The following is a 56,194-nucleotide window of genomic DNA, read 5'->3' as shown; positions in this document are numbered from 1 at the left end:
GCGCGGCCTGCGCGCCGCCGGTGCTGACCGAGGCGGCCTGCAGCGGCGCACGCGCCTGCGCGGGCAGCCGCTCCCACAGGCCCCACTGGCGCAGCAGTGCCTCGGTGCGGTGCGTCAGCGCCAGCTCGCGGCCGTCGGGCGGCGGATCGGCCAGCCGGGCGGCGTCCTGGGGATCGGCCAGCACGACGCGCAGGCCCAGCGGCGCCAGCGCCAGCGCGGTCGACAGCCCGGTCGGGCCGGCGCCGGCGATCAGCACATCGACCTGCTCGGCAGCTTCGTTCGGATTCATGTCGGGTCTCGGCACAGGCAATCTGGGAGGCCAGATGGTGCCGAAGCCGACACGCCCGGAGCTTGTCCGGGGTCAAGCAAGGCCGGTCTCAGTGCATCAGATCATCGACCGAGGCCACCGCAAGGCGGTGGTCGGGCAGATGCGCCAGCAGCCAGTCCAGATCGAGCTTCAGATGCTGGATCAGGTCCGGATGGGTGAACTGCAGCGCCTCGATCGGATCGAGCTCGCGCTCGCGGGCCTCGGCGATGACGCCGGCCAGCCGCAGCGCCGCGCCCATGCGCGAGAACGGCCGGATCTCCATCGGGTGCGAGGCCGCGCCGAAGGCGGTCACCAGCGTGTTGGGGAAGCGCCAGTGGCGCGCCAGCTCGGCGGTGATCTCCGGATGCGAGCAGCCCAGCAGCGAGTTCTCGAAGCTGATGCGGCTGTCGATCTCCAGCGACAGGCGGCCGATGCGCTGCGTCATGTCGGGGTCGACCATCAGCATCAGCAGCTGGCCGGTGCGCAGCATCAGGCCGCCCAGATAGGCGGCGTCCTCGTCCTCCTCGAGGAAGCGCGCCAGAGGCTGCGCGTAGGCCGCAGTGGCCAGCGTGGTGCGCCAGAAGGCCAGACGATCGAAGCCGGGAATCGACGGGAACATGCCCACCATGCAGGCCGACAGCGCCAGATCGCGCAGCGTGCGCGTGCCCAGCGTCATCGCCGCCTCGTTGAGCGAGGTCACCGAGCGCGACGGGCTGTAGCGGGCCGAGTTCGCCAGCCGCAGCACCCGGGCCGACAGCGTCTGGTCACGACCGATCAGGCCGGCGAGCTCGTTCAGCGACAGGTCATCGCGGTCGAAGGACCGCAGCAGCTTGTTGGCCACCTCGGGCATGGCCGGAAGCGCACAGGCTTGCTGGACGAAGCGATCGGTGCGGGACGTGACGACAGCATTCATGGGCGGACCTCCTCGGGTCGGGAATGAGAACCTGCTCATCGGTCGGCAAAGCCCTGTCTTGAACGGGGACAGACCCGCTTGTGAACAGCTGCACGAAGGTGTAGCGACCTCGGTCGATGCCGACGAGTTCGGACCGGACCGGGGCGGCCAGCGTCGGCAGGATGCGTGGTACGGGTTCGGTTTGTGCGGATTCGAAGTGCGAAAAGTGCCGCCATATCCAGCGATCGAGCCCGGGTCGCGCGAACAGAATCGGCCGTGACGATACGCGCCGACACGCGCACAAGACATCAAAACAAGACCCATGACTGCCAACCGAGGACATGCTGCGATGAACGAGCGGATCCACCACATCTCTCCCTCGGGCCGCAAGCCCGACATGCCGATGGGGCCCGCCGCCTTCGACGACACGCTGGCGATGATCGCCCGCAAGGTGGGCGAACAGACGGTCCGTCTCGACCTGAACACCCAGGAGCTGCTCAAGCATCAGGACACCCTGGCCGAGCAGCAGGCCGGCCTGGAGCATCTGGTCAACGACTACTACCAGCTGCGCGAGCAGAGCCAGGACGGCCACCGCCGCGTGGTGGCACTGAACAAGGAAATCCAGGGCCTGCGCGAGACGCTGATGCGCCAGGTCGAGGAGGCCCTGGCCTCCGGCGCGGCCAGCGTCGATGCCCGGCTGCTGCAGTCCGGCGAGGAGGCTGCGCGGCTGAAGACGCAGATGACCGAGCAGATCGCCACGCTGACCAGCAAGGTCAGCGCGCTGGGTGACCAGCTCACCGCGCTGGGCGAGCGCAACGACGGGGTGATGACCGAGCTGGGCAACACCCGCCGCTCGCTGGCGCGCTATGTCGACACCAAGTTCGCGCAGCAGCAGACCGACCAGCAGAAGACCGCCGCCGATGTCGCCGAGATCGCCTTCGCGATCGACCGCGAGATCAGCGCGCGCAAGGCGGATCTGGAACAGATGGAAGCCGCGATCGCCAAGCAGCGCGAGCTGCTCGACATGCAGTCACGCGACATCGACAACCGGCTGGGCCGGCTGCGCGACGACATGTCGTCGCAGCGCGAAGAGGGTCAGTCGCGGCTGAAGATCATCCATGTCGCGCTGGCGGGCCTCGGCGTGACGGTCGTCGGGCTGCTGGCGCTGGTGCTGGTCACCATGTGATCTGTTGGCACGGCCGGGGTGGCTGAAGGTGCGGCGATGACCGGCGCAACCGGCAGGCCCGCAGCCGAAGCGGCGGCCGGCCCGACGGTGTCGGCCGCCAGAAGATCCCAGGCCGCGATGAACAGCGCCGCGATGGCCGGCCCCAGCACGATGCCGTGCACCCCGAACAGCGACAGCCCGCCCAGCGTGGAGATCAGCACCAGATAGTCGGGCAGACGGGTGTCCTTGCCGACCAGGAGCGGTCGCAGCAGGTTGTCGGCCAGACCGATCACCAGTACCCCCCACGCCACCAGCGCCGCCGCCGCACCGATGCGGCCGTCCGCCGCCAGCCACAGCACCGCCGGCACCCAGACCAGCCCGGCTCCCACTGCCGGCAGCAGCGACAGCAGTGCCATCAGTGCACCCCACAGCAGGGGCGCACGCAGATCCAGCACCATGAAGGCCAGGCCGCCCAGCAGCCCCTGGACCAGCGCGACCACGATGCTGCCCTTGACGGTGGCCTTCACGACCGTGGCGAACTTGCCGATCAGTCTGGTCTTGTGTTCGGCCGCCAGCGGCATGGCCTGACGCACGCGCCGGCTGAGATGGGCGCCATCACGCAGCAGGAAAAACATCAGATAGAGCGTGAGCGCCAGCGACAGCAGAGACTCGAACAGGTTCTGCCCCAGAGACAGCACCTGGGCGGCAATCGCCTGGCTGCCCCGCGCCAGTGCGGCCAGCAGGCGGTCGCGCAGCGCCGCGGCATCGGACAGACCGAACTGCTGCAGCATGCCGGTCAAGGTCGGCGGCAGCCGTCCGATCAGCGTGTCGACATGCCGGGCCAGCTGCTGTGGATCGCTGGCATGCTGCTGATAGAAGGCCAGCACCTCGGCCGACAGGGCCAGCGCGAACAGCACCACAGGCACGATGCCACCCAGCAGCACCATCAGCACCGTCAAGGCCGAGGCGGTGCCCGGCTGAGCCTGCAACCAAGGCACGCGCTGCATCATCTGCCGACGCATCGGCACGGCCATCATGGCCAGCACCGCCCCCCAGAAGACAGGCACCCAAAGCGGCAGCAGCACCAGCGCAAAGGCGATGCTGGCGAGGACCAGCAGGATCAGGAAGGTCTTCTGCTGCAGGGTTCGGCGGTTGTACATGGCGGGCGGAGCATGGCGGCATCGATGGATGCCCCCATGCTGCCGGACCGCTCAGGCCGGCGCCGCCGTCCGCAGGCCCGCCGCGCTGTCGGACGATGCCGACAGCGGCAGCACCGCGCCCCTCGGCGCGCGCTCCCAGATGCAGCTGGTCGGAGGAGTCCTCCGCGCTCATGTGGCTGTCGTAGCAGAGCAGGCAGCCGCCGCCGCTGCGCTTGGCCGCATGCATCGCCGCGTCGGCGCAGCCCAGCAGCACGTCGCCCTGGCCATGGCGCGGCCCGAAGGCCAGCCCGATCGAGCATGACAGCGACACCGGCTTCTCGGTCAGCAGGTAGGGCTGCTGCAGGTCGACCAGCAGCCGGCGGGCCAGGTCCAGCGCCCGCGGCTCGGCCTCCTCGCCCTCGAGCAGCAGCACGAACTCGTCGCCCCGAGGCGGACCGCCAGATCGACCGGCCGGCAGCGCCGACGGATGCGCCGCGACACCTTGCCCAGCAGCCGGTCGCCGGTGGCGCGGCCGAGCGAGTCGTTGATCGCCTTGAAGCCGTCGAGGTCGATGAAGACCAGCGCGACCGGCACGCCGTCCTGCGAGCCCGGTCGGCCCAGCCGGTCCTCCAGGCCCATGCGGTTGGCCAGCCCGGTCAGCGGATCGGTCAGCGCGCGCCGGCGCAGTTCCTCGTTGGCGGTCTGCAGCTCGGCGTTCGCGCTGGCCAGCGAGCGCGAGAGCTGACGCTCGCGGCGCTGCTGGCGCGCATCGAAGATCGCGGTGCCCAGCGCCGCGCACAGCACCAGCGCGGTGAACAGCAGCACCGCCAGCAGCAGGCCGCGGCCGCCCAGCGCATCGGCGCTCAGGCAGACGATGCCCTCGGGCAGGCGTGCCGCCGCCATCGCGGTGTAGTGCATGCCGCAGATCGCCGCGGCCATCACCAGCGCCGAGCGGACCTGCGCCAGCAGACGCGCCCGCCCATGCAGCCCGCGCAGCCGCAGGAACAGCGCCAGCGCCGCCGCCGAGGCGATCAGCGCGATCAGCACCGAGGCCCCCACCAGCGGCCAGTCCCAGTCGATGCCCGGCTGCAGATCGATCGCGGCCATGCCCAGGTAGTGCATCGAGACGATGCCCGCGGTCATCACCAGCGAGGCCACCAGATGCAGGCGCCGGTCCACCTGCCGATGCCCGGCCACTGCCATCGCCATGCCGGCAGCCACCAGCGCCGCCAGCCAAGACGGTGCGGTCAGGTCATGGCGATAGCCCAGCGCCAGCGGCGCGTCGAAGGCCAGCATGCCGACGAAGTGCATCGACCAGACGCCGGTGCCCATGGTGAGCGAGCCCGCCAGCCACCAGGCATGCGCCACGGCGCCATCGAGATCGCGCACCCGGCGCGACAGCTCGAGCGACACATAGGACGCGAAGGTCGCCACCAGCACCGACAGCAGCACGGTGCCGGGGTGCCAGCCGACATCAAGATAGGAGACCGCATTCATCGTCCCCCTTTGTCGGCCCGCCTCCGCCGGGATTGAGGGGGGATGATCCCGGATCAGCGCGCGGCCATCGCCTCGCCCAGGCGGATCGCCCGGGTCGGGCGCCAGTCGGGGTGGAAGCGCAGCGGCGCCTGACCGGCGGCCGCCTTGGGGAACAGCATCACCACGGTCGAGCCGAGCAGGAAGCGGCCCATTTCCTCGCCCTGCTTCAGCAGGACCGGCGCCTGGCCCGGCGCGTCGTAGCGCCAGTCGCGCAGCGCGCCGGAGCGCGGCGGGTTGACGATGCCGTGCCAGACGGTGGCCATGCTGCCGACGATGGTCGCGCCCACCAGCACCAGCACGAACTCGCCCAGGCCGTCGCCGCGGTCGAAGACGCAGACCACCCGCTCGTTGCGGGCGAACAGGCCGGGAACGCCGCGCGCCGTCGTCGGGTTGACCGAGAACAGCTCGCCCGGCACATGGATCATGCGCAGCAGCCGCCCGGCGCAGGGCATGTGGATGCGGTGGTAGTCGCGCGGGCTCAGATACAGCGTCGCGAACAGGCCGTCGTCGAACTTCGCCGCCAGCTGCGCGTCGCCGCCGACCAGCGTGGTGGTCGAGTAGCGGTGGCCCTTGGCCTGGAAGACCTGATCGCGCTCGATCGGGCCGAACTGGCTGATCGCGCCGTCGACCGGGCAGATCAGCTCGGCCTGCGCCAGCGGGCGCGCGTCCGGCTTCAGCGGCCGGGTGAAGAACTCGTTGAAGGTGGGATAGGCGGCAGGATCGGGGTTCAGCGCCTCGGCCATGTTCACGCCGTAGCGGCGGATGAACCAGCGGATCACCGCGGTGGTGCGCGCGCCGGCAGCCCGGTTCGCCTGCCGGCCGGCCAGCTCGGTCAGCGCCTGCTTGGGCAGGAGGTACTGGGGCAGGACGGCAAGGCGATCGTTCATGGCGGACGGTGCGGTGGACGGAACAGGGAACCGGCGATTCTAGCGACCGGCCTGTCGGACATCGCCCACGCCACCACGCCCCCTCCTCCGGCAGACCCCGAACACTTTGGCGGCGACCATCAGGCCTGTCACCAACCACCGAAGGAGCCTGCCCATGAACACCTCGAACGCACGCATCACCGGCCAGGTCGAATACCGCCTGGGCGACGGTCCAAAGTGCCGCATTCCCCGTGGTCCGGTCGAGATCCAGCAGACGCCGCAGGACGTGACGATCAGCTGGGAGGCGGGCGACACCCACCAGAACGCGGCGCTGCCGCAGTCGGAGTTCCGCCGCTACATCAACGAGAAGGCCATCGTGCTGACGCAGTGAGCGCCGACGCGGCCGCCCCATGCGGCGCCGCCTCCGCCTCAGTCCACCAGCACCAGCCCCGGCGGCAGCGACTCGCCGAAGAGCGCCTGCTCGTCGGCGGCGTCGAGCTGCACCACCTCGCTCACCATGCGCGCCCAGCTCGGCGCCGCGCCCGAGGCGGCCAGGCGCTCGAGCACCTGCGCACGGCGGTCCGGGTCCAGATCGCGCACCCGGTCGCCGGTCAGGCGCGCGAGCTGCGCCGCAGCGAACGCCGCCATGCGCCGGCGGCGCCAGTCCAGCGCCAGCAGCGCGTCGATCCAGCGCGCCGCCACCTCGGCCGGCACCACGCCGTGCACGCTGCCGTGAAAAGGCTGGCGCGCGCCCAGCCGCCCCAGCGCCCACAGCCGCAGCTCGTCGCGCTCGGGCGAGGCCTTCGCGACCTTCTCGCCCTGCAGCGGCGCCAGCAGCCAGTCGCCGACCTCCGCCTTGTGCTCGGGCGGAATGCGCTCCAGCGCCGCGCCCAGGCGCACCATGTCGTCGTGCCCGCCCTTGACCAGGCCGGACGGCTTGGGCGGCAGCGGCGCGCCGGGATGCTCGGCCGCCTGCAGGTTGTAGCCGAAGTCGTCGAGCAGGCGCAGCTGCGCCGCCTCGTCCAGGCCGCCGGCGACCCGGCGCCACAGCGTCCACCACTGGATCGCCACCTGCGCGTCGCCGCGGTGCTCGACACCCGCCTCGAAGATCGTCCAGAGCTGGCCCAGGCGCCAGCCGTCGAGCGGATCGCCGAAGCCCGGGCGCAGGCACCAGCCGGCCAGGTTCAGCCAGACCCGCTCATGGTCGGCCGAACGGCGCCGCCCCTTGGCACGCTGCCACAGCACGTCGAAGAGCCGCCGCGCCAGCGGCCGCGCCCAGCTTTCCCTCGGGCCCAGCAGCGTCTCCAGCGTCTGGCGCAGCTGCTTGATCTCCTTCGGCGCCGGGCGCTCGCCGCCCGAGCGCGCACCGAACAGCCGCTCGATCGCCGCGATCGCCTCGGGCAGGCGCGGCGCGATCTGCGCGTCCTGCAGCGCCTGCGCCGGCTGCACCTGATCGGCCGGGCCGCTGGCGCGCAGCTGGAAGTCCAGCGCCCAGCGTCGACCGGGGTCATCGACCGCCACCGCCTGCAGCGCCAGCACGCCGATCTCGCTGAGCTGCGCCTCCAGCCGCACGGTGACCGAGGCCCCGCGCGCGCCGATGCCCTCGCCGGCCTCGATCACGGTGGCCACCGGCGGCAGCGGGTTGAGCGCCTCGTCGCCCGCCTCGCCCAGGTCGAGCAGCGCGCCGGGCTCGGGCGGCGGGCCCGCCTCGCCGCGCAGCGAGGCCAGCTGGAAGCGCACCGGCTGGCCCAGCCGCAGCCGGAAGCTGCGCCCGTCGAGGGCCAGCGCCCGGCCGGCGTCGGTGCCGCGCGGCAGCAGGCAGACCGCGCGGCCGTCGTCCAGCCGCAGCACCACGGTGCGCGCCGCGCCGCCGCCGATGCGCGGCCCTCGCCCCTGGCGCGCCAGCGCATGCGCCACCGCGCCGCGCGCCACCGCCACGTCCGGATCGGCGTTGTGCAGCAGCCGCGGCGCGGCGCCGCCCCGCCACGCGGCCAGCACCTCGACCAGCCGCGCCGCGAGCTGTCCGGCGCGGAAGACGCCGCCGTTGAGCAGCACCGCATCGGGCAGCGCCTCGCCCGGCAGCAGGCTGCGGCGCAGGAAGGCGGCCAGATGGCGGGTCACCGCCGCGTCGCTGGCGTAGGGCAGGCCGAACTCGACCAGCGCGGTGCGGGCGCGCTGCGGCTCGGCCTCGAAGGGCACGGCGGGGAAGAAGCCGTCGACCAGCAGCGCCCTCACCTCCTCGCGGCCGAGCGTGACGCTGCGCGCACCGCCCACCAGCTTCGAGCCGCCGCCCAGCAGCGTGACTGCCACCGACTCGGGCGCGTCGTCGGCCAGCAGCATTTCCTTGGCGACCCGGCAGCGCGCCACCAGCTGCGACAGCCGCGCGCCCGACAGCGGCGGCGCCACGCCGCCGCCGGCCAGCCGCCGCTCGACCAGGTGCGCCAGCGCCAGGTCCATGTTGTCGCCACCCAGCATCAGGTGCTGGCCGACCGCACGGCGGCGCAGCGTCGGCGGCGTGCCGGCCGGGGCCCCCGCCTCGGGCGGCTCGACATCGATCAGCGTGAAGTCGCTGGTGCCGCCGCCCACGTCGCAGACCAGCACCCGGCACACGCCGTCCAGCGCCTCGGCCAGGCGATCGCGGTGGCGCCAGACCCAGTCGCCGAAGGCAGCCTGCGGCTCCTCCAGCAGCAGCGGCTCGGGCAGGCCGGCCTCGCGCGCGGCCTGCAGCGTCAGCGCCCGCGCCGCCTCGTCGAAGGACGCCGGCAGCGTCAGCACCAGGCGCTGTCGCTCCAGCGGCGCGTCCGGGTGATGGCGGTTCCAGGCGGCGCGCACCTGCGCCAGATAGCTCGCGCTGGCGGTGACCGGCGAGACACGCGACACGCTGTCGTCGGCGCCCCAAGGCAGGATCGGGGCCAGCCGGTCGGCCTGCGGATGCGACAGCCAGCTCTTGGCACTGGCCACCAGCCGGCCCGGCACCTCGCCGCCGCGCAGGCGCGCCAGCACGCCGATCAGCGCCGGCGGCTCGGTGGTGTCGCCCGCGGCGCGCTCACCCCAGGGCAAGGCGCTCTCAAGCAGCTCGCCCGGCGCCGGGTGGTAGCGCACGCTGGGCAGCAGCGCCGGCCGGCCCAGCTCGCCCGGCGCGACCCACTGGTCGATGCCGAAGAGCGTGATCGCGCCGGCCTCGCCGCCGCGCTCGCCGCCCGCCCCCAGCGGCGCGCTGGCGACGACGGTGTGCGTCGTGCCCAGGTCGATGCCGACGACGAAGGCCGCCGCCACCGCCTCAGCCCTCGATCGGCTGGCCGCGCATGTCGAACTCGACCTTCCAGCGCTCGGTGCCGCCCACCGGCACCGCGGCCAGCTCCAGCGTGCCGGCCTCGGTCACCGCGGCATGCAGCGTGACCGCCACCACCTCGCCGGGCGTGCGCCCCTGCGCCGGCAGCGTGGCCTGGATCTCGCCGGCCGGCATCAGCTCGTCCGGACCCCAGAAGTCGAGCAGCACGCCGGCGCTGTCCTGGCGGCGCACCGTCGAGCCGAGGAAGCGGAAATGCACCGGCTCGCCGACCACCAGGCCGAACTGCGCGTCGATCGCGACATCGGTGCCCTCCTCCATGCCGAAGGGCGCGACGCACAGCGCCTGGATCGGCGCCTCAAAGCCCGGCACCGCCGGCATCGAGGACTCGATCGCGACATAGTAGGCCTGCGCGGTGCCGCCACGGATGCGCACGCCGCGTCCCTGGCGCACATGGCCGTAGTAGGCCGCGCCGCGCGCCACCGCCAGATCCAGATCGGCGCCGTCGAGCGAGCGCGCCGCCGGCGCGCCTTCGCTGGCCAGCCAGGCGTTGATCGTCTCCAGCAGCCGCTCGGCCAGCACGCCCGCGCGGAACACGCCGCCGTTGAACAGGATCGCGGTCGGATGCAGGAAGCTGGCCGACTCGGCCTGGCGCGCGGCCAGCTCCGGCAGCTCGGCCAGCGCCCCGACCTGCCGGCCCAGGAAGGCGGCCAGATGGCGGGTGACGGCCGCATCCTGCGCATAGGGCAGGCCCAGCTGCTGCAGGCCGATGCGCGGGCGCTGCACCGGGCGCGCCGCCGCCTCCACCTTCGGGAAGAAGCCCTCCAGGATGACTGCGGTCACGTCCTCGCGGCTCAGCTCGGTGCGGATCGAGCCGCCGATCAGCTTGGAGCCGCGGCTGGGCACCACCAGCGGCTGCGCCGGCGCGGCCGCATCCGACAGCAGCACCTCCTTGGCGGCGCGGCAGGCCTGGGTCAGCGCGCGCATCTGCCAGGCGTCCAGCGTCTTGCCCTCGGCGGCGAGCCGGCGCGCGACGGTGTGCGCCAGCGCCAGGTCCATGTTGTCGCCGCCCAGCAGGATGTGGTCGCCCACCGCGATGCGGGTCAGCTCGAGGTTGCCGTCGATCTCGCGCACCGCGATCAGCGAGAAGTCGCTGGTGCCGCCACCCACGTCGACCACCAGGATCACGTCGCCCGGCTTGACCGTCTTGCGCCAGCCGCCCTGGCTGTTCTGGATCCAGCTGTAGAGCGCGGCCTGCGGCTCCTCCAGCAGCGTGACCGGGCCGAAGCCGGCCAGGCGCGCGGCCTCGGCGGTCAGCTCGCGTGCGGCCGGATCGAACGAGGCCGGCATCGTCACCGTGACCGACTGGCGCTCGAAGGGCGCGTCCGGGTGCGCATGGTTCCAGGCCTCGCGCAGGTGCGCCAGATAGCGCCGCGAGGCCTCCAGCGGCGAGACGCGCTCGACCTCGGCCGGCGCGTCGGCCGGCAGGATCGGGCCGCGGCGATCGACGCCGGGGTGGCACAGCCAGCTCTTGGCGCTCGACACCAGCCGGATCGGCGTGGTGGCGCCGCGTGCGCGCGCCATCGTGCCGACCGAGGCGCCGACTTCGGCCCCCCAGGGCAGCGACAGGTCGCCGGCGGCCAGCTCGTCCGGGTGCGGCAGATAGAGGAAGGACGGCAGCAGCGGCAGCGCCTGCACCGCGCCGGGCGCCGTCACCTGCGGCACCGCCAGCACCTGGTGCACGGTCTTCTCGCCGTCGCTGGCGGCCAGATCGACACAGGCCAGCGCGCTGTGCGTGGTGCCCAGGTCGATGCCGATGCTGTAGCGGATGTCCTTGTTGTCCTGGCTCACAGTTCCACCTCCGCCTGCGCCACGATCGACGCGTCATGTCCTTCGGCGAGCTGCGGCAGGCGCAGCTCGGTCACCTTCCAGCCGCGGTGGCTGAGCGTGCCGGTGAACGGCGCCTGGCCGACGACGTTGCCGGTCAGCCGCACCTGCGCGGCATCGAAGCCGGCCGGCAGCGTGATGCGCGCGCCCTCGCTCTCGGCGCGCACCGGCGCGAGCGTCATGTGCTCCTTCAGCACCTTGCGGCAGCCCTCGTGCACCAGCCGCGCGGCGGCGCCGATGTCGGCGTCGCCATAGGCGGCGATGTCTTCCTGCACGAAGTCGATCAGGCGCGCGTCGCGCTGCAGCAGGCCCAGCAGCTGCAGCGCCGCGTCAGGCGTGGCTTCCTTCAGCGTGATGATCTGCGGCGGCGGGGGCGGAGGCGGCGGCTCGACCGGCGCGGGCGCGGCTACCGGAGCCGGCGCCGGGGCGGGCGCAGGCGGGGCCACCCCCACCGGCGGCTCGACCAGCCGGCGCGCCAGCTCGCCGCTGAACAGCACCGACAGCGCCAGCGACAGGCGGCGGAAGAAGGAAGGCGGAGGCGCGGAGCGGTCTGGGTTCGACATCGGGCGGATCGGGTCGGAATCGGAAAAATCGGATGCAGCCAAGGCTGCAGGCCGGGGATTCTATCGGCCGGGGCTCAGGCCGGCGCGAGCCAGCCCACCCGCCCCTGCCCGGCCTCGTCGAGCCGGGCCTTCAGCGCGGCGGACTGGGTCTCGGGCAGCTGGAAGTTCAGCTCGACCTGCGCGCCGTGGCTCACCTCGCCCAGCAGCGCCCCGGCGGCCTCGAGCTCGCGGCGCATGCGCCCCTCCAGCGCATAGGGCACGGTGCAGCGCAGCGCGGTCATGCGCTGCAGCAGCACCTTCTCGGCGCCCAGCAGCGCCTGCGCGACCGCATCGGTGTAGGCGCGCACCAGGCCGCCGGCGCCCAGCTTCACGCCGCCGAAGTAGCGCACCACCGTCGCCAGCACGCCCTCCAGCTCCTGATGGCGCAGCACGTCGAGCATCGGCCGCCCGGCGGTGCCGCCGGGCTCGCCGTCGTCGTTGGCGGCCGACTGCCCGCCCGCCAGCAGCGCCCAGCAGACATGGGCCGCGCCCGGATGCTCGGCCTTCAGCCGCGCCACCACCTCCAGGGCGCCGGCACGGTCGGCCATCGGCTGCACGCAGCCGATGAAGCGGCTCTTCTTGATCAGCAGGTCGCTGTGGACCGGGGCGGCGAGGGTCTGGGGCATGGGGCGGCGATCTTAGTTCAGCCGCCGTCCAGCGGCCGCAGCCGCGCCCGCTCCGCCTCGCGCAGCACCCGCAGGTGCGGTTCGCCGTCGCGCATCGCCAGGCCGTGCAGCTCGATGGAGCGCTGCGACTGCAGCAACCGCACCAGGTAGCCCAGGATGGCCGCGTCGATCACCTGCCCCGGCACCAGCACCGGGATGCCCGGCGGATAGGGCACGATCTGGTCGCAGCAGACCCGCCCGACCAGCGCCGGATTGGGCAGGCCGCTGTCGTCGAGCAGCGCCAGACGCTCGCCCGCCTCGTAGAAGGCATCGCGCGGCAGGCAGGCCAGCCGGGTGAAATGCGGAATGCGCGGCAGCCGCGCCGCCGGGCGGGGCTCGCGGCGCTCCTTCTGCGCCTGGCGCGCCAGCCGCAGCATCGCGTCGAACAGCCGCGAGACCTTGCTGCGCGTCGTGCCGATGGTCAGCAGCAGCGTCAGCGTGCTGTGGGTGTTCTTCTCGATCTGGATGTTGAAGCGCTCGATCAGCTCGTCGCGCAGTTCGTCGGCGCCCCAGCCGGAGGCCGAGATGTCGATCGTGAGCTTGGTCGGATCGAGCCGGATGCCGTCGCTGCGCACCTCGTCGGCCAGCAGCTCGTCCAGGCCCAGCACCCGGAACACGCCGGTGGCGTCGATCTTCTCGCGCAGCTCGGCGGCGAAGCCCAGCGAGCGCTCGAGCAGGCCGTAGCCCTCCATCACCGCCTGCCGGCGCGCCACGTCCAGGCTGGCGATCAGGCCGTACTGCGGGCTGGTCGAGGCGTGCATGTTGAAGTTCTCCCGGAACAGGTGCTCGTCGAAGCCGGGATCGTTCACATGGATCATGCTGGCCTGAGAGAAGGCCGAGAGCACCTTGTGCGTGCTCTGGGTGACATAGTCGGCGCCGGCCTCCAGCGCGGTCGGGCGCAGCTCGGGGTGGAAGCGCGCGTGCCCGTACCAGGCCTCGTCGACGATCACCTTGATGCCGGCGGCGTGCGCTGCCTCGATGATCGGCGCCAGTTCGTAGCGCAGGCCGTCGTAGGTGCAGCTGGTCAGGATCAGCACGCGCGCCTCGGGGTGATCCTGGATCGCCTGCAGCACCCGCGCGCGCGGCACCGGCCCGAACAGGCCGTGGCGCTCGTTGACCGAGGAGTCCAGGTACACCGGCCGAGCCCCCGACAGGATCACGCCGTGGTGCACCGACTTGTGGCAGTTGCGGTCGAGCAGCAGCGTGTCGCCCGGCGCCAGCAGGGTCTGGAAGATGACCTTGTTCGAGGTCGAGGTGCCGTTGGTGGCGAAATAGGTGCGCCGCGCGCCGAAGGCCTGCGCGGCCAGGCGCTGCGCCTGCGCGATCACGCCGGTGGGGTGCAGCAGCGAGTCGAGCTGCGGCACCGACACCGAGAGATCCGCGCGCAGCATCTGCTCGCCCACGAAGTCGTGGAAGTCGCCGACCCAGGGGCTGGCGCGGTAGGCATCGCCGCCGGCGTGGCCGGGCGTGTGCCAGGAATCCTTGGCCTGCGCCACATAGGCGCGCAGCGCGTCGTAGAAGGGCGTGGCCGCGGTCTCGGCCACCTCGGCCGCCAGGATGCGCACCCAGCCGGCCGGATCGGCATCGCCGCGGAAGAAGTAGCCGTCGACGCGCTCGCTGGCCAGCGCCTCGACCAGGCCGCGGGTGTCGTCGTCGTCGAGCAGCAGGTAGATCGACAGCTCCGGGCGGCACTGGGCCAGTGCCTGCGCCAGCGCGACCGCCTCGTCGCCCTGGTGCAGGTCGATCAGCACCAGCTGCACCGCCGCATCGGCGCGCACCGCCGCCAGCGCCTGCCCGGGCGCGGCGCCCTGCACCGCCAGCGCCGGGCGCAGTGCAGCGCGGCACGCCTCGGCCGCCAGCGCCGCGACCAGCGCGGCGCGGCCGGCCTCGTCATGGCCGACGACAAGAAGATGGACGACGGGATCGGTGCTTGGAAGGCTCATCGCAGGCTCATGGCAAAAGGTTGCAGATGTGCGGCCGCGTGACGGGATGCATCATTCCTGAAACCACAATGGTCTCGGCGCAACCATCCCCCACGAATCGGTGGTCAAGAGTCGCTGCGTTCAGGATAGCCTGCGCGCAGATGCCTGAACTGCAAGAACTTCACAGGCACTCCGAACCCGCCTTCAGCCCCACGCCAAGACAAGGTCAGAACAACATGCTGGCTCATGCCCGACACGATACCGCCCCCTCCCCGGCGCTGAGCGCCGTTCCGAAGTCCGCGCCCGAGCGCGCGCGTTCGGTCCCGGCGGCCGACGTGGCAAGCATCGGCCTGAGCCACCCGTCCGACTGGGTCGAGATGCTGGAGCTGGTCGACCGCTGCTTTCCCTATGCGACCGAGGAGATGATGGGCTGGTGGCTGTGCTACCAGCGTCCGCTGATGCATGTGGCGCGTCTGGACGGGCGCGTCGCCGGCTTCGTGCATGTGCAGGCCCGGCCCGAGAGCGACACGCTGTGGATCAACATCCTGGCGGTGACCGAGGAATTCCGCCACCGTGGCATCGCCCGCCAGCTGCTGGCGCACTGCGAGCGTCTGGCCGCCGAGTAGGGCCTGGGCCGGCTGGGCCTGCAGTGCCACGAGGACAATGCCTCGGCGCTGCGGCTGTATGCGCTGCAGGGCCATGCACAGGTCGGCGAGGACTTTCATGCCGATGCCGGCGGCCGCTACATCGTGCATGACAAGGCGCTGCCGGCCAGCGCCATCGCCGCGGCGGTGCGCACGCCGGCCGCCGATCCGCGCTGGCGCTGCATCGCGCACCGCCTGATCTATCGCGCCTGGACCCGCCGGCGCGCGCGAACCACCCGCTGACTGGCACTGACTGGCCGCTGAACGCCCGAACTGCAAGTCCGCCGCGGCTTGTGTCATCCTCACGCCCGCGGCGATCGGGGCCGCACATCGAGGCAAGGGATGACGAGCAGGCGGGGATCGGAGACAGGGCGACGACAGCGGGTCGCCGACGTGGTGGCGGCGCAGATCGAGCCGCTGACCCGGTTCAGGGCCCAGGACCTGCGCGAGCTCGGGCCCGAGCAGGAGTCCTGGGCCGACCTCACCGTCACCACCCGTCAGCGGGTCGAGCTGGACTGGATCGTCACCGCGCACCCTGGCGCGCTGCCTGAGGGCATCGCCGCCTGCGCCGACGCCCAGGCGCTCGAGACCGAACTGCAGGCCCGGCTGGCCGAAGCCGAGCGCACCGCGCCGGCCCTGATCCAGCACTGGGCCCATGAGGACAGCGGCCGCTACCGTCGGCTGCTGCCCGGCGGGCTGTTCAGCGCCGGGCTGGAAGCGCCGCTGGGCCTGGACGAGACCTGCCCGGCCTGCGAGGGCCGCGCCCGGCTCGACTGCCCCGACTGCAGCGGCGGGCAGCAGCCCTGCGCCGGCTGCCACGGCAGCGGCCGGATCGGCTGCGCCGACTGTCGCGGCCTGGGCCGCATCGCCTGCGGCGCCTGTCACGGCAGCGGCCGCACCGCGTCGGCGCCGGCCGGCGGCACAAGCGACTGCCAGGCCTGCAGCGCCAGCGGCTGGATCGACTGCCGCACCTGCCAGCGCCAGGGCGAGCTGCCCTGCCCCGACTGCGGCGGCCGAGGCCGCCGGGACTGCGCACGCTGCCAGGCCCGCGGCGAGATCGACTGCACCGACTGCCAGGCCAGCGGCCGACGCCACCGCATCGGCCGGCTGCGCGAGCAGATTCTCGTCGAGGACCAGATCGACATCCATCATCCGGATGCCACGGTGGCGGCGCTGTGCGCCCGCCATCTGACCGATCCGGCAGCGCTGGGCCCGCTGGCGACGCTCGAGGCGGTGCGCTGGACCACCGCGCCCTTCGCGGTCCAGGCCACCCACCGGCTGCGCCTGCCGGTGCGCCAGGTCACGCTGCAGATCGGCGCCCAGCCGCAGACCTTCACCGCGCTCGGGCCCGAGCTGCGGGTGCCGGAGCTGCACCACGCGGCCTCCCGGCTGCTCGCGCTCGACCTGCAGACGCTCGAGCGCAATGCGCTGGGCAGCGGCCGGCATGTGTCCGAAGCCCTGCAGCGCTTTCTGGCCTCGCCGCTGAACGCACGCATCGCGGTGATCGGCCCTGCGGCGGCCACCGGCGACGACCGGGTCGCGCCGGACTATCCGGCCCAGGCCCGCGAGCGCATGCAGCAGGCGGTGGAGCGGCTGTGGCAGCAGCGGCTGTGGCGCCCGGGCGTGGCGCTGCTGGCCGGCGCGGCGCTGCTCTCGGGGGGCTTCACGCTGCTCACCGCGCCGCAGCCGGACTGGATGCTGAGCGCGCTGGGCGGGGGCGTGGCGGCGGCGACCGGTGCGCTGGCGCTCGACTGGCGACTGCGGCGCCAGCTCGCCGCCGAATTCGGCGGCGAGGCCGGCGCGGCGCTGGTGCGCCTGCTGCGGCGTGCGCCGGTCTGGCGCCGCGGCATGGGCCTGGGCATCGGCATGACGCTGCTGGCCTGCGCGCTGCTCGCCTGGTCAGCCACCCGGCTGCCGCCGGCCAGCACCCGCATCGCGGCGCAGCAGGCCGAGCAGCAGGCGCAGGCGCAGCTCGCGCACTGGGCCCAGACCGGCCGCGACTACCGGCTGCGCACCTACCCGCCCGCCGACTGGCTGCGGACCCGCGTGGAAGCGGGCGACCGGCAGGCGCAGCAGGTGCTGGCCTGGGCGCTGCTGCTGGGCGTGGCGGACCGGCCGGTCGATGCCGCCGCGGCGCGCCGCCTGCTCAAGCCCCTGGCGACGGAAGTGCCCACCGTCGACCCGACGGTGCGCATCGGTCTGGCCCGAGCGACCTTGCTGCTCGAGCCGCGCTCCGCTGCGGCGCTGCAGGCGGCCGCCGACGACCTGGCCTCGATCCAGGAAAGCCAGGTGCCCGAGGCCACCTACACCATCGCGCTGCTGAGGCTGGCCCCGGCGCTTGTCGCCCGCCACGGCACGGCCGCCGGCCTGGAGGCGCTGCAGCATGCCGCCGACATGGGCCACCCTTCGGCCTGCCTGGACCTGGGCCGTCGTCTGGCCACCGGCCACGGACTGCGCCGCGATCCGGTCGCGGCCCGGCGCTATCTCGGCTTCGCCGCCGAACGCGGCCTGCCCGGTGCGCAGCAGGCGCTGACCACGCTGAAATGAGCGGGCAAACCGCGCGGCCCCGCAGCGACATCCTCTCGTTGCACCGAAGCGACATTTCGCCAAAGATGGCTTGATCCGCATCAGCAAGGGATGACAAGCCCGGACCCGAGCTGTTCCAATCGCGGTCCTGAAGGGGAGTAGTCCCGCGCAGGTTCCGGTCCCGGATCACCTGCCGAGCGCGATTCGTCAATACGTGGTGGCCTGCGGCCGCCTCCGGATCGAGCGTCGAGCCACCCGGCACGATGGACAAGACCTTCGACCCGCTGCAGTCGCGGCGCGGGTTGAAGGCCGAACCGCTCCCGGGTCGCCTGCCGGATGCCTGCACGCGTGCTGCGTTGAATCGAACGAACAGCCGTTCTTGCCTGCGCACACCGCACCGTCCTCATGGAACTCTTCTCCTCCGCCTGGTTCTCGGCCCTGCTGGCCATCATCCTGATCGACATCGTCCTGGCCGGCGACAACGCCATCGTCATCGCGCTGGCCGCGCGCAACCTGCCCCCGCATCTGCAGAAGAAGGCGATCATGTGGGGCACCGTCGGCGCGATCGCGGTGCGCTCGCTGATGACGCTGGGCGTGGTCTGGCTGCTGAAGATTCCCGGCCTGATGCTGGTCGGCGGCCTGGGCCTGCTGTGGGTCGCCTACGGCCTGATCAAGCCGCAGGACGGCGGCGATGACCACGGCCCGGTGGCCAGCACCTTCTGGGGCGCGATGCGCACCATCATCGTCGCCGACGCGCTGATGGGCGTCGACAACGTGCTGGGCGTGGCGGGCGCGGCGCATGGCGCCTTCGACCTGGTGGTCATCGGCCTGCTGATCAGCGTGCCGATCGTCGTCTGGGGCAGCCGCCTGGTGCTGGGTCTGGTCGAGCGCTTCCCGGTCATCACCGAGATCGGTGCCGCGGTGCTGGCCTTCACCGCCGCCAAGATGATCCTGGGCGAGAAGCTGCTGGGCGACGTCTTCACCGCGCAGCCGGCGCTGAGCTGGGTGCTCTACGCGGTGTGCATCATCGGCGTGCTGGGTGCCGGCCGCCTGGCTGCGCGACGTGCGTCGCGTGAGGATGCCGCACCCGCGATCTGAACCTCGGGGGACATCGAACAAGGGGGATGCAGCCGTGCCGGAATTGTCAAGGCCGATTTGACCAAGGGTTTACCCTCAGGTACAAACCGGCCCCAGACAGAACTCGCACAAGATCATCATGCTGTACACCCCGATGAACCCGCTGACCGCCCTCTCTCCGCTGCGCGCCGCGCTGCCCTCGCAGCAGCGCGACGCCGACCGCGCGCTGCGCAACTGGCTGGCCCTGCCCTTCGACATGGCCCGCGCGCAGTACGCCAACGCGGTGCGCGGCGGCCTGATCCGGCCGTCGAAGCTGGCCTCGCGCGACTTCGAGCAGCTGGTCGGTTCGATGGAGCGCCTGACGCTGGGCCCGCTGGCCCGCCGCGTCTGAGCCTTGTGCGGCCTCAGCCGAGCCGGCGCCCGCTGAACTCGGCCAGATAGAACCACTCGGCGCCGGCGCGTGCACGCGGGTTCGGGAACACCACCCGCCCGTCGGCCGGCGCGAGCACCTCGCGACCATCGGCGCGCCAGCCGATCACCTCGCCGGCGCGCACCGCATCGAAGCTCGCCCAGTCGCGCGCCAGGCGGTCGCCCTCGGCCTCGCGGTCGATCACGTCGACCAGGCGCACCACCTCGAAGTCCGGCCGCGCGCAGGGCGCGGACGCGCCGATGTCGATCATGCCCAGGTGCTCGAGCGTGCGCAGCGTCGCCTGCCAGGCCACCTCGGGCGCGGCCGGATCGTCATGGCGGCCGCACTCCAGCGTCAGCCCCCAGCCGCCGGCCGAGCGCATGTACTCGGTCGTGCCGATGCCGTACTGCGCATCGCCCCCGCGCCGCGCCACGCCCTTCGCATAGGCCTCCAGCCAGCCCTCGACCACCTGGCGCACGCCCAGCGCCGCCGCCAGCGCGGTCTCGGCCGCCTCGTGGCGGAAGGGCTCGAGATCGCCGTCGTTGTCGCGCGGGCCGACCATCACGAAGGGCTCGCCGTCGGTGTGGAAGGAATGCAGGTCCAGCAGCACCTCGTGGCGCGCCAGCAGCGGGCACAGCACCCGCGCGATGCGGTCCTCATGGTCCTGCGGGATCGCCACCGGCAGCAGCCGGCGGTTCAGGTTGCGCTCGCCCTCGCGCCGGCCGGCCCGGTGCGCCATCGGGTTGCAGACCGGCACCAGCGTCAGCTCGCCGCGGCGCAGCTGCAGCCGGCCGGCATCCAGCGCCTCGATCAGCCGGCCCAGCGCGACCGTGCCGCAGGTCTCGTCGCCGTGCACGCCACCGAGCACGATCAGCTTCGGGCCGGGCTGCAGCCCGAGGTACTGGTGCACGCGCAGCACGCCGGCCGGTGTGCGCGGGAAATCGTTTCGGTTCATGAAGGCAGCATAGCCCGGCGCGCAGGCCGGCGTCAGCGGGATGGCCCGATGGGCACAGGCACCGCCTCGCGGTCGCTCAATGGGCGGCGCCGCCGGCGCCCGGATGCAGCCGCCGCCAGGTCTGCGAGGGCAGCTCGCCGTACATGCGCCGGTAGTCCTGGGCGAAATGGCCGAAGTGCCAGAAGCCCCACTGCGCCGCCGCCTCGGTGACCGAGGGCGCCTGGCGCAGCGCCCGGCGCGCGCCGGCCAGCCGGGTCGCGCGCAGATAGGCCGCCGGCGCCAGCCCCAGCACCTGCTGGAAGGCCGCCTGCAGCGTGCGCCGGCTGGTCCCCAGCTCGGCGCAGAGCGTGGCGACCGTGACCGGCGTTTCCGGATCGCGGTCGACGATCGCGCGGGCCTGCTCGACCAGCAGGCGCGGGCGCTGGCCGGCATCGGGCGGCAGCGCCGCCGCCCCGACCAGCAGCTCCAGCGCATTGGACTGCGCCGCCTGCCGCAGCATGCTGCGCATCGCCGGATTGCCCAGCAGCCGGGGCTGCGCGGCCAGCATCTCGAAGGCGCCGCGCATGAAGTCGCGCAGCGTCGCCAGCGCCCCCTCGGGCGCGCGGTGCAGCGTCGCCACCTGGCCGATGCGCTCGAGCAGCGCCTGCTCCTCGGGCGTGGCCAGCCGTGCCAGCTCGGCACGGTCGAACTCCATGCCGGCCATCACCAGTCCGGCCGGCGTGAAGAACTCGAAGCCGCCACGGCCGGAAAAGGTGCAGAAATGGCCCGCGCCGTCCTGCGCCTCGGCGTCATCGCCCGTGGCCTGCCAGTCGGAGCGGCCGCAGAAGCGCGCCGGCCCGGCCTGCACAACCTCCGGCAGCGCCAGCGGCAGCCCGAGCGCGAGCCGGTCGGCGCGCAGCTCCCCGCGCTGGTGCAGCCGCTGGCTGGTGGCCTCGACGAAGAGATGCACGCCGTCGAGCCAGGCCTCGTCGATGCGGCCCTCGAAGCCACCGGCCGACAGCTGCGCGTAGTCCTGATGCCAGTCGGTCAGCAGCGCGGCCTGCTCGTCGACATCGCGGGTGTCGACATGCTGCACCGCGACGGCGGGACAGGCGGTCAGGGCGGCATCGGGCGAGGCGGAAAGAGCAGTCATGGCAAGGGCGGCGGCAGGCGGAAGACGGCAGCGGGAGCCACGCACCAGCACTGGGCGGCCGGACTCCGGTCGCCCAGCATCCAGCAAGCGCCATGCCGACGCATCGGGATCGCTCCGGAACCCGGCGCTGCCAAAACTGGATAGCGCGCCCGTGGCCGGCGCAGCCACCATGCCGAGGCCGACTCGGACGACATGGACAACCTGATGCTGCTGCTGGGCGCGGCCGGCGTCACCTTCCTGATCGGCGTGCCCGGCGCCGACGACGTGATGCTGAACTACCAGAGCACCTCCTTCCACGACGCGCTGGTGCTGCGCGAGGTGCTGGGCCTGAAGCGCGCGCCCGAGTTCGAGGCCTGGCTGCAGCGCATGGGCCTGGCCGACGCCGAGGGCCGGCTGCTGCCCTCCCCGTCCCGGCATGCGCTGCTGGAGCATTTCGCATGAGCGACGCCGACCACGACGCCGACCGCCGACACGACGAGGGCGCGCTGGTGCCCGCCGATGCCTGGGCCGCACTGCGCAGGCTGACGCCGGCGCGCATCGGCCTGGGCCGCGCCGGCGCCAGCCTGCCCACCCGCGAGCTGCTGGCCTTCGGCGCGGCGCATGCGCAGGCGCGCGACGCGGTGCACCTGCCGCTCGATGTCGCCGCGCTGCGCCCGCGCCTGCAGGCGCTCGGGCTGCAGACGCTCGAGGTGGCCAGCGCCGCCGCCGACCGGCCGACCTACCTGCTGCGCCCGGATCTGGGCCGGCGGCTCGGCGGCACCGGCGGCGCGCAACTCGACGCACACACGGCCGCGCACGGCCCGCTGGCCGACGACGCGCTGCTGATCGTCGTCGGCGACGGCCTGTCCTCGGCGGCAATCGAGCGCCAGGCGGTGCCGCTGCTGGCCGAGATCCGGCGCCAGCGCCCGCCCGGCTGGTCGCTCGGCCCGGTGGTGGTGGCCACGCAGGCGCGGGTCGCGCTGGGCGACGACATCGGCCAGCGCCTGGGCGCGGCGATGGTGGCGGTGCTGATCGGCGAGCGCCCGGGCCTGAGTTCGCCCGACAGCCTCGGCGTCTACCTGACCCGCGCGCCGAAGGTCGGCCGCAGCGATGCCGAGCGCAACTGCCTGTCGAATGTGCGTGCCGAGGGCCTGGTGCACGCCGAGGCGGCGCGCAAGCTGTGGTGGCTGGCCGAGGCGGCACGCCGGCTGGGCGCCACCGGCGTGGCGCTGAAGGACGACAGCGGCCTGGCGCCCGGCGCCGGTCTGGGCGTTGCCGAGGCGACTCCGCTGCCCTCCGGCCGGAGCGGCTGAAGCCGGCCCCTGGCGCCGCGCCGGCCCGCGATCCGGTGCATCATCGCGCCCGTGCCGCACCAGGATCTTCTCTTCGACCCGCCCGAGCCCGCCGCCGTCGCGCCGGCCCGCCTCGACCCCGCGCTGACCGCGCTGGCCCGGCAGCTGCCCGCCAGCCTGCGCCTGGGCACCTCGTCCTGGAGCTTTCCCGGCTGGACCGGCCTGGTCTGGGCCGGACGGCATGACGAGGCGACGCTGGCCCGCGAAGGCCTGGCCGCCTACGCGCGCCACCCGCTGCTGCGCACCGTCAGCCTCGACCGCAGCTACTACCGGCCGATGACGGCGGCGCAGTTCGCCGCGCTGGCCGCGCAGGTGCCCGAGGACTTCCGCTTCGTCGTCAAGGCCCCGGCGCTGATCAGCGACGGCGCGCAGCGCGACGCCGGCGGCCGGCCGGTCGGGCTCAACCCGGCCTTCCTCGACCCGGTGCTGACCACCGAGCAGTTCGTGCAGCCGGTGCTCGAGGGCCTGGGCACACGAGCCGGCGCGCTGGTGATCGAGATCGGGCCGCTGCCCGGCGCGCTGAAGGCCGACCTGCCGGCGCTGCTGCAGCGGCTGGCGCGTCTGCTCGACGCGCTGCCGGCGCTGGCGCCGCGAGCCCCGGAGGCGGTGATCGCGGTCGAGGTGCGCGATCCGGAATGGCTGGTGCCCGCCTTCCGCGATGTGCTGAAGGCCGCAGGCGCGCGCTACTGCCTGGGCCTGCACCCGCGGCTGCCGCCGATCGAGGCGCAGCTGCCGCTGCTGCGCGCGATGTGGCCCGGCGCCTTCGTCTGCCGCTGGAATCTGAACCGGCGCCACGGCGCGCACGGCTACGAGGCCGCCAAGGCCGGCTACGCGCCCTTCGACCGGCTGGTCGATCCCGATCCGTCCACCCGCGAGGCGCTGGCGCGCATCATGCGCGGCACCGCCGCGGCCGGACATCCGGTGCTGGTCACCGTCAACAACAAGGCCGAGGGCTCGGCGCCCTGCTCGGTCGCCGAGCTGGCGCGCGCGGTCGCGCCGGCCTGAGCGCCGGCCGCCTCAGCCGAAGGCCCGCAGCCACGCGCCCAGGCTGGCCGGATCGCGGCAGTAGCCCAGGTCGCGTTCCAGTGCGGTCGCGCGGGCGCGCAGCTCGCGGATCTCGGTGCCGAGCAGCGTCTCGACCAGCTGCGGCGTGATGGTGTCGGCGCGCGCGGGCAGGTCCGGGCGCAGCACCGCGAAGCGGCGCACCATCTCGTCGATCTCGGCCTGCAGGCGCTCGCGCTGCGCGCCCAGCAGCGCGATCAGGTCGCGCAGCCGCGCCTCCTCGTCGCCCCCGGCGGCCGCAGCGGCCGCAGCGGCCACCACCGGCGCGGCGACCGGCTCGGGCAGGTGAAGGCGCTGCAGCTCCAGCAGCGTCAGCAGGTCGCCGGCGGCGTAGGCCTGGTTGGCCTGCTGCATCAGCGCGGTCTTGCGCGCGCGCTCGGCCTCGTCGGGCTCGCGGTCCGGGTGCAGCCGGCTGGCCAGACGGCGGTAGACCTCGCGCAGCGAGGCCGCACCGGCGCTGGCGGTGCGCCCGCCGTGGCGCTCGCGGCGCTCGCGCTCGGCCTGCGCCTTGCGGCCCTGCTTGGCGGCCTGGCGGCTGGCCTCGGCCTGGGCGCGGCGGCGCGCGGCCTCGCGCTCCCAGGGCTCCAGGCCGTCGTCGGCATCCTCGGCCGGGACGGCGGCCTCCTCGGCGTCCTGCTCGTCCTCGGCATCCTCGGCGGGCAGATCGTCCTGATGGCGCGCGCGCAGCGCCAGCATCTCGGCATCGTCCGGCCGCTCGGCCAGCACCGCCGCGGCCAGCGACAGCATCCACTGGCCGGCCTTCAGCCGCGCCGCGCGGCCGATCGGCTTGCCCGGCGGCGGGTCGAGGAACAGCGCACCCTCCATGCGCAGCGCCAGCTCGCGCAGCCGCTCGCACCAGCGCTTGAGCTCCGGCTGCAGCTCGCGCGCGACCCGCTCGTGATAGCGGCTCTCGCACTGCTGCCACTGCTGCAGCCGCTCGCGCAGCTGCTCGATCTCGCGCATCAGGCGGTCGTAGCGCTGCTGCGCCTCGCTGGCGCGGCGCGCGGGAACGGCGCCGGCCTCCTGCGCGGGCGAAGGGTCGTCGGCGGGCAGCGTCGCCGGCAGGGCCGGGTTCGGACAATCAGGACTCATGGGCGGCATTGTGCCGGCACCCGAGCGCGGCCCGGCCCGCCTGTCAGCTCACCAGCCGACCTTGCCGCGCCCGGCCTTGACCTCGCCGCGCTGCGACTTGGCCTCGAGCCGGCGGCGCTGCGAGCCGCGCGTCGGCTTGGTCGCCTTGCGCGGCGGCAGCACCCGCGCGGCCTCGGCCACCAGCGCCTGCAGCCGCGCGACCGCCTCCAGCTTGTTCTGCTCCAGGCTGCGCGAGGCCTGCGCCTTGATGACGATGACGCCATCGCGGCTGACGCGCTGGTCGGGCGACTGCAGCAGCCGCTCCTTGACCGCCTCCGGCAGCGAGGAGGCGCGGATGTCGAAGCGCAGGTGCACCGCGCACGACACCTTGTTGACGTTCTGCCCGCCCGGCCCCTGGGCGCGGATCGCGGTGAAATGCAGCTCGTGCGGGGAAAGGATCATCGCGCGGCCCCGGATGCGCTCATGCCGCGTCGTCGCCCACCGGGCTGAAGCGCAGCACGCGCTGCCCCTGGTGCTCCACGGTCTCGAGGAACATCGCGAACGGCCGCACCCAGTCGCCGACATCGCGGCCCAGCGGGCGATAGAGCACCATCGGCTCGAGGGACTCGCTGTGGCGCACCACGCCGAGCACCTGGTACTCGCCGCCCTTGTAGTGGCGATAGCGGCCGGTGCGGATCGTCGGCAGCGGGGAGAGATCGTCGTCGTTCGTCATGGCGCGCATGGTGCGGCGGGCGGGCGCGGGGCGCAAGCCCGGCGGGGCCAGGCGGGCCGCGGGGGCCGAGGATCTTCGTTCAGGGCGCCGGGGGGAACTGCGCCCGGCCCTTCACGGTGGCATTCGCCTTGAAGGGGATGCCCTCGTCGACGAGCTGATGCCCGAACAGGTCGGTGACGCGGAAGCGGTAATGACCCGGCCCCTGCTTCGGCAGCGTCATCTCGAAGTAGTTGTGGTCCTTGCGTGGCACCTCGACCCACTGGCCGCCGGCGTCGTATTCCAGCCGCACCAGCGGGTTGCGGTGGTTGCGCACCTGCACCGCCAGCCAGTGGGGATTGAGCTTGAGGTCGCTGTCGTGCTTGAAGTGATACGCGATCGGCCCCGACAGCGCCGGGCTGACGAGCTGCCAGCGGATCGGCACGATGCCGGTCACCAGATCGGCGATCTGCGCGAAGGCCTCGCGGCTCAGGTCGAGGTGGCCGGCCGGGCATTCCGGGCAGCGGTTGACGATGCGCACCACGACGCTGCCCTTCGGCCCGTCGACCCGCACCGAGGCGCCGCACCAGTCGGCCTGGCCATACTGCACCGCGTTCATCGCCGCGATCAGGCGCTCGCGCGGGTCGGGATCGAAGCTGCAGGCCGCCGGGCCGGTGGCGTCGTAGTGGGTGGCGACGCCCTGCTGCGGCTCGGGCGTGGCCTGGGCGCGGGACTGCAGGGGCGAGAGCAGCAGGGGCAGGCAGAGCGCGATCCGGGCCAGCGAAGGAAGATGCCGCGCGCGTCTTTTGTCAGAGGGTGCGAGGCAGAACGCCGCAGCGAAGATTGGTTGTGTTTTTGCAGTCCACACCTTGTTCTCCCTGTCAGTCGCTGGTTTCGTGTGCGTTGCTTGGATCGTTTGGTCGCTGTTCAGGCGGGTTTCTGGAAGAACCGCCAGGGCTCTGTTGCATAAACAAATTTTCTTACTGAGAAGGCTCAGATGAAGAAAAATCTTGCTCAGCATGTAGCGCAAGGTAGTTGCGCCAGAGTAGAGGCTTGGAAATAATGTTGCTTTGTGCAACAAAGCCCCGTCGCACGCGAAAAAAGCGATCACTGGTCTGGCCAATCCACTGGAACAAGTGCAGGCGGCTTGGTCCACGGCTCCTCAACCAGCGCGTCCTGGAACCACTCATCGCGCAGGTTCGCATGCTCAGTGACGATAAGTTGGAAGCCTGGAACATCGTCTTGAGTGAACTGAAGCAACAACTCGAACAGTCGGCGCACTGCATCAAGATCGGCGTCGGCTTCCGTTTTCTGCACCGAACCATCAGCATCTTTGTAGACCTGCTCGGACGGGAAGTAGACCTGGGTTGGTTGGTCGATCAATAGGAAGCGCGGAATCGGCCGGTTGTTCTGCGCCGCGAATAGATGCAGAGCAAGCAGTGCTGACAGATGGTAGGCCAGATGGTTCTCGCCGCCACCGGTCCTGCCCATCGGCACAGGACGCTCGGGTCGATCGAAGATTATTGTCAACTGCGGCAGATTGAGCCTTGCAGGGTAAGGACCGAATTCGGCGTCGAACTTCTGTATGTATCGCGACACCTGTGCAGAGATGTTGTTGAGGATCGAGGTTAGGCGTTCGTTGCTATCGTCAGCGCCGATCTGCTCCTCAAACTGCTTAACTTTGTTGCTGAGACGACGATTCTCTGCTTCCAACTTAGCAAGATCCTCATTCGGGAGGATCGTTTCAATGAACAAGCTGATACGGCCAACCACGCGCGCGGCAGCGTTGTTGCGGGTGCCCATCTGGGCGATGACCTCGTTGGCCGAGATTGCCGCTGATAGCTCCGCCTCCTTCTTTTTTATATCACCTGCAATCTTATCCGCGTTGCCGGCCAGTTCGGCAAGGTAGGCCTCGAGCCTAGGGCGCTGACCGGTGGCAACACGCAACTCTTTGTCGAGCGATTCCAATTCGTTGAGCAGGACCACGGCGACCGGGGACTCCAGCGCTAGATTCCGTTCGCTGAACGGCCATTGCCATTCGCCGCTGTCGGGGTTCTTCGGCAGTGCCTTGATTGAGGCCAGCCGGCCAATCTGTTCGGCGGCCTCATTTTCGTAGCCGCCCGCCCGCTTGGCGAACTGTCTTGCTGAGTCGATCCGATTCTGAATGTTACGGCGATTGTGACGTAGTTGGGCCAAATCATCCTCAAGAAGTGAAATTCGGCCACCGTCGTCATTTGGCACCGTTTCGGGCTTCCAAGACAGCGCCGACCTTAATTTTTCGATGATTCCGTCAGCACTCGAGTTTTCGTCGGTGTTACCAATGACGCCGACCGTCTTTGCTTCCGAGTAGAGGCCAATAGCCTTTTCATGTGACGTGTCGACAGCGTCGCGCGCCTGCTGCAGCTTCTTGTTGCTGATCCGCAGATCACGCTGCGCTAGGCGCAGCTTAGATTCCAGCTCGTAGCGGTCGTGGGAGGAAACGCCGAGCAAGATTGGCAACGTGTCGCGGATTGCTTGGGGTTGGAACTGCTCGTTCTGGCGATAAAAAAGTTGGTCCTTGTTAGCGACTAGCCCCTGCTTCTGAAACAGGTAGTAGAATGTATGCTTGACGTTCGCGTCGTAGCTATATCGGCTGTGGTCAAGCGCAACTTCTGTTCGATTCTCAGAAATTCCCAGTAAACGCGACAGCAGTTCGACGATGCTGTCATCATCAGTGTTAACCACCAGATCCTTGAACTCAGGCACCTGCAATTTGGCACCCCTTCGCAACATTGCCGTGCTGCAACTGACGCCACCAGGCGGGGTCGGCTTGGCAATCAGTACCTGTTCTTTTTCGAACTGGTAGACCACGGCGAACCAAGACACCTTTTCACGGATGATGCCTTCGGGGACGTTGAACGAGGAGCGTCCCATGCAGTATTCGATGATCTCGGAGAGCGCAGACTTGCCGGTGGAAGAGCGACCGGTGATGACATTGAGTCCATCTACCTTAAACCGGAGGTCACGGCGCTGGCTATCATGGCTATAGATGTGAATAGATCTGATCTTCATGGACGAATCCCGAAAGTCGTATAAACGGTCGCCCGGTCGGCAATGCGTGCGAATTCTTTTCCGACGATCCGCGCCACCCTCTGGCAAGCGACGGTTTCAGCGGTTCCATCGAAGGTCTTACGCACCTTCTTGGGTACAGTCCGGATGCGACCTTCGTCCCCGACGGCGATGCAACCTCTTTCCATTAGCAGGCCGAACCCCTCGAAGGTATACGGCAGCATCTGCGTGACCCGGTCGGCGAAGCCCACCATAATTTGCTGATTTTTCTCTGCGGTCTTTAGCAAGTAACTGCGTGGACTGCCTGCGATCACATCGCGAGAATCCTTGTGCAGGCACAGAGGTAGCACAAGCAGCGACAGAGAAAAGGGCATGCCGCGGGCATCTTCTTCTTCGTAGCCATGCAGAGCGCGGAACAGGACCAAGCCACAGAATGCAGGGTTGAACAGGTTCCTAATCTCGAAAGGTCGCTGATCCCATCGCTTCACGAGGCCACCCCCAGCACCTGACCGAGACGATCAAGGAATCTGGGATGCCAGTAAACCTTGGGTTCGGGCGTGGTGTCCGCCAGAATGTGGAAACTGCCGCGAAGGACATAGGGTTCCGTCACCCGTGCGCGAATGCGTAAGGACTCTATCCTCCCCGTCTCAAATTCTGCCCAGCGGTAGAGATCTGCACCGGCTTCGCGTAACGTATTCTCCGCACTATCGTCTTTCAGTTTCTCGAAAATGACATCCTTATAGCGCCCCCATTCATCGGTGAGGCGATCTTCGTACTCCTCGACCTCTCCCAATACAAGCAGGTTTTCGCGCGCCCAAGCCGATCGTTGCTCGAATGCCCGGTAATAATCCAAAATCGCGCTCCTGATCCGACTGGAAGAAATGCCGATCTCACGCAGTTGGGCTACGAACAGGCGCGGGTCTGCAGCAGTGTCGATCTCGTCGGTGGGCATCTTTCCACGGAATGTGATAGGCAGGTTGTCCGCCTTATATTCCTCGGCGAAGTTCGAGAGTTTGTCCGACACTTCGTAACCGAATATCCCCTCCGACTTAGCGCCAGTCAGCTGCTTGATTACCGCATCCATCCACCAACCCTCCAGCCGCTCGAAGACAAAATCGCGGTACTCCCGCCGAATGCTTCGCATGTGATTGTCCCTTATGAGCGCGGAGATGTCGCCGATGCGTGGGCTGCCATCTATGATCAGAATACGCTCGAGAAAATCATTTTTCTCGGGATCGCTCAGTTCATTGAACGCCTCGGCAATTGGCACAATAATTTTTGATTTCGATTTAGCAAGCGCCTCATCGGCCAGTTTAGTGAGCGTTGCCGCATCACGGGAGGCGACAGGCTGATCGGGGAGAAGACGGGCGAGGAACGAACCTGTGGACACCGTGCCAGTGGTGAACAGGAAGAACCGTAGGTTCGATGCAGCACCGCCATCTCTCTTGTACCGCACCAGCCAAATGTTGACGGACTTCCAAAAGTCAGTTGACAGGTCGGTGATCTTATCGCCGATCGCTTTGTGCTTCAGCGAGGCCAAGGACTTGCCACCATCGCCGTTTATAAAATCAAGGTCATCGTCCTTTTCAAGGAAGACTGCCGTATCTTCAGGCAACTTAAGCAGCTGTAACAACGCGAGACGTGCCTGGTAGATATATCCCAGACCCTGCTCGCCGGCTGAATATTGGTCAGTGGCTTTCCCTGTCATCGGTTTAATCACCCTTTAGCATCGGCACGCCATCGACGACGGAACGAATGAAAGGGCCATCCCCTCGCACCGCGCCCGGCACAGAGGATTCTGCCAATAGGCGCAGCGCTGGCCCAGCGTGCACCATGGGGCGACAAAAGCTCAACCCGCGGGCGCGCGCCAGTTCGCTGGCTTTGGCCATACCGTACATGCTTTCTCCCCTGGAAGAATCGATCCGAAACCCTGCGGCAGGGTTTGACGTTGATGCCGCTGTTGTTGTTGTGGCGGCGGCCAGCATAGCGATAGCGCGTTTTTTCGTCTATGGGCGCGGCGGTGGCTGTGGGTCCTCGCCTTCGCGAGGATGACGGGGGCGTGACGGGGTGCCGGGTCAGGAGCGGGAAGCGGTCGGTGCCGGAGGCAATCGACGCGAGAGTCCATCGGCGCGAAAGGCGATCGCGGCAGGGGCCGCTCAGTGCGAGCAATCAGCCACCGGCCGGAAAGCGCACCACCACCTCCAGCACCTCAGGCGCCCTCCCCGCCCCCTCGCGCTGCACCGTCAAAGGCAGCCAGGTGCCGGGCGGCTGGCGCTGCACGAGGGCGCGCAGGGCGTCGGGGCTGCGCAGCGGGCGGCCGGCGGCTTCGGTGATCAGGTCGCCCTCGCGCAGGCCGGCGGCGGCGGCCAGGCTGCCGGGGGTGACGGCGCTCAGGCGCACGCCCTGCGCATCGGGCGCCATCGCGATGCCCAGGCGCGGCGGGGCGTCGTCGCGGGGCGGGTCGATCAAATAGAGGCCGTCGGCCAGCGTCTCGCCCAGGGCCTGGCAGCTCTCGGCGCGCTCCCAGGTCAGCAGCGCGCCGATGCGCTGCACGCCCAGGTCGCGCAGCTGGTGCGCCACGCCGTGGCCGTCGCGCACATGGCCGCCGCCCAGGATGCCGACCACCAGCCGCGCGGGTTCGCGCGCCAGCTGCGCGGCGATGACCTCGGCCATCGCGCGGTCCCAGAAGGCCTGCGCGCCGATGAAGCGCTCGAGCGCCTGCGGGTCCGGCGTCGGCGCGGACGAAGCGCCGGACGCATCGCCCGGGCCGGGGTGGGACTGGAAGATCTGCGCCAGCATCTGCCGGTAGGCCGGCGGCGGCGCGGCCGGGCGGCCGACGCCTTCGCGCGCGGTCTCGTCCAGCGCGTCGAAGCCGCGCCGGCCGACCTGGGCCACCACGCCGCGCTCGACATTGAGCGCCAGCATCGGCAGCCGGTTCATCCGGGCGAAATGGAAGAGCGGCAGGTAAAGGCGGGCGTCGAAGCCCCAGACCTGGTCCCACTCCGAGCGGCGCAGGAACTCGGCCTCCGACAGCCGGCCGGCCACCCAGTCGTCGAGCACCGGCTGCAGCCGGCGCGGGAACATCTCCAGCCCGAGCGCCAGCGCCGGCCGGCGCGCATGCAGCTGCGCCAGGACCTGGAGCTGCCAGCGGTGGTCCTCGGCGCTGTCGTGGCGCTCGCCGAGCAGCACCGCCTGCGCCTCGGCCATCCAGCCCAGCAGCTCGGCGGCGGGCAGCAGGCGCGGTGCGGCGGCGGTCGGCGCCAGCCACTGGCCAGGGGGCTGGTCAGGCGCGCAGAGCGCGGCCGCAGGAGGCGGCTCGGCTGCCGCGCCCGGCCCGTGCAGCATCAGCATCGGCACCAGCAGCGCCGGGAGCAGCCACGGGCGGGCCGACGACAGGACGGACGGGAGCAGCGGCAGGCGCATGCGCGGGACTCCTGGAGCAAGGCGAGGCGAAGACACGAGGGGACGGCACGGCAGCCGTCCCGCCGATCATCGCACCACGCCTGGCTGCCCCGGGCCGCGCCGGGTCAAGCCCGGTCAGCGCCGCATGCGGCGATTCGCCGAGCGGATCACTCCCACTCGATCGTCGCGGGCGGCTTGCTCGAGACGTCGTAGGTGACGCGGTTGATGCCGCGGACCTCGTTGATGATGCGGCCCGACACCTTCTTCAGCAGGCTGTACGGCAGCTCGGCCCAGTCGGCGGTCATGAAGTCGCTGGTCTGCACCGCGCGCAGCGCCACGACATAGTCGTAGGTGCGGCCGTCGCCCATCACGCCGACGCTCTTGACCGGCAGGAAGACCGTGAAGGCCTGGCTGGTCAGGTCGTACCAGCTTTTTCCCGTGGCCGGGTCGATCGTGGCGCGCAGCTCCTCGATGAAGATCGCGTCGGCGCGCTGCAGCAGCTTGGCGTATTCCGGCTTGACCTCGCCCAGGATGCGCACGCCCAGGCCCGGGCCCGGGAAGGGATGGCGGTAGACCATCTCGGGCGGCAAGCCCAGCGCCACGCCCAGCTCGCGCACCTCGTCCTTGAACAGCTCGCGCAGGGGCTCCAGCAGCTTCAGGCCCAGCTGCTCGGGCAGGCCGCCGACGTTGTGGTGGCTCTTGATCGTGGTGGCCTTCTTGGTCTTGGTGCCGCCACTTTCCACGACGTCCGGATAGATCGTGCCCTGCGCCAGGAAGGTCGCGCCCTTGTGGCCCTGGCCGCTGGCCTTGAGCTTCTCGGCCTCGGCCTTGAAGACGTCGACGAACAGGCCGCCGATGATCTTGCGCTTGCGCTCGGGGTCGGTCACGCCGGCGAGCTGGCCCAGGAACAGCTCCGAGGCGTCGACGCGAATGACCTTGGCGTGCAGCTTGCCTTCGAACATGTCCATGACCATGTCGCCCTCGTTCAGGCGCAGCAGGCCGTGATCGACGAAGACGCAGGTCAGCTGGTCGCCGATGGCGCGGTGGATCAGCGCGGCCGCCACCGACGAGTCGACGCCGCCCGACAGGCCCAGGATGACTTCCTCGTCACCGACCTGCTCGCGGATCTTCTGCACCGCCTCGGCGATGTAGTCGCCCATGATCCAGTCGCCGCGGCAGCCGGCGATCTCGCGGACAAACCGCGTCAGCATCGCCTGGCCCTGCAGCGTGTGCGTGACCTCGGGGTGGAACTGGACCGCGTAGTAGCCCTTGTCCTCGTTCGCCATGCCGGCGATCGGGCAGCTGGGCGTGCTGGCCATCAGCTTGAAGCCGGGCGGAAGCGCAGTGACCTTGTCGCCGTGGCTCATCCAGACCTTGAGCATGCCGTGGCCCTCGGGCGTGGCGAAGTCCTGGATGTCCTTCAGCAGCGTGGTGTGGCCGTGCGCGCGCACCTCGGCATAGCCGAACTCGCGGGTGTCGGACCAGCTCACCTCGCCGCCGAGCTGCACCGCCATGGTCTGCATGCCGTAGCAGATGCCCAGCACCGGAACACCGGCGTCCCAGACCGCCTGCGGCGCGCGCAGCTGGTGGTCCTCGTAGGTCGAGGCATGGCTGCCCGACAGGATGATGCCCTTCGGGGCGAAGCTGCGGATGAACTCGTCGGAGACGTCGTTCGGATGGATCTCGCAGTAGACCTGGGCCTCGCGCACGCGGCGGGCGATCAGCTGCGTGACCTGCGAGCCGAAGTCGAGAATGAGGATCTTGTCGTGTTGCATGGGCGAAGCGGTTCGATGCGATGCGATTCGGGACGGCGCCGGGCGGACGGACTCAGACCGCATGCGGCGCCGAAGGGGAGACGAAGGCCGGATGGCGGCGGAAATGGCGCACGGCCAGCACGAAGGCCGCCAGCGTCAGCGCCGAGCAGAGATAGAGCGGCGCGCCGATGCGCCAGTCGCCCCGGGGCAGGTCGGACACCAGGCCGAGCAGGCCCGCGCCGATGACCGGCGCGAAGACCTGCATCGCGCTGTTGAGCGAGGCCACCGCACCGAGCGCGCGGCCCTGCGCGCTGTCGTCGGCGGCATTGGAGACCAGGGTCTGGATGGCCGCCTGCGTCATGAAGCCGAAGACATTCATGCCGATGATGGCGTACATCATCCAGGCCTCGGTCGCCGCGCCCCACAGCGCATAGCAGACGGTCGACGACAGCAGGCCGATGACGGCGATGCGCTGCGGCGTCGAGCGCTTCAGCGCCACCCGGATCAGCCCGCCCTGCACCAGCACCGACATCACGCCGATGGCGAACAGCGACCAGCCGTTCTCCTTCGGCCCCCAGCCGAACTTGAAGGTGGTGTAGAGCACCCAGGTGGTGTGCAGGATGAACTGCGCCAGCCCCGCCAGCGCGATCACCGTGACCAGCGCGCCGATGCCGTGCAGGTCGCGCAGCTGGCGCAGCGAGGTCAGCGGGTTGGCGCGCTTCCAGTCGGCCGGGCGGCGCTTCTCGGGCGGCAGCGACTCCGGCAGCACGAAGACGCCGTAGATCGCGTTGAGCACCGCCAGCCCGCCGGCGACGAAGAAGGGCAGATGCAGGTCGATCGCGCCGAGCAGGCCGCCGATGACCGGCCCGAGCACGAAGCCCATGCCGAACATCGCGCCCAGCATGCCGAAGCGCTTGGCGCGCTCCTCGGGCGCACTGATGTCGGCCACATAGGCCTGCGCGACCGCCGCATTGGCCTGCATCGCGCCGCTGATCAGCCGCACCGCCACCAGCATCCACAGCGCGGTGGCCAGGCCGGTGACGATGAAGCTCAGCGCCAGGCCGAAGAAGCCCAGCAGCAGCACCGGGCGGCGCCCGTGCTGGTCCGACAGCGCGCCCAGGATCGGCGAGCCCCAGAAGCTGGCGAAGCCGAACGCGAAGGTGATGACGCCATACCAGAAGGCATGGTCGCCCTGGTCGCCGGTGAAGGTGCCCACCAGCGGAGCCAGCACCGGGATGATCAGGCCGATCGACACCATGTCGATCAGCACCGTCAGCATGATGAAGGGCATGGCCGCGGCCCGTGGGCGCGGCACCTTCGCGTCAGCAGCGCTCACGAGGCGATCACTCCAGCCGGTAGTTCGGCGCTTCCTTGGTGATCTGCACGTCGTGGACATGGCTCTCGCGGATGCCGGCGGACGTGATCTCGACGAACTCGGCGCGGTCGTGCATCTCGGCGACCGAGGCGCAGCCGCAGTAGCCCAGCGTGGCACGGATGCCGCCGGCCATCTGGTAGATGATCGCCAGCACCGAGCCCTTGTAGGGCACGCGACCCTCGATGCCTTCCGGCACCAGCTTGTCGGCGTTCGGGTTGGTGGTCTCGTCGTTTTCCTGGAAGTAGCGGTCGGCGGAACCCGCCTTCATCGCGCCGATCGAGCCCATGCCGCGGTAGCTCTTGTAGCTGCGACCCTGGTACAGGATCACTTCGCCCGGGGCTTCCTCGGTGCCGGCGAACATGCCGCCCATCATCACGGTCGACGCGCCCGCGGCCAGCGCCTTGGAGATGTCGCCCGAGTAGCGGATGCCGCCGTCGGCGATCAGCGGCACGCCGGTGCCGGCCAGCGCGGTGGCGACATTGTCGATCGCGGTGATCTGCGGCACGCCCACGCCGGCGACGATGCGGGTGGTGCAGATCGAGCCCGGGCCGATGCCGACCTTGACGGCGTCGGCGCCGGCCTCGACCAGCGCCAGCGCGGCCGCGCCGGTGGCGATGTTGCCGCCGATGACGTCGACCTGCGGGAAGTTCTTCTTCACCCAGCGCACGCGCTCGATGACGCCGTGGCTGTGGCCGTGCGCGGTGTCGACCACCAGCGCGTCGACGCCGGCGGCCACCAGCAGCTCGATGCGCTCCTCGGTGCCGTCACCGACGCCGACGGCCGCGCCCACGCGCAGCTTGCCCTGCGCGTCGCGCGCGGCGTTCGGAAAGCTGGTCTGCTTGGTGATGTCCTTGACGGTGAACAGGCCGCGCAGTTCCGACTGCTCGTTGAGCACCAGCACCCGCTCGAGCTTGTGCGTGTGCATCAGCGCCTTGGCCTCGGCCAGCGAGGCACCCTCGTTGACGGTGACCAGACGCTCGCGCGGGGTCATGATGTCGCGCACCGGGGCGTCGAGACGGGTCTCGAAGCGCAGGTCGCGGCCGGTGACGATGCCCACCACCCGGCCGTCCTCGACGACGGGGAAGCCGGAAATGCCGTGGGCACGCGACAGCTCGATGACGTCGCGCACGCGGGCGTTCGGCGCGATGGTGATCGGGTCCTTGAGCAGACCGGATTCATAGCGCTTGACGCGGGCGACCTCGGCCGCCTGCTGCTTCGGGCTGAGGTTCTTGTGGACGATGCCGATGCCGCCTTCCTGGGCGATCGCGATCGCCAGGCGGGCCTCGGTCACGGTGTCCATCGCCGCCGACACCAGCGGCAGGTTCAGCGTGATGTTGCGCGACAGCTTGGTCGCCAGGGAGGTGTCGCGGGGCAACACCTGGGAGTACGCGGGGACCAGCAACACATCGTCGAAGGTCAGGGCTTTGCCGAGAAGGCGCATGGGAAGGGGCTCCAGACGCAAAAGGAGATTATACGGACCGGTTACAGCCTCTTCCCAGTCCTCATGATCCGGACATGTGCGGCGCGGGCCGCCGCACTACACTTCGAGGCATGTCTTCGCCTTCGAATTTCCAGCTCCGGGCGCGGATGCCGGCCCTGCTGCTGTCGCTCCTGGGTGTGCTGGGCGGCCTGATGCCGAGCTCGCCCGCGGCCGCGCAGTGGAAGTGGCGCGATGCCCAGGGCCGCGTGCAGTACAGCGACCGCCCTCCCCCGACCACCGTGCCCGACCGCGACATCCTGACGCGGCCGGCAGCCGCCCGCACCCCCGGCACGGGCACCGTCTCCGGTCCGCCGGGCACCGGTGCATCCGGCCCCGTGCCCGGCAGCACGAACGGCGCCGCGCCGGCCTCGGCCGCCGCGTCGACGCCGGCTGCCGGCGAGACCCGCCGCCGGGCCCAGGAAGACGCCACCCGCCGCGCCGACGAGGAGCGCCAGGCACGCCAGCGCGCCGACAACTGCGCCCGTGCGCGCGACTACGCGCGCACCGTCGAGTCCGGCCAGCGCCTGACGCGCACCAACGAGCGCGGCGAGCGCGAGTTCCTCGACGACGGCCAGCGCGCGGCCGAGCTGCGCCGCGCCCGCGAGGTCATCGCGAGCGACTGCCGCTGACGCGCCGGCGCCCGCCCTCGCCCTGGGCGCGGTAGCGCTGGCGGCGCGCCTCCTTCGGATCGACCTTCAGCGGCCGGCAGATGTCGAGCCGATCGCCCGGCTGCATCGGTGCCTCGGGCGCGACCAGGCGGCCGCCGATGCCGAAGGCCAGGCCCTCGGTGCGGGCCAGCGCGGCATGGCGCGCCACCAGACCGCTGGCCGCCAGCGCCTGCGCCGCGCTGGCGCCGGCCGGCAGCATCACCCGCACCCGGTCGATCTGGCGTGGCCCCGGGCTGAAGGCGACCTCGACCTGCATCGGCAGGCTCGCCGGCGCGGCGATGGGCGTGACGGACGGCGTGATCTCAGCGCCGGCCATGCACCTGCTCCGCCCGCGCGACGAAGGCATCGACGAAGGTGTTGGCGATGCGGTCGAACACCGGGCTGACCACCATTTCCAGCGGCCGGCTCGAGAAGGCGTAGCTCAGCTCGAACTCGACCCGGCAGGCCTGCGGCCCGGCCTCCGGGCGCGAGGCCGCCGGCGTGCCGATCGGGATGAAGCGCCAGGAGCCGTCGAGCCGCGAGAACGGCCCGTCGACCAGGCTCATCGTCACCGACTCGCCCGGCACATGGCTGTTGCGGGTGGTGAACGCATGGCGCACGCCGGCATAGGCCAGGTGCAGCCGCGCGGTCACCGCACCGGCTTCGTCGCCGAGCACCTCCGCCTTCTGGCACCAGGGCAGGAACTTGGGATAGCTGGCCACATCGACGACGAGATCGAACATCTCGCGCGGCGAGTACCAGAGCAGGACGGACTTCTTGACGTGCTTCATACAATGCCCGGATTGTATTGAGTCCCAGAACGAACCCGTCCCAAGCCATGAGCATCGTCGAGAACCGGAAAGCGCGTTTCAACTACCACATCGAGGAACGCTTCGAGGCCGGCGTGGTGCTGTCGGGCTGGGAGATCAAGGCCATCCGCGCCGGCCAGGTGCAGCTCACCGACGGCTACATCGTGCTGAAGGACGGCGAGATGTTCATGATCGGCTGCCGCATCAACGCGCTGCGCTCGGCCTCGACGCATGTGCGTCCGGAGGCCGACCGCACCAAGAAGCTGCTGATGAAGAAGGAGCAGATCCGCCGGCTGATCGGCAAGGTCGAGCAGAAGGGCTTCACGCTGGTGCCGCTGGACCTGCACTTCAAGGGCAGCTACGTGAAGGCCGAGATCGCGCTGGCCAAGGGCAAGGCCGAGCACGACAAGCGCGACACCGAGAAGAAGCGCGACTGGGAGCGCGAGAAGGGCCGGCTGATGCGCACCAAGGTCTCCGGCCCGCGCAAGGACGACTGAACCCGGGCCCGAGCCCGCTCAGGCCCCGGGCAGCGGCGCCAGCCGCTGCAGCGTCACCTCCAGCGGCGGCGGCTCGCGCAGCGTCTGCGCGATGACGCAGTAGCGCTCGGTCAGCTTCAGCAGCGTGGCGAGCTGCTCGTCGGAGGCATCGGCATCGGCATCGACCTCGAAGCGCAGCCGCAGTGCGCTCAGTCCGACCGGCACGTCGCGCGCCAGCCCCAGCGTGCCGCGGAAATCGCTCTCGCCCTCGACGATCACCCGCGCGGTGCGCAGCACCACCCCGGTGGCGGTGGCCACCACATTGAGCGTGACGCCCGCGCAGGCCGCCAGGGCCTCGAGCAGCATGTCGCCGGAGCAGGCCTCGCCGCCCTCGCCGCCGGCGGCCGGATGCAGCCCGGCGTCGAAGGCCGCGAAGCGCGTCTCGATGCGGCACGAGGGCTTCTCGGGATGCAGCAGCGCCTCGGCGCGAAAGGTCTGGCGCGCGGCGGCCGGCTCGGCACGGTAGCGCGCCTTGATCGGCGCCTGGCGCTGGCGCAGTTCCTCGGGGGTCATCGGCGATGTCTCCTGGGCGAAAGGCGAGTGTCGTTGGGGTCCGGGACGGTCCGATGATGACCGCGCGCCCGCCCCCGCGCCACCGGGAACGCCCTTGTCGGCGCCGGCCGCGGCGTTGCGCCACGTCAATGCGGGGACATGCGCGAGGCAACGCGAGGCAGCACGCCGCAACGCGAGACAACGCGCCGAAACGCGCCGTCATGCCCGCGCAGGCGGGCACCCACGCCGGACACCCCGCCCCTACTCCGCCCGCAGCGCCTCCACCGGATCGAGCCGCGCCGCCGCGCGCGCCGGCATCACGCCGGCGAGCAGGCCCACCACCGCCGACAGGCCCAGCGCCAGCAGCACGAAGGGCAGCGGCGTGCTGACCGGCAGCGCGGGCAGCAGCAGGTGCGCGCCCTGGGCGATGCCGATGCCGATCGCCAGGCCCAGCAGGCCGCCCAGCGCCGACAGCACCACCGCCTCGCCGAGGAACAGCGCCATCACCGTGCGCCGGCGCGCACCCAGCGAGATCAGCAGGCCGATCTCCGCGGTGCGCTCGGTCACCGCGATCGTCATGATAGTGACGATGCCCACGCCGCCCACCAGCAGCGAGATGCCGCCCAGCGCGCCCACCGCCATCGTGACGATGTTCAGGATGTTGGAGAGCGTGCCCAGCATGTCGGCCTGGGTGACGAGGGTGAAGTCCTCGCGGCCGTGGCGGGCGATCAGCAGCGCGCGGGCCTGCGCGACCACCGCCGCGGGCGACATGCGCTCGTCGTAGGTCAGATGGATCTCCATCAGGCCGGGGCGGTTGAACAGCTCCAGCGCGCGCGCCGACGGGATGTAGGCGACATCGTCCAGATCGACGCCGAGGAACTGCCCGCGCGGCGCCAGCACGCCGATGACGCGGAACTGCTGGCTGCCGATGCGCACCCGCTGGCCCAGCGGCGAGCTGCTGCCGAAGAGCTCGCGGCGCAGCGTCGAGCCCAGCACGACGAAGTCGCGCGCCTGTCCGACCCCGTCCTCGGGCAGGAAGCGGCCGGTCGCCACCGTCAGGTGAAAGGCCGGCACCAGCGCGGCGCTGGTGCCGTAGACCAGCGCGCGGCGCAGCCGCCCGCCGGCCTGCATCTCGGCGTTGCCGGTCACGCCCGGCGTCACGCCGGTGAGCTGCGGCAGGTGGCGGCGCAGCGCCTGCGCATCCTCCAGCGTCAGCGGCCGCACCGAGGACGGGAAGCCCGGGTTGGTGCCGCCGGTGGTCGTGCGCCCCGGCGAGAGCGTGACCACGTTCGTGCCGATCTGGCTGAACTCGGCCAGCAGGAAGCGGTGCAGGCCCTCGCCGATCGAGGTCAGCAGGATCACCGCGGCGATGCCCACCGCGATGCCCAGCAGCGTCAGCACGCTGCGCCCGCGCTGCGCGACGATCGCGCGCCAGGCCATCGAGACGGTGTCGGTCCAGCGCATCGGAGCGGTCCTCGTGTCCGTGTCCGCTCAGCGCCGCGACAGCGCCGCGACCGGCTCGAGCCGGGCCGCGCGCCGCGCCGGCATCACCCCGAACAGCAGCCCGGTGCCGATGGCGGTGCCCAGCGCCGCCACCACCGCCCACAGCGGCGGCCAGGCCGGGAACTGCGGATAGAGCAGCCGGATCCCCCAGGCGCCCGCATGCCCGGCCGCATAGCCCAGCAGCGCGCCGGCCAGCGACAGCAGCGCCGCCTCGGTCAGGAAGACCGCACGGATGGTCGCCGCCGGCGCGCCCAGCGCCTTGAGCAGGCCGATCTCGCCGGTGCGCTGCGCCACCGCCACCAGCATCACGTTCATCACCAGGATGCCGGCCACCGCCAGGCTGATCGCCGCGATCGCCGCCACCACCGCGGTCAGCGCCAGCAGCACCCGGTCGAAGGTGGCCAGCACCGCGTCCTGGGTGATGACGGTCACGTCCTCCTCGCCGTCATGGCGGGTCTTGAGCAGCGCGGTGGCCTGGCGCCGGACCGCGGCGATGGCATCGCGGCTGCGCGCCTCGATCAGCACCCGGAACAGCGTGTTCGAGTCGAACATCGCCTGCGCCAGCGCCACCGGCACGATCGCGACCTCGTCGGCATTCATGCCCAGGCCCTGGCCGGCCGGCGCCATCACGCCGATGACCCGCAGCCGCCGCCCGCCGATGCGCACCGTCTGGCCCAGCGCCGGGCCCTGGCCGAAGAGCTCGCGCGCCAGCGCCGCGCCCAGCACGGTGACCGCATGGGCGCGGCCCCAGTCGTCATCGGGCAGGAACTGTCCCTGCGCCAGCGCCAGCCGGCGCACCGCGAGGTAGCTGCGGGTGGTGCCCAGCACCATCGCCTCGCGCAGCCGCCCGGCCACCGCCACCTCCGACAGCCCCACTGCCAGCGGCGCGACCTGCGCGACCGCCGCCAGCCGGGTGAGCGCCTGCGCGTCGTCGATCGTCAGGTCGCGCGGCGTGGTGCTGACCGCATTGGCCGGGCTGAAGCCGCCGGTCTGCGAGCGCCCGGGCAGCACGATGACCAGATTCGTGCCGATCGACGAGAACTGGTCGACCACATAGCGGCGCGCGCCGTCGCCCAGCGCGGTCAGCACCACCACCGCCGCCACGCCGATGGCCATCGCCAGCGTCATCAGCAGCGTGCGCAGCGGGCTGCCGGTGGCGGCGCGCCACGCGAAATCCAGGATGTCCCACCCGCGCATCGGTCCGGGTCCGCTCAGGCCGGCGTGCGCTCGTCGCGCCGCAGCTGGCCGTCTTCCATCATCAGGCGCCGGCGCGCCCGCGCGCCCAGGCTGGCGTCATGGGTGACGACGATCAGCGTGACGCCGCGCGCGTTGAGCTCCTCGAGCAGGCGCACCACCTCGTCGCCGGTGGCGCGGTCGAGGTTGCCGGTGGGCTCGTCGGCCAGCAGCAGCGGCGGCTGCATGATCGTCGCGCGCGCGATGGCCACGCGCTGGCGCTGCCCGCCCGAGAGCTCGCTGGGGCGGTGGTCGGCGCGCGGGGCCAGGCCGTAGTCCTTCAGCGCCTGCGCGACCCGCGCCTGGCGCTCCTTCGGCGCGATGCCGGCCAGCACCATCGGCAGCGCGATGTTCTCGGCCGCGCTCAGCCGCGGCACCAGATGGAAGCTCTGGAAGACGAAGCCGATGCGCCGGCTGCGCACCGCCGCCTGCTCGTCCGGGCTCAGCGTGGTGACGTCACGCCCCTCGAGCAGCAGCCGTCCGCGGCTGGGCTGGTCGAGCAGGCCGAGAATGTTCAGCAGCGTCGACTTGCCCGAGCCGCTCGGGCCCATGACCGCGACGTATTCGCCGGCGTCGATGCGCAGGTCCAGCCCCTGCAGCGCGTGCACGTCGCTGTCGCCGAGACGGAAGACCCGCTCGACCTGCTCCAGCCCGATCAGCGCCGGCGCGCTCATGGCTTCGCGCCCGAGGCGGCCGGCTCGACCCGCGCGACCACGCCCGGCCTGACGCCCTCGCGCTCGAGCGAGCTGACCACCTGCTCGCCGGCCTTCAGCCCGTCGAGCACCTCGGCATGCTCCCAGTTGGACAGCCCGGTGCGCACCCGCCGCTCGGCCAGCACGCCCTCGGCGCCGATCACCAGCACCCGGCCGCCCTCGCCCACCGCCGCCGCCGGCACCCGCAGCACGTCGCGGTGCACATCAAGCACCACCTCGACATCGGCGCTGTAGCCCACCCGCAGCGGCCCGGCCGCGGCCAGATCGTCGAAGTCGACATCGATGTCGACGGTGCGCGCCTGCTTCTCCAGCGCCGAGACGATCGGCGCGACCCGGCGCACCCGGCCGGGGAAGGTGCGGCCCGGCAGTGCGTCGATGGTGATGCGCACCGGCTGGCCCGGCTGCAGCCGCGGCGCGTCGACCTCGTCCATCGGCGCCTTGACATAGAGGCAGCGGTCGTCGATCAGGTCGATCGCCGGCGGCGTGGGCACGCCCGGCGGCGATGGCGTCGAGTATTCGCCCACCTCGCCGACGATCTTCGCCACCGTGCCGTCGAAGGGCGCGCGCAGCACCATGCGGCCCTGCTCGACCTGCGTCGCCTCCAGGCGCGCCTCGGCGGCGCGGGCGTCGGCCTGCGCGGTCTGGCAGGCGGCGCGGCGGGTGCGGGCTTCGCTGAGCGCGCGGTCCTCGGCGGATTCGGAGATGAAGCCCTGCTCGCGCAGGCCGCGCTGGCGCTCGGCCTCGCGCTCGGCGGCCTCGGCGGCAGAGCAGGCCTCGACGATGCGCCGGCGGCTGGTGTCGAGCTGCGCGGCGGCCAGCGCCGCCTGCGCGCGCTGGTCGTCGTTCCACAGCTTCATCAGCAGCTGGCCCTGGCGCACCCGGTCGCCCTCGCGCACCTCGAGCCGCTCGATGCGCCCACCCAGGATGGTCGACAGCCGGGTGCGCTGGCAGGCCTCGACCGTGCCGGCGCGGGTGTTGGCGATCGTGGCCTCGACCGTGCCGCGCGTCACCTCGACCGCGCTGACCGCCACCGGCTGGGGCCGGCGCAGCCAGACCACCGTACCCGCCCCGAGGCCGACGACCAGCAGCGCGACCAGGCCGCGGCGCAGCCAGACGGAAGAAGCTTTCGGGGCAGCGGCGCTCATCGCGATCCTTGTCGGTGCGGCACGCATCCGGCGTGCGTGAATGCACGCATTCTGCCGACCGGCACCGGTCATGCGCATGACCGGCGTCAAGCTGACCGATGGGTCAGCAGCACCGGCACGGTCAGCAGTCGCAGGATTCGCGGAAGACCGCCGCGGCGTCGGACACCAGTCCCAGCGCCAGCGCGCCGGCCTCGATGCGCAGCGCGGTGCCGTGGATCAGCTGCAGCTCCAGCACCAGCGCGCCGTCCAGGCGGCCGGGCAGCGGCAGCGCGTCGAGCACCCGGCCGGCCTGCAGCACCCGCGCGGCGCGAATGCCGCCGAAGAACACGTCCGGCCCGCCGCCCTCGCAGCGCGCCTGCGCCAGCCGCAGCTCGACCGGGCGCAGATAGCCGGCCACGCCGTCGGCCGCACGCCGCACCGCCGCGGCCGACAGCCGCAGCACCAGCGCGCCGGGCTCGATGCAGGCCGCGGCGATCTCGCTGCCGGCCAGGCTCAGGCGCCAGGGGGCGGACTCAGGAACGGGCTCAGGGGGGAGGAAATCGACGGCGATCATGCCCGCCAGCATAGCCGAGGCCGGGTTATCACCAATTATTAGCAGATCATCACCCGGCATGATCCCGGTGGCGGGGCGAGCGGCCGCCTCGCTACCATCGCGGCCTGCCCGTCGATCTTTCCACCGAACTGCCGTGACCTCCCGCAAGCCTGCCCCGATGCCCGTGCGCCGCCCCACCATGACCGATGTGGCCAAGGCCGCCGGCGTGTCCCAGTCCACCGTGTCGATGGTGCTCAACAACATGAGCGGCGCGCGGCTGTCGGCCGAGACGCGCAGCCGCGTGCTCGGCGTAGCGATGGAGCTGGGCTACCGGCTGCCGCGGCGCGAGCAGCCCGCCCCCCAGGCGATCGCCAGCACCAGCCCGGCACCGGGGCTGCGGCGCAGCCTGATCGGCTATCTGGTCGACGAGATCTCGACCAGCCCGCATCCGGTGGTCAGCGTCGACGGCGCGCGCGACGCGGCCTGGGAGCACGACTGCCTGGTCAGCGTCATCGTCACCCGCAGCAATGCCGACCAGGAGGCCGCGGCGATCGCGGCACTGCGCGCCAACCCGATGCTGCTGGGCATCGTCTACTCGACCATCTTCACCCGGGAGGTGACGCTGCCGGCGGTGCTGACCGACGACGCCGAGCTGCCGGTGGTGCTGCTGAACTGCCATGACGAGCGCCACCGCCTGCCCACCATCGTGCCCGGCGAGATCGGCGGCGGCCATGCGGCCACCGAGCATCTGATCGCGATGGGCCACACCCGCATCGGCTTCATCAACGGCGAGCCCTGGATGGAGGCCGCCAAGGACCGGCTCAAGGGCTACCGCCGCGCGCTGGCCACCGCCGACCTGCCCTTCGACCCGGCGCTGGTGCGCGACGGCGACTGGATGTCGGGCACCGGCTTCGAGGCGACGCTGTCGCTGATGCGCGAGGCGCGCCCGCCCACCGCCATCTTCTGCGCCAACGACCTGATGGCGCTGGGCGCGATGGAGGCGCTGGCCCAGCTCGGCCTGAAGGTGCCCGAGGATGTCTCGCTGATGGGCTACGACGACCAGGAGATCTCGCGCCACACCCATCCGCCGCTGACCACGATGGTGCTGCCCAACTACGAGATGGGCCGCGCCGCGGTCGAGGCGCTGCTGGCCGCGGCCGACCTGCCGCCGCCGCAGCGCGCCGCGCGCCGCCACCTGATCAAGATCGACTGTCCGCTGGTGGTGCGGCAGACGGTGCGCCCGCGCTGAGGCGGACGAGGGTGACTCCCGGGTTTTCACTGATTATTGCTAATAATATTGGCAGCAGAATGCCGCCTCATGGCGAGCATCGAACTTTCATCCGTCTTCAAGGCCTACGGCGACCACGCCCCCGTCATCCGGGACGTGAACCTGCACATCGCGCAGGGCGAGTTCTGCGTCTTCGTCGGGCCTTCGGGCTGCGGCAAGTCGACGCTGCTGCGCATGATCGCGGGGCTGGAGGACATCACCGGCGGCGAGCTGAAGATCGGCGGCCAGCGCATGAACGAGGTGGCGCCGGCGCAGCGCGGCGTGGCGATGGTGTTCCAGTCATACGCGCTGTTCCCGCACATGACCGTGTACGAGAACATGTCCTTCGGCCTGGGGCTGGCCAAGGTCGACAAGGCGGTGATCCGCGAGAAGGTGATGGCCGCGGCCAAGGTGCTGCAGCTCGACCAGTTGCTCGACCGCAAGCCCAAGGCGCTCTCCGGCGGCCAGCGCCAGCGCGTGGCGATCGGCCGGGCCATCGTGCGCGAGCCGGGCGTGTTCCTGTTCGACGAGCCGCTCTCCAACCTGGACGCCGCGCTGCGCGTGCAGACCCGCATCGAGATCGCCAAGCTGCACCGCGACTTCGGCCGTGCCAGCACCGTCTACGTCACCCACGACCAGGTCGAGGCGATGACGCTGGCCGACCGCATCCTGCTGCTCAACAGCGGCGAGGCCGTGGCGCGTGACGGCTCGGTGGCGCAGGTCGGCACGCCGCTGGAGCTGTACCACCGCCCGCGCAACCTGTTCGTGGCCGGCTTCATCGGCTCGCCGAAGATGAATTTCCTGCCCGCCACGCTGGTCAGCGCCGCCACCGACCACGCCGTCGTGCGGCTGAGCAGCGGCGAGACATTGCGCGCCGCGGTCGATGCGCAGCGCCTGTTGCCGGGCGCGAAGGTGACGCTGGGCGTGCGGCCCGAGCACACCGAACTCGGCACCGCAACGCAGCACATCATCCGCCCGCTGCAGTGGCAGGAGCGGCTGGGCGAATCGACCTACCTCTACATGACCGGCGCCAGCGGCAGCACCGAGTCGCTGGTCGCCAAGGCCCCCGGCCACGCCCACGCCAGCACCGGCCACCGCCTGGCGATCGGCCTGCCGGCGGACACACTGCACCTGTTCGACGACCAGGGGCTGGCGCTGGAACGCCGCATCCCCGACCAGAACCAGTCGCTGCCACAAGCCGCCTGAGCGCCTGGTCACCTGACCACCTGACTTCATAGGATCGACGACATGCAACTGGGTGTCTGCTATTACCCCGAACACTGGCCACGCGCGCAATGGGCCGAAGACGCGCGGCGCATGCACGCGATGGGCATCCGCGTCGTGCGGATCGCGGAATTCGCGTGGAGCGTGATCGAGGCCGAGCCGGGTGTCTTCACCTGGGACTGGCTGGATGAAGCGGTCGAGACGCTGCACGCCGCCGGCCTCGGCGTCGTGATGTGCACGCCGACCGCGACGCCGCCGAAGTGGCTGGTGGACCGGATGCCGGACATGGTAGCGATCGACCTGCAGGGCCGCCCGCGCGGCTTCGGCTCGCGGCGGCACTACTGCTTCTCGCACGCCGGCTACCGCGCCGAGTCGCGCCGCATCAGCCGCGCGGTCGCCGAGCGCTACGGCCGGCACCCGGCGGTCGTGGCCTGGCAGACCGACAACGAATACGGCTGCCACGACACCGTGCTGAGCCTGTCCGAGTCGGCGCGGCAGGGGTTCCGGCGCTGGCTGGCCGCGCGCTACACGACGATCGACGCGCTGAACACCGCCTGGGGCACGGTGTTCTGGAGCCAGGTCTACCGCAGCTTCGACGAGATCGACCTGCCCGCGCTGACCGTGACCGAGGCGCACCCGGCGCACCGGCTCGACTGGCGGCGGTTCTCGTCGGACGAGGTGGTGGCGTTCAACCGCGAGCAGGTGGCGATCCTGCGCGAGCTGTCGCCGGGGCGGCCGGTGTCGCACAACTTCATGGGCTTCTTCACCGAGTTCAACCACCACGACGTGGCGGCGGACCTCGACATCGCCACCTGGGACACCTACCCGCTCGGCGTCACGCAGATGCTCTTCCTCAGCGCCGAGGAAAAGGCGCGCTGGGCACGGACCGGGCACCCGGACATCCCGTCGTTCCACCACGACCTGTACCGCGGCATGTGCCGGGACGGCCGCTGGTGGGTGATGGAGCAGCAGCCTGGCCCCGTGAACTGGGCCCACTGGAACCCGGCGCCGCACGACGGCACGGTGCGGCTGTGGACCTGGCAGGCGTTTGCGCACGGCGCCGAGGTGGTGAGCTATTTCCGCTGGCGGCAGGCGCCGTTTGCGCAGGAGCAGATGCACACCGGCCTGCTGCGCCCCGATTCCTCCGAAGACCAGGGCGCGCTCGAAGCCGCGCAGGTCGGCGCGGAGCTGGCGGCGCTGACCGAGCGGGGCGTGCTCACGGACGCGCTGCGGCTGTCGGTGCGGGCCGATGTGGCGCTGGTGTTCGACTACGACGCGCTGTGGATGGCGCAGATCCAGCCGCAGGGCGCCGACTACAACCCGGTGGAGCTGAGCTTCCGCGCCTACAGCGGGCTGCGGCAGCTCGGGCTGGACGTGGACATCGTCGGGCCGCGGGCGGGGATGGACCTGTCCGGCTACCGGTTGATCGTGCTGCCAGCGGCGCTGCATGTCGGCGCGGACCTGCAGACTGCGCTGACCACGGCGGCGGCCCATGGCGCGCAGATCGTGCTCGGGCCGCGGGCGGGCAGCAAGTCGGTGAACCTGTCGTTCCCGCATGCGGACGGGCCGTGGTCGGCGCTGCCGCCGGGGCCACTCGCCGCGCTGGCCGGGGTGCAGGTGACACGGGTCGCGTCACTGCCGCCGGGCGTGGTCGAGCCGGTGGCGCTGGACGACGCCGCAGCCACCGTCACGGTCACCCGCTGGCGCGAAGACCTCGCGCTGCACGGCGCCGAAGCACTGGCCACCTTCGCCGATGGCCGCCCCGCCCTCACCCGCAACGGCCCGGTGCGCTACGTCGCCGGATGGCTGGACGCGGCAGGCTGGCAGGCGGTGTTCGCCGGAGCCGCCGCGGACGCGGGACTCGCCGTGGCACCGCTGCCCGAGGGCCTGCGCATCAGCCGCGCCGGCGGGCTGACGCTGGCCTTCAATTTCTCGGATCTGGCACTGGACTGGACGCCCACGCCGATCGCGACGCCCGTGCTGGGCGGCGCGCACCTGCCCCCCAGAGCGATGGCGATCTGGCGGGAATGACCTCACCACAGGACTCCCCAGGAGACAGACAGATGAACAAGAACCTCACCACGCTCGCCGCCCGCTTCAGCGTGCTGGCGCTGGCCGCCGCGGCCTGCGCCGCCCAGGCCGGCACCCTCGTCATCAACACCGATGCCTCCAACCCGGCCCCGAAGGCGGCGTGGGAAGCGATGGCCAAGGGCTTCATGGCCGCCAACCCGGATGTGACCGTCAAGATCAACACCTTCGACCACGAAGGCTTCAAGACCTCGATCCGCAACTTCCTGACTGCCGAGGCACCGGACATCGTGACCTGGTACGCCGGCAACCGCATGGCCCCGTTTGTCAACGCCGGCCTGTTCGAGGATGTCTCCGACGTCTGGGCCAAGGAAGGCCTGAACGACAAGCTGAAGTCCGCCGCCGCGTCGATGACCCAGAAGGGCAAGCAGTGGGGCATCCCCTACACCTACTACCAGTGGGGCATCTACTACCGCAAGGACATCTTCGCGAAGAACAACATCGCCGTGCCCAAGGACTGGAAGGAGCTGATCGCCGCCAGCGCCAAGCTCAAGGCCGCCGGGGTCACGCCGTTTGCCATCGGCACCAAGGCGCTGTGGCCGACCGGCGCCTGGTTCGACTACCTGAACATGCGCGTCAACGGCTACGAGTTCCACATGGACCTCACCGCCGGCAAGGTGCCCTACACCGACAAGCGCGTGCAGGAAGTCTTCGACCGCTGGGACGACCTGACCAAGCCGGGCTACTTCCTGGCCAACCACGCCTCCTACGACTGGCAGGACGCGCTGCCCGCCTTCGTCAAGGGCGAGGCTGCGATGTACCTGATGGGCAACTTCGCCGTCGACCCGATGAAGAAGGGCGGCCTGACCGAAGCGCAGATCGGCTTCATGCAGTTCCCGAAGATCAACAACGTCCCGATGGCCGAGGACGCGCCGACCGACACCATCCACATCCCCGCCAAGGCGAAGAACAAGGTCGACGCCAGGCGCTTCCTGGCCTATGCCGCCAGCGCCAAGGTGCAGACCGAGGTGAACGCCATCCTCGGCCAGCTCCCGGTGAACAAGGACGCCACGCGGCCAAGCGACGTCTACCTGAAGGACGGCTTCGCGATGCTGTCGAACGCCTACGCGCTGGGCCAGTTCTATGACCGTGACGCGCCCGCCGAGATGGCCAAGGCCGGCATGGAAGGCTTCCAGCGCTACATGGTCAAGCCGGAAACGCGCAAGGAAGTGCTGGAGCGCCTGGAGCAGGTCCGCCAGCGCGTCTACAAGTAAGTCAACCCCGCAGCCCGCCCAGTCCCCATGACCTCCCGAACCTCACCGCCGCAGTTCTCCTGGTGGACCCGCCACCAGCGCCAGCTCGCCCCGTGGCTCTTCCTGACGCCTGCGCTGCTGATGTTCGGGATCTACGTGATCGCGCCGATCTTCGAGTCGATCGCGATCAGCTTCTACGACTGGGACGGGCTGGGCGAGGCGACCTACATCGGGGTCGCCAACTATGTCGAGCTCTACAACGACCCCGACTTCCGCACCGCGCTGAAGAACAACCTGATCTGGCTGGTGCTGTTCCTGCTGGCGGTGCCGATCGGCCTGGGGCTGGCGCTGCTGCTGAACCAGACCGTGACGGGCATCCGCTTCGTCAAGTCGGCCTTCTTCTTTCCGTTCGTGATCTCGCAGGTCGTCATCGGCCTGGTGTTCACCTGGTTCTACAACCCGGCCAACGGACTGTTCACGCAGATCCTCGCTGCGCTGGGCATGCCGGGTGTGGCCGTGCTGTCGGATGAGCGCCTGGTCACCTACGGCATCATCGCCGCGGGCCTGTACCCGCAGATCGCCTACTGCATGATCCTGTACCTCACGGGCCTGAACAACGTGCGCCCCGACCTGATCGAGGCGGCGCGGCTCGAAGGCGCCAAGGGCTGGTCGATGCTGTGGCACGTCGTGCTGCCGCAGCTGCGCCCCGCCACCTTCATCGCCGCCGTCGTCACCATCATCGGCTCGCTGCGCAGCTTCGACATGGTGTCGATCATGACCTCCGGCGGTCCCTACGGCTCCTCGCGCGTGCTGGCGTACTACATGTACGAGCAGGCGCTGAGCGAATACGGCTACCGCATGGGCTACGGCACTGCCATCGCCACCGTGCTGTTCTTGATCATGCTGGTCTACATCACCCTCGTGCTCTGGCGCATCTACCAGCAAGAGAAGGAACTGGCCTGATGTTTCCCACCCCGCTCCACAAGACCTCGCCCGTCACGCAGGCGCTCTACAAGGTCGGTCTTCCCGTGGCCCTGCTGGTCTGGCTGCTGCCGATCATCGCGGTCGCCCTCACCTCCATCCGCGGCCAGGGCGACATCGCCAACGGCAACTACTGGGGCTGGCCGACCGAGTGGCAGATCGTCGAGAACTACACCGCCATCTTCCGCAACACGCCGATCGCGCGCTACATCGTCAACAGCCTGATGGTGGCGATCCCGACCGTGATCGGCGCGGTGGCGCTGAGCTGCCTGGCCGGCTTTGCGCTGGGCACCTACCGCTTCAAGGCGAACCTGGCGGTGTTCTTCCTGTTCGTCGGCGGCAACTTCATCCCGTTGCAGATCCTGATGGTGCCGGTGCGCGACCTGAGCCTGCGCCTGGGGCTGTACGACTCGGTAGGCGGACTGGTGCTGTTCCACATCGCCTTCCAGACGGGCTTCTGCACCTTCTTCATGCGCAACTTCATCCGTGACCTGCCGCATGAGCTGATCGAGGCGGCGCGCATCGAGGGCGCGAGCGAGTGGCAGATCTTCTGGAAGGTCGTGCTGCCGCTGGTGCGCCCGGCGCTGGCGGCGCTGTCGGTGCTGGTCTTCACCTTCATCTGGAACGACTACTTCTGGTCCACCGTGCTGATCCAGGGCGACCACGCGATGCCGGTCACGGGCGGACTGAACTCGCTCAACGGCATCTGGGTGGCGCAGTGGCACCTGGTGTCGGCGGGCTCGATCGTCGCCGCGCTGCCGCCGGTGCTGATCTTCTTCCTGATGCAGAAGCAGTTCATCGCCGGCCTGACGCTCGGCGCGACGAAGGGCTGAGGCCGGAGCGCTGAACCGTGACGAAGCTGTCCGCTGAATTCCTCACCCTGCACGGCCGACGCAGCAGCCTCGTGCTGGAACTGGCGCCGGGCGAGGCGCCGCTGTGGCGCCACTGGGGCGCGCGCCTGCCCGACGGAATCGACCCGGGCGCTGCGCTGCGCGACACCCGCGCGCTGCCCTCCTTCGCGCTCGACCAGGACCTGCCGCTCACGGTGGCGCCGGTCTTCGGCACCGGCTGGTTCGGCCAGAGCGCGCTGCTGGCGCACCGCGAGGGCCGCGACTTCGCGCAGGGCTGGACCGGCTGCACGGTCGAGTGGACCGCGCCGGGGCGCGCGCTGACGCTGCACCTGACCGACGCGGTGGCGCGGCTGCGCCTGGACCTGTCGATCGCGCTGGACGCCGACAGCGACGTGCTGGTGCTGCGCTCGACGCTGCACAACGACGGCGACACCGCGCTCGACCTGCAGTGGCTGGCTGCCGGCACGCTGCCGCTGCCCGGCCGCTGCGACGCGGTGCGCTCCTTCGCCGGCCAGCATGTGCACGAGTTCCTGCCGCAGACCGACCCGCTGACCCGCAGCCTGTGGCGCAAGGAGAGCCGGCGCGGGCGCACCAGCCACGACTGCTTTCCCGGCGCGGTGGTCACCACGCCGGGCGCGACCGCGCAGACCGGACGGGTCTTCGGCGCGCACCTGGCCTGGTCGGGCAACCACCAGCAGACGATCGAATGGCTGCATGACGGCCAGTACCAGTGGCAGTTCGGCGAATGGCTGGCGCCGGGCGAGGGCCGGCTGGCGCCGGGCGCCTCGCTGACGACGCCGGAGCTGGTGGCGAGCTGCTCCGATGAGGGCCTTGACGGCCTGGCGACCAACTTCCATGCCGAGCTGCGGCGCCGCCTGGACTGGCCGGGCGGCGCGATGCGCCCGCGCCCGGTGCACCTCAACACCTGGGAGGGCGTCTACTTCGACGTGCATCCGGGCCCGGTGAAGGAGATGGCCACCGCGGCCGCCGCGCTGGGCATCGAGCGCTTCGTGCTCGACGACGGCTGGTTCCACGGCCGCCACCATGACCGCGCCGCGCTCGGCGACTGGTGGCCCGATGCGCACAAGTTCCCCGACGGCCTGAGCGGGCTGATCGCGCACGTCAACGCGCTGGGCATGGAGTTCGGCCTGTGGGTCGAGCCGGAAATGGTCAGCCCGGACAGCGAGCTGTTCCGCGCCCATCCCGACTGGGCGCTGCAGATCGCCGGACGGCCGCTGCTGACCGCGCGCAACCAGCTGGTGCTCGACATCGCGCGCCCCGAGGCGAGCGACTATCTGTTCGAGAAGATCGCCGCGCTCCTGGCCGCGCACCCGATCCGCTACCTGAAATGGGACCTGAACCGCGACCTGGCGCCGGCCGGCCTGGGTGACGGACGCGCCGGCTACCGCGCGCAGGTGCTGGCGGCCTACGCGCTGATGGCGCGGCTGCGCGCGGCCTTCCCCGAGGTGGAGATCGAGAGCTGCTCGGGCGGCGGCGGACGCATCGACTTCGGCGTGCTGCGCCATGCACACCGTGTGTGGACCAGCGACTGCATCGATGCGCTCTCGCGGGTCGAGATGCAGCGCGGCTTCCTGCAGTTCTTCCCGCCGGAGATCATGGGCGCGCATGTCGGCACGGCGCCGGCGCACACCACCGGACGCACGCAGGCGATGGCCTTCCGCGCGGCGGTGGCGCTCGCCGGCCACTTCGGGGTCGAGCTGGACCCGCGGCAGCTCTCGACCGAGGACGCCGACGAGCTGCGCGGCTGGATCGCGCTGCACAAGCGGCTGCGCGACCGGCTGCACCACGGCCGGGTCTGGCGCGGCGAGGCCGGCGACGGCCTGCACTGGCAGTTCCATGCCGACGCGGACACCGCCGACGGCGTGCTGATCGTGCTGCGAACCCGCCCGAGCGACCACCGCCAGCCGCCGGCGCTGCGCCTGCCGATGCTGGACGTGGCCGCCCGCTACCGGGTGCGCGAGCTGCGCCCTGCAGGCTCGCCCCGACGCGAGGGCCGCCACCACACCGCGCCCTTCTTCGATGCGCAGGACAGCGCCGAGGGCGTGACCCTGGCCGGCGCCTGGCTGGCCGAGGTCGGCCTGCCGATGCTGCGCGCCCCGGCCGAGACCGCCTTCATCGCGAGGATCGAGCGTGTCTGAACCGACGAACCTGTTCCCGACCCGCTTCGATCCGGCCGAGCACAGCCACCGCCGCCGCAATCCGCTGACCGGCCAGTGGGTGCTGGTCTCGCCGCACCGGGCGAAGCGCCCGTGGCAGGGCCGCCAGGAAGCGGCCGACGACACGGTGCCGCCTGCGCATGATCCGCACTGCTATCTGTGCGCGGGCAACACCCGGGTCAGCGGCGACATCAATCCGCCCTACACCGGCACCTTCGTCTTCACCAACGACCACGCGGCGCTGATGCCCGAGGTGCCGGCCGCAGCGCCGCAGACCCGCCTCGACCCGCTGTTCCAGGCCGAGGCCGCACGCGGCACCAGCCGTGTCATCTGCTTCTCGCCCGACCACGCGCGCACGCTGCCGGAGCTGCCGCTGCCGGCGATCCGCGGCGTGATCGACACCTGGGCGGCGCAGAGCGAGGAACTCGGCGCGCGCTATCCGTGGGTGCAGGTCTTCGAGAACAAGGGCGCGATCATGGGCTGCTCGCAGCCGCATCCGCACGGCCAGATCTGGGCCTGCGACCACCTGCCCAACGAGGCCGCCACCGAGGATCGCCACCAGAGCGACTACCTCGCCGCCCACGGCCGGCCGCTGCTGCTGGACTGTGCCGAGCGCGAGGCCGCCGCCGGCGAGCGGGTGGTGGTGCAGACCGCGCACTGGCTGGCGGTGGTGCCGTGGTGGGCGACCTGGCCCTTCGAGACGCTGCTGCTGCCGCGCTTCGCGGTGCAGCGCCTGCCCCAGCTCACGCCCGCGCAGCGCGACGACCTGGCCGAGGCGCTGCGCCGGCTCACCAGCCGCTACGACAACCTGTTCGGCTGCAGCTTTCCCTACTCGATGGGCTGGCACGGCGCGCCCTTCGACGGCACCGACGGCCGGCACTGGCAGCTGCACGCGCATTTCTATCCCCCGCTGCTGCGCTCGGCCACGGTGCGCAAGTTCATGGTCGGCTTCGAGATGCTGGCCGAGGCGCAGCGCGATCTCACCCCGGAGCTGGCCGCCGCGCAGCTGCGCGCGGTCAGCGACGTCCACTACCGATGCACACCCCCATGAGCGCTCTCCGCGATCCCCTGGCGCGCCGCTGCGACGACGCGATGCACCAGGCCTTCGGCCAGTGGCCGGACTTCCATGTCCAGGCCCCCGGTCGTGTCAACCTGATCGGCGAGCACACCGACTACAACGACGGCTTCGTGCTGCCCTGCGCGATCGACTACCGCACCGTCATCGCGGTGCGGCGGCGCCCGGACCGGCGGCTGCGGGTCGTCGCCGCCGACCTGCACGGCGAGACCGACGAGATCGACCTCGACGGCGACATCGCGCACCACCCCACGCAGCAGTGGAGCGACTATGTGCGCGGCACGGTGCGCACGCTTCGCGAGCACCTCGCGACGCACGGCCTGCAGCTGGCGGGCGCGGATCTGGCGATCGCCGGCAATGTGCCGCAGGGCGCCGGCCTGTCGTCCTCGGCGGCGCTGGAGGTGGCGGTCGGCCAGGTCTGGCGCCAGCTCGGCGGCCTGGACGATGCGCTGCTGTCGGCGGTCGACCTGGCGGTGCTGGCGCAGCGCGCCGAGAACCGCTTCGTCGGCGTCAACTGCGGGATCATGGACCAGATGATCTCCGCCTGCGGCCAGGCCGGCCACGCGCTGCTGATCGACTGCCGCCATCTGGCGCAGCGCCGTGCGGTGCCGATGCCCGCGGGCGTGGCGGTGATGATCGTGCACTCCCGGGTGCGCCGCGGCCTGGTCGACAGCGAGTACAACACCCGGCGCCAGCAGTGCGAGGCCGCGGCCGCGCACTACCGCGTGCCGGCGCTGCGCGATGTCGACGAGACGCGGCTGCGGCAGGACGCCGCCGGGCTCGATCCGCTCGTCTTCCGCCGCGCCCGCCACATCGTCACCGAGAACGCGCGCACGCTGGCCGCGGCCCAGGCGCTGCAGGCCGGCGACCTGAAGCGCCTGGGCGAGCTGATGGCCGCCTCGCACGTCTCGATGCGCGACGACTTCGAGATCACCCACCCGGCCATCGACCGCCTGGTCGAGATCGCCCAGGGCGCGATCGGACCGCAGGGCGGCGCCCGCATGACCGGCGGCGGCTTCGGCGGCTGCATCGTCGCGGTGCTGCCCGACGCGCAGGTGGACGCGGTTCGCGCCGCGATCGAGGCCGGCTACCGCTCGCCCGAGGGCGAGCCGCCGGCGATCTGGATCAGCCATGCCGCCGACGGCAGCGGCGTCCTGCCATGAAGCCGCCCCTGCTGTGCCTGCACGGCCCCGACGGCCTGGAGATCGCGCTGAGCCCGCGGGGCGCGTCCTGGCTGTCGTGCCGGGTGCCGGTCGACGGCGAGGCGCAGCCGCGCGAGGTGCTCGCCGGCGGCACGGACCCCGAGGATGCTCAGCGCCTGGCCTGCTACGCCGGCGCCACCGTCGGGCGCTGGGCCAACCGCATCGCCGGTGCGGTGCTGCGCCGCGACGGCCGCACCTGGCCGCTGGTGCCGCACCCCGCCGGCTCCGTCCACCAGCTTCACGGCGGCCCGGACGGCTGGAGCCACCGCCTCTGGCGCGTC

At 71.1% G+C, this 56,194-nt stretch carries 51 protein-coding genes and 2 pseudogenes (2 of these 53 only partly in view); 22 read left to right on the top strand and 31 right to left on the bottom strand.

What is annotated here, in order from left to right; genetic code table 11:
• Together NFT33_RS18520 and NFT33_RS18515 are read right to left on the bottom strand one after the other, a co-directional pair.
• Positions 1–289 carry the start of an FAD-dependent monooxygenase gene (locus NFT33_RS18520; protein WP_251677581.1) on the bottom strand. 1,094 nt of this gene lie to the left of the window's left edge, so the window shows 289 of its 1,383 coding nt (coding positions 1–289); the start codon lies at positions 287–289; the stop codon falls past the left edge of the window.
• Between the two features lie 88 nt (positions 290–377).
• Entirely contained in the window at positions 378–1,220 is an 843-nt protein-coding gene (locus NFT33_RS18515) for an HDOD domain-containing protein (protein WP_251677579.1), read from the bottom strand.
• 328 nt (positions 1,221–1,548) lie between these two features.
• On the opposite strand from NFT33_RS18515, the gene NFT33_RS18510 reads away from it, so the two are divergent.
• Positions 1,549–2,385, top strand: coding sequence for a hypothetical protein (locus tag NFT33_RS18510; RefSeq protein ID WP_251677577.1), 837 nt, complete (start codon positions 1,549–1,551; stop codon positions 2,383–2,385).
• Here the strand turns inward: NFT33_RS18510 and NFT33_RS18505 are convergent.
• The 3 genes and pseudogenes from NFT33_RS18505 to asd all read right to left on the bottom strand — a co-directional run bounded on the left by NFT33_RS18505 (position 2,295) and on the right by asd (position 5,926).
• Entirely contained in the window at positions 2,295–3,524 is a 1,230-nt protein-coding gene (locus tag NFT33_RS18505) for an AI-2E family transporter (RefSeq protein ID WP_220787401.1), read from the bottom strand. The two genes, NFT33_RS18510 and NFT33_RS18505, sit on opposite strands and share 91 nt — an antisense overlap.
• 259 nt (positions 3,525–3,783) lie before the next feature.
• Positions 3,784–4,835, bottom strand: a pseudogene (locus NFT33_RS18500) (MHYT domain-containing protein); the annotation flags it as partial.
• Positions 4,836–5,053: 218 nt separating this feature from the next.
• Entirely contained in the window at positions 5,054–5,926 is an 873-nt protein-coding gene (gene asd, locus NFT33_RS18495) for an archaetidylserine decarboxylase (RefSeq protein WP_251677564.1), read from the bottom strand.
• Positions 5,927–6,080: 154 nt separating this feature from the next.
• On the opposite strand from asd, the gene NFT33_RS18490 reads away from it, so the two are divergent.
• Entirely contained in the window at positions 6,081–6,296 is a 216-nt protein-coding gene (locus tag NFT33_RS18490) for a hypothetical protein (protein ID WP_251677562.1), read from the top strand.
• 38 nt (positions 6,297–6,334) lie between these two features.
• Here NFT33_RS18490 and NFT33_RS18485 read toward each other — a convergent pair whose 3' ends face one another.
• The 5 genes from NFT33_RS18485 to NFT33_RS18465 form a co-directional block, all read right to left on the bottom strand.
• A complete protein-coding gene (locus NFT33_RS18485) occupies positions 6,335–9,181 on the bottom strand; it encodes an Hsp70 family protein (RefSeq protein ID WP_251677560.1) in 2,847 nt (948 codons plus the stop codon).
• Positions 9,182–9,185: 4 nt separating this feature from the next.
• Positions 9,186–11,045, bottom strand: a complete 1,860-nt coding sequence (locus tag NFT33_RS18480) for an Hsp70 family protein (RefSeq protein ID WP_251677558.1) — start codon at positions 11,043–11,045, stop codon at positions 9,186–9,188.
• On the bottom strand, positions 11,042–11,644 hold the full coding sequence (locus NFT33_RS18475) for a DUF2760 domain-containing protein (protein ID WP_251677555.1): 603 nt from the start codon (positions 11,642–11,644) through the stop codon (positions 11,042–11,044). Before NFT33_RS18475 ends, NFT33_RS18480 begins: the two co-directional genes overlap by 4 nt.
• Positions 11,645–11,718: 74 nt before the next feature.
• The gene (locus NFT33_RS18470; RefSeq protein ID WP_251677553.1) at positions 11,719–12,309 is read right to left on the bottom strand and encodes an IMPACT family protein; all 591 of its coding nucleotides are present in this window, start codon (positions 12,307–12,309) and stop codon (positions 11,719–11,721) included.
• Positions 12,310–12,326: 17 nt separating this feature from the next.
• The gene (locus tag NFT33_RS18465) at positions 12,327–14,291 is read right to left on the bottom strand and encodes an aminotransferase class I/II-fold pyridoxal phosphate-dependent enzyme (RefSeq protein ID WP_251677551.1); all 1,965 of its coding nucleotides are present in this window, start codon (positions 14,289–14,291) and stop codon (positions 12,327–12,329) included.
• Between the two features lie 314 nt (positions 14,292–14,605).
• Here NFT33_RS18465 and NFT33_RS18460 point away from each other — a divergent pair, with 314 nt between their 5' ends.
• From NFT33_RS18460 to NFT33_RS18440, 5 genes are all read left to right on the top strand, one after another.
• Positions 14,606–14,896, top strand: coding sequence for a GNAT family N-acetyltransferase (locus NFT33_RS18460; RefSeq protein ID WP_251677542.1), 291 nt, complete (start codon positions 14,606–14,608; stop codon positions 14,894–14,896).
• A 123-nt stretch (positions 14,897–15,019) separates the two neighbouring features.
• Positions 15,020–15,157, top strand: a complete 138-nt coding sequence (locus NFT33_RS18455) for a hypothetical protein (protein ID WP_251677540.1) — start codon at positions 15,020–15,022, stop codon at positions 15,155–15,157.
• 99 nt (positions 15,158–15,256) lie between these two features.
• Entirely contained in the window at positions 15,257–17,461 is a 2,205-nt protein-coding gene (locus NFT33_RS18450; RefSeq protein ID WP_251677538.1) for a hypothetical protein, read from the top strand.
• A gap of 384 nt (positions 17,462–17,845) precedes the next feature.
• The gene (locus NFT33_RS18445) at positions 17,846–18,538 is read left to right on the top strand and encodes a TerC family protein (protein ID WP_251677536.1); all 693 of its coding nucleotides are present in this window, start codon (positions 17,846–17,848) and stop codon (positions 18,536–18,538) included.
• A 118-nt stretch (positions 18,539–18,656) separates the two neighbouring features.
• Complete coding sequence (locus NFT33_RS18440; RefSeq protein WP_149503363.1) at positions 18,657–18,908, top strand: hypothetical protein; 252 nt, start codon at positions 18,657–18,659, stop codon at positions 18,906–18,908.
• 13 nt (positions 18,909–18,921) lie between these two features.
• Here NFT33_RS18440 and NFT33_RS18435 read toward each other — a convergent pair whose 3' ends face one another.
• Together NFT33_RS18435 and NFT33_RS18430 are read right to left on the bottom strand one after the other, a co-directional pair.
• Positions 18,922–19,881: a succinylglutamate desuccinylase/aspartoacylase family protein gene (locus tag NFT33_RS18435; RefSeq protein ID WP_251677534.1), complete on the bottom strand. Its 960-nt coding sequence runs from the start codon at positions 19,879–19,881 to the stop codon at positions 18,922–18,924.
• Between the two features lie 76 nt (positions 19,882–19,957).
• Positions 19,958–21,013 carry a helix-turn-helix domain-containing protein gene (locus NFT33_RS18430; RefSeq protein ID WP_251677532.1) on the bottom strand — a complete coding sequence of 352 codons (1,056 nt, stop codon included), beginning with the start codon at positions 21,011–21,013 and terminating at the stop codon, positions 19,958–19,960.
• Positions 21,014–21,175: 162 nt separating this feature from the next.
• On the opposite strand from NFT33_RS18430, the pseudogene eutB reads away from it, so the two are divergent.
• The 3 genes and pseudogenes from eutB to NFT33_RS18415 form a co-directional block, all read left to right on the top strand.
• A pseudogene (eutB, locus tag NFT33_RS18425) lies at positions 21,176–21,454 on the top strand (ethanolamine ammonia-lyase subunit EutB); the annotation flags it as partial.
• Complete coding sequence (gene eutC, locus NFT33_RS18420; protein WP_251677530.1) at positions 21,451–22,305, top strand: ethanolamine ammonia-lyase subunit EutC; 855 nt, start codon at positions 21,451–21,453, stop codon at positions 22,303–22,305. The pseudogene eutB and the gene eutC, both read left to right, overlap by 4 nt.
• A 51-nt stretch (positions 22,306–22,356) precedes the next feature.
• Positions 22,357–23,349: a DUF72 domain-containing protein gene (locus NFT33_RS18415; protein ID WP_251677528.1), complete on the top strand. Its 993-nt coding sequence runs from the start codon at positions 22,357–22,359 to the stop codon at positions 23,347–23,349.
• Positions 23,350–23,361: 12 nt separating this feature from the next.
• Here the strand turns inward: NFT33_RS18415 and NFT33_RS18410 are convergent, their stop codons facing one another.
• The 11 genes from NFT33_RS18410 to guaB form a co-directional block, all read right to left on the bottom strand.
• Complete coding sequence (locus NFT33_RS18410; RefSeq protein WP_251677526.1) at positions 23,362–24,498, bottom strand: J domain-containing protein; 1,137 nt, start codon at positions 24,496–24,498, stop codon at positions 23,362–23,364.
• 48 nt (positions 24,499–24,546) lie between these two features.
• Entirely contained in the window at positions 24,547–24,939 is a 393-nt protein-coding gene (gene arfB, locus NFT33_RS18405; RefSeq protein ID WP_149503355.1) for an alternative ribosome rescue aminoacyl-tRNA hydrolase ArfB, read from the bottom strand.
• 19 nt (positions 24,940–24,958) lie between these two features.
• Complete coding sequence (locus tag NFT33_RS18400; RefSeq protein WP_149503354.1) at positions 24,959–25,210, bottom strand: DUF1653 domain-containing protein; 252 nt, start codon at positions 25,208–25,210, stop codon at positions 24,959–24,961.
• Between the two features lie 79 nt (positions 25,211–25,289).
• The gene (locus NFT33_RS18395; RefSeq protein ID WP_251677524.1) at positions 25,290–26,054 is read right to left on the bottom strand and encodes an expansin EXLX1 family cellulose-binding protein; all 765 of its coding nucleotides are present in this window, start codon (positions 26,052–26,054) and stop codon (positions 25,290–25,292) included.
• 239 nt (positions 26,055–26,293) lie between these two features.
• Entirely contained in the window at positions 26,294–28,237 is a 1,944-nt protein-coding gene (locus NFT33_RS18390) for a DUF3732 domain-containing protein (RefSeq protein WP_251677522.1), read from the bottom strand.
• The gene (locus tag NFT33_RS18385) at positions 28,234–28,659 is read right to left on the bottom strand and encodes a three component ABC system middle component (protein WP_251677520.1); all 426 of its coding nucleotides are present in this window, start codon (positions 28,657–28,659) and stop codon (positions 28,234–28,236) included. The genes NFT33_RS18390 and NFT33_RS18385 overlap by 4 nt, the downstream gene beginning before the upstream one ends.
• A gap of 59 nt (positions 28,660–28,718) precedes the next feature.
• Positions 28,719–29,954, bottom strand: a complete 1,236-nt coding sequence (locus tag NFT33_RS18380; protein WP_251677518.1) for an ABC-three component system protein — start codon at positions 29,952–29,954, stop codon at positions 28,719–28,721.
• Between the two features lie 449 nt (positions 29,955–30,403).
• Complete coding sequence (locus tag NFT33_RS18375) at positions 30,404–31,657, bottom strand: ChaN family lipoprotein (protein WP_251677515.1); 1,254 nt, start codon at positions 31,655–31,657, stop codon at positions 30,404–30,406.
• 146 nt (positions 31,658–31,803) lie between these two features.
• Positions 31,804–33,411, bottom strand: a complete 1,608-nt coding sequence (gene guaA, locus NFT33_RS18370) for a glutamine-hydrolyzing GMP synthase (RefSeq protein ID WP_251677513.1) — start codon at positions 33,409–33,411, stop codon at positions 31,804–31,806.
• Between the two features lie 52 nt (positions 33,412–33,463).
• On the bottom strand, positions 33,464–34,726 hold the full coding sequence (locus tag NFT33_RS18365; protein WP_251677511.1) for an MFS transporter: 1,263 nt from the start codon (positions 34,724–34,726) through the stop codon (positions 33,464–33,466).
• Between the two features lie 7 nt (positions 34,727–34,733).
• On the bottom strand, positions 34,734–36,206 hold the full coding sequence (gene guaB, locus NFT33_RS18360) for an IMP dehydrogenase (RefSeq protein ID WP_149503348.1): 1,473 nt from the start codon (positions 36,204–36,206) through the stop codon (positions 34,734–34,736).
• A gap of 110 nt (positions 36,207–36,316) precedes the next feature.
• Between guaB and NFT33_RS18355 the strand changes: the two genes are divergently transcribed.
• Entirely contained in the window at positions 36,317–36,874 is a 558-nt protein-coding gene (locus NFT33_RS18355; RefSeq protein ID WP_251677509.1) for a DUF4124 domain-containing protein, read from the top strand.
• Here the strand turns inward: NFT33_RS18355 and NFT33_RS18350 are convergent.
• Both NFT33_RS18350 and NFT33_RS18345 read right to left on the bottom strand, forming a co-directional pair.
• Positions 36,852–37,229 (bottom strand): RnfH family protein, encoded by a 378-nt coding sequence (locus NFT33_RS18350; protein WP_244954466.1) that lies wholly within the window; start codon positions 37,227–37,229, stop codon positions 36,852–36,854. The two genes, NFT33_RS18355 and NFT33_RS18350, sit on opposite strands and share 23 nt — an antisense overlap.
• Positions 37,216–37,683, bottom strand: coding sequence for a type II toxin-antitoxin system RatA family toxin (locus tag NFT33_RS18345; protein WP_149503346.1), 468 nt, complete (start codon positions 37,681–37,683; stop codon positions 37,216–37,218). The genes NFT33_RS18350 and NFT33_RS18345 overlap by 14 nt, the downstream gene beginning before the upstream one ends.
• 47 nt (positions 37,684–37,730) lie before the next feature.
• Between NFT33_RS18345 and smpB the strand changes: the two genes are divergently transcribed.
• The gene (gene smpB, locus NFT33_RS18340) at positions 37,731–38,198 is read left to right on the top strand and encodes an SsrA-binding protein SmpB (RefSeq protein ID WP_149503345.1); all 468 of its coding nucleotides are present in this window, start codon (positions 37,731–37,733) and stop codon (positions 38,196–38,198) included.
• Positions 38,199–38,216: 18 nt separating this feature from the next.
• Here the strand turns inward: smpB and NFT33_RS18335 are convergent, their stop codons facing one another.
• From NFT33_RS18335 to NFT33_RS18310, 6 genes are all read right to left on the bottom strand, one after another.
• Positions 38,217–38,750 carry an OsmC family protein gene (locus NFT33_RS18335; RefSeq protein WP_251677507.1) on the bottom strand — a complete coding sequence of 178 codons (534 nt, stop codon included), beginning with the start codon at positions 38,748–38,750 and terminating at the stop codon, positions 38,217–38,219.
• Between the two features lie 240 nt (positions 38,751–38,990).
• A complete protein-coding gene (locus NFT33_RS18330) occupies positions 38,991–40,193 on the bottom strand; it encodes an ABC transporter permease (RefSeq protein WP_251677505.1) in 1,203 nt (400 codons plus the stop codon).
• Between the two features lie 27 nt (positions 40,194–40,220).
• Positions 40,221–41,429, bottom strand: coding sequence for an ABC transporter permease (locus NFT33_RS18325; protein ID WP_251677503.1), 1,209 nt, complete (start codon positions 41,427–41,429; stop codon positions 40,221–40,223).
• A gap of 14 nt (positions 41,430–41,443) precedes the next feature.
• Positions 41,444–42,139: an ABC transporter ATP-binding protein gene (locus NFT33_RS18320; protein WP_251677501.1), complete on the bottom strand. Its 696-nt coding sequence runs from the start codon at positions 42,137–42,139 to the stop codon at positions 41,444–41,446.
• Positions 42,136–43,323, bottom strand: a complete 1,188-nt coding sequence (locus NFT33_RS18315) for an efflux RND transporter periplasmic adaptor subunit (RefSeq protein WP_251677499.1) — start codon at positions 43,321–43,323, stop codon at positions 42,136–42,138. The genes NFT33_RS18320 and NFT33_RS18315 overlap by 4 nt, the downstream gene beginning before the upstream one ends.
• Positions 43,324–43,444: 121 nt before the next feature.
• Positions 43,445–43,876: a hypothetical protein gene (locus tag NFT33_RS18310; RefSeq protein WP_251677496.1), complete on the bottom strand. Its 432-nt coding sequence runs from the start codon at positions 43,874–43,876 to the stop codon at positions 43,445–43,447.
• A 157-nt stretch (positions 43,877–44,033) separates the two neighbouring features.
• On the opposite strand from NFT33_RS18310, the gene NFT33_RS18305 reads away from it, so the two are divergent.
• The 10 genes from NFT33_RS18305 to NFT33_RS18260 form a co-directional block, all read left to right on the top strand.
• A complete protein-coding gene (locus tag NFT33_RS18305; RefSeq protein ID WP_251677494.1) occupies positions 44,034–45,104 on the top strand; it encodes a LacI family DNA-binding transcriptional regulator in 1,071 nt (356 codons plus the stop codon).
• Between the two features lie 69 nt (positions 45,105–45,173).
• On the top strand, positions 45,174–46,328 hold the full coding sequence (locus tag NFT33_RS18300; RefSeq protein ID WP_251677492.1) for an ABC transporter ATP-binding protein: 1,155 nt from the start codon (positions 45,174–45,176) through the stop codon (positions 46,326–46,328).
• A gap of 42 nt (positions 46,329–46,370) precedes the next feature.
• Complete coding sequence (locus NFT33_RS18295; RefSeq protein WP_251677490.1) at positions 46,371–48,377, top strand: beta-galactosidase; 2,007 nt, start codon at positions 46,371–46,373, stop codon at positions 48,375–48,377.
• Between the two features lie 32 nt (positions 48,378–48,409).
• Positions 48,410–49,648, top strand: coding sequence for an ABC transporter substrate-binding protein (locus NFT33_RS18290; RefSeq protein ID WP_251677488.1), 1,239 nt, complete (start codon positions 48,410–48,412; stop codon positions 49,646–49,648).
• A 27-nt stretch (positions 49,649–49,675) separates the two neighbouring features.
• Positions 49,676–50,590 (top strand): carbohydrate ABC transporter permease, encoded by a 915-nt coding sequence (locus NFT33_RS18285; RefSeq protein WP_251677486.1) that lies wholly within the window; start codon positions 49,676–49,678, stop codon positions 50,588–50,590.
• Complete coding sequence (locus NFT33_RS18280; protein WP_251677484.1) at positions 50,590–51,441, top strand: carbohydrate ABC transporter permease; 852 nt, start codon at positions 50,590–50,592, stop codon at positions 51,439–51,441. The genes NFT33_RS18285 and NFT33_RS18280 overlap by 1 nt, the downstream gene beginning before the upstream one ends.
• A 17-nt stretch (positions 51,442–51,458) precedes the next feature.
• Complete coding sequence (locus NFT33_RS18275; protein WP_251677482.1) at positions 51,459–53,618, top strand: alpha-galactosidase; 2,160 nt, start codon at positions 51,459–51,461, stop codon at positions 53,616–53,618.
• On the top strand, positions 53,611–54,687 hold the full coding sequence (locus NFT33_RS18270; RefSeq protein WP_251677480.1) for a UDP-glucose--hexose-1-phosphate uridylyltransferase: 1,077 nt from the start codon (positions 53,611–53,613) through the stop codon (positions 54,685–54,687). The genes NFT33_RS18275 and NFT33_RS18270 overlap by 8 nt, the downstream gene beginning before the upstream one ends.
• A complete protein-coding gene (gene galK / locus NFT33_RS18265; RefSeq protein WP_251677478.1) occupies positions 54,684–55,874 on the top strand; it encodes a galactokinase in 1,191 nt (396 codons plus the stop codon). The genes NFT33_RS18270 and galK overlap by 4 nt, the downstream gene beginning before the upstream one ends.
• On the top strand, positions 55,871–56,194 hold the beginning of the coding sequence (locus NFT33_RS18260; protein ID WP_251677476.1) for a galactose-1-epimerase. Its footprint extends 672 nt past the window's final position; only the first 324 of its 996 coding nucleotides appear in the window; it begins with the start codon at positions 55,871–55,873; the stop codon falls past the right edge of the window. Before galK ends, NFT33_RS18260 begins: the two co-directional genes overlap by 4 nt.

This window comes from Sphaerotilus sp. FB-3, from assembly GCF_023706025.1.
GTDB lineage: Bacteria > Pseudomonadota > Gammaproteobacteria > Burkholderiales > Burkholderiaceae_C > Sphaerotilus > Sphaerotilus sulfidivorans.
This window is presented reverse-complemented; position numbering and strand designations above follow the sequence as displayed.

What these genes read in the sequence shown, in the direction of transcription:
- NFT33_RS18515 (WP_251677579.1), bottom strand. Translation starts at nt 1,220, where the DNA reads ATGAATGCTGTCGTCACGTCCCGCACCGATCGCTTCGTCCAGCAAGCC.
- NFT33_RS18510 (WP_251677577.1), top strand. Translation starts at nt 1,549, where the DNA reads ATGAACGAGCGGATCCACCACATCTCTCCCTCGGGCCGCAAGCCCGAC.
- NFT33_RS18505 (WP_220787401.1), bottom strand. Translation starts at nt 3,524, where the DNA reads ATGTACAACCGCCGAACCCTGCAGCAGAAGACCTTCCTGATCCTGCTG.
- asd (WP_251677564.1), bottom strand. Translation starts at nt 5,926, where the DNA reads ATGAACGATCGCCTTGCCGTCCTGCCCCAGTACCTCCTGCCCAAGCAG.
- NFT33_RS18490 (WP_251677562.1), top strand. Translation starts at nt 6,081, where the DNA reads ATGAACACCTCGAACGCACGCATCACCGGCCAGGTCGAATACCGCCTG.
- NFT33_RS18475 (WP_251677555.1), bottom strand. Translation starts at nt 11,644, where the DNA reads ATGTCGAACCCAGACCGCTCCGCGCCTCCGCCTTCCTTCTTCCGCCGC.
- NFT33_RS18470 (WP_251677553.1), bottom strand. Translation starts at nt 12,309, where the DNA reads ATGCCCCAGACCCTCGCCGCCCCGGTCCACAGCGACCTGCTGATCAAG.
- NFT33_RS18465 (WP_251677551.1), bottom strand. Translation starts at nt 14,291, where the DNA reads ATGAGCCTTCCAAGCACCGATCCCGTCGTCCATCTTCTTGTCGTCGGC.
- NFT33_RS18450 (WP_251677538.1), top strand. Translation starts at nt 15,257, where the DNA reads ATGACGAGCAGGCGGGGATCGGAGACAGGGCGACGACAGCGGGTCGCC.
- NFT33_RS18445 (WP_251677536.1), top strand. Translation starts at nt 17,846, where the DNA reads ATGGAACTCTTCTCCTCCGCCTGGTTCTCGGCCCTGCTGGCCATCATC.
- NFT33_RS18440 (WP_149503363.1), top strand. Translation starts at nt 18,657, where the DNA reads ATGCTGTACACCCCGATGAACCCGCTGACCGCCCTCTCTCCGCTGCGC.
- NFT33_RS18435 (WP_251677534.1), bottom strand. Translation starts at nt 19,881, where the DNA reads ATGAACCGAAACGATTTCCCGCGCACACCGGCCGGCGTGCTGCGCGTG.
- NFT33_RS18430 (WP_251677532.1), bottom strand. Translation starts at nt 21,013, where the DNA reads ATGACTGCTCTTTCCGCCTCGCCCGATGCCGCCCTGACCGCCTGTCCC.
- eutC (WP_251677530.1), top strand. Translation starts at nt 21,451, where the DNA reads ATGAGCGACGCCGACCACGACGCCGACCGCCGACACGACGAGGGCGCG.
- NFT33_RS18410 (WP_251677526.1), bottom strand. Translation starts at nt 24,498, where the DNA reads ATGAGTCCTGATTGTCCGAACCCGGCCCTGCCGGCGACGCTGCCCGCC.
- arfB (WP_149503355.1), bottom strand. Translation starts at nt 24,939, where the DNA reads ATGATCCTTTCCCCGCACGAGCTGCATTTCACCGCGATCCGCGCCCAG.
- NFT33_RS18400 (WP_149503354.1), bottom strand. Translation starts at nt 25,210, where the DNA reads ATGACGAACGACGACGATCTCTCCCCGCTGCCGACGATCCGCACCGGC.
- NFT33_RS18390 (WP_251677522.1), bottom strand. Translation starts at nt 28,237, where the DNA reads ATGAAGATCAGATCTATTCACATCTATAGCCATGATAGCCAGCGCCGT.
- NFT33_RS18375 (WP_251677515.1), bottom strand. Translation starts at nt 31,657, where the DNA reads ATGCGCCTGCCGCTGCTCCCGTCCGTCCTGTCGTCGGCCCGCCCGTGG.
- guaA (WP_251677513.1), bottom strand. Translation starts at nt 33,411, where the DNA reads ATGCAACACGACAAGATCCTCATTCTCGACTTCGGCTCGCAGGTCACG.
- guaB (WP_149503348.1), bottom strand. Translation starts at nt 36,206, where the DNA reads ATGCGCCTTCTCGGCAAAGCCCTGACCTTCGACGATGTGTTGCTGGTC.
- NFT33_RS18355 (WP_251677509.1), top strand. Translation starts at nt 36,317, where the DNA reads ATGTCTTCGCCTTCGAATTTCCAGCTCCGGGCGCGGATGCCGGCCCTG.
- NFT33_RS18350 (WP_244954466.1), bottom strand. Translation starts at nt 37,229, where the DNA reads ATGGCCGGCGCTGAGATCACGCCGTCCGTCACGCCCATCGCCGCGCCG.
- NFT33_RS18345 (WP_149503346.1), bottom strand. Translation starts at nt 37,683, where the DNA reads ATGAAGCACGTCAAGAAGTCCGTCCTGCTCTGGTACTCGCCGCGCGAG.
- smpB (WP_149503345.1), top strand. Translation starts at nt 37,731, where the DNA reads ATGAGCATCGTCGAGAACCGGAAAGCGCGTTTCAACTACCACATCGAG.
- NFT33_RS18335 (WP_251677507.1), bottom strand. Translation starts at nt 38,750, where the DNA reads ATGACCCCCGAGGAACTGCGCCAGCGCCAGGCGCCGATCAAGGCGCGC.
- NFT33_RS18330 (WP_251677505.1), bottom strand. Translation starts at nt 40,193, where the DNA reads ATGCGCTGGACCGACACCGTCTCGATGGCCTGGCGCGCGATCGTCGCG.
- NFT33_RS18325 (WP_251677503.1), bottom strand. Translation starts at nt 41,429, where the DNA reads ATGCGCGGGTGGGACATCCTGGATTTCGCGTGGCGCGCCGCCACCGGC.
- NFT33_RS18320 (WP_251677501.1), bottom strand. Translation starts at nt 42,139, where the DNA reads ATGAGCGCGCCGGCGCTGATCGGGCTGGAGCAGGTCGAGCGGGTCTTC.
- NFT33_RS18315 (WP_251677499.1), bottom strand. Translation starts at nt 43,323, where the DNA reads ATGAGCGCCGCTGCCCCGAAAGCTTCTTCCGTCTGGCTGCGCCGCGGC.
- NFT33_RS18310 (WP_251677496.1), bottom strand. Translation starts at nt 43,876, where the DNA reads ATGATCGCCGTCGATTTCCTCCCCCCTGAGCCCGTTCCTGAGTCCGCC.
- NFT33_RS18305 (WP_251677494.1), top strand. Translation starts at nt 44,034, where the DNA reads ATGCCCGTGCGCCGCCCCACCATGACCGATGTGGCCAAGGCCGCCGGC.
- NFT33_RS18300 (WP_251677492.1), top strand. Translation starts at nt 45,174, where the DNA reads ATGGCGAGCATCGAACTTTCATCCGTCTTCAAGGCCTACGGCGACCAC.
- NFT33_RS18295 (WP_251677490.1), top strand. Translation starts at nt 46,371, where the DNA reads ATGCAACTGGGTGTCTGCTATTACCCCGAACACTGGCCACGCGCGCAA.
- NFT33_RS18290 (WP_251677488.1), top strand. Translation starts at nt 48,410, where the DNA reads ATGAACAAGAACCTCACCACGCTCGCCGCCCGCTTCAGCGTGCTGGCG.
- NFT33_RS18285 (WP_251677486.1), top strand. Translation starts at nt 49,676, where the DNA reads ATGACCTCCCGAACCTCACCGCCGCAGTTCTCCTGGTGGACCCGCCAC.
- NFT33_RS18280 (WP_251677484.1), top strand. Translation starts at nt 50,590, where the DNA reads ATGTTTCCCACCCCGCTCCACAAGACCTCGCCCGTCACGCAGGCGCTC.
- galK (WP_251677478.1), top strand. Translation starts at nt 54,684, where the DNA reads ATGAGCGCTCTCCGCGATCCCCTGGCGCGCCGCTGCGACGACGCGATG.